Origin of the sequence: Streptomyces sp. NPDC059957 (assembly GCF_042730015.1) — a bacterium.
GTDB lineage: Bacteria > Actinomycetota > Actinomycetes > Streptomycetales > Streptomycetaceae > Streptomyces.
On sequence record NZ_JBHWMB010000028.1, the window covers coordinates 1 to 55177 of the forward strand.

General features: G+C 70.6%; 54 protein-coding genes and 1 pseudogene (1 of these 55 cut by a window edge). 22 read left to right on the top strand and 33 right to left on the bottom strand.

Annotation, left to right across the window (positions count from 1 at the left end):
• The 4 genes from ACFWBW_RS19900 to ACFWBW_RS19915 all read right to left on the bottom strand — a co-directional run.
• Nucleotides 1–1465 (bottom strand): O-antigen ligase family protein (locus ACFWBW_RS19900; protein ID WP_385374193.1); only part of this gene is annotated, 1465 nt, incomplete at its 3' end.
• 3 nt (nt 1466–1468) lie between these two features.
• Entirely contained in the window at nt 1469–3052 is a 1584-nt protein-coding gene (locus tag ACFWBW_RS19905; RefSeq protein ID WP_385374374.1) for an exopolysaccharide biosynthesis polyprenyl glycosylphosphotransferase, read from the bottom strand.
• Between the two features lie 2 nt (nt 3053–3054).
• A complete protein-coding gene (locus ACFWBW_RS19910; protein WP_385374195.1) occupies nt 3055–4173 on the bottom strand; it encodes a glycosyltransferase in 1119 nt (372 codons plus the stop codon).
• A 127-nt stretch (nt 4174–4300) separates the two neighbouring features.
• Nucleotides 4301–5422, bottom strand: coding sequence for a DUF3344 domain-containing protein (locus ACFWBW_RS19915; protein WP_385374197.1), 1122 nt, complete (start codon nt 5420–5422; stop codon nt 4301–4303).
• Between the two features lie 174 nt (nt 5423–5596).
• Here ACFWBW_RS19915 and ACFWBW_RS19920 point away from each other — a divergent pair, with 174 nt between their 5' ends.
• The 5 genes from ACFWBW_RS19920 to ACFWBW_RS19940 all read left to right on the top strand — a co-directional run bounded on the left by ACFWBW_RS19920 (nt 5597) and on the right by ACFWBW_RS19940 (nt 8665).
• Nucleotides 5597–5851, top strand: a complete 255-nt coding sequence (locus ACFWBW_RS19920; RefSeq protein WP_327253214.1) for a chaplin — start codon at nt 5597–5599, stop codon at nt 5849–5851.
• Nucleotides 5852–5968: 117 nt separating this feature from the next.
• Entirely contained in the window at nt 5969–6379 is a 411-nt protein-coding gene (locus ACFWBW_RS19925) for a rodlin (RefSeq protein WP_385374199.1), read from the top strand.
• 241 nt (nt 6380–6620) lie between these two features.
• Nucleotides 6621–6854: a chaplin gene (locus ACFWBW_RS19930; RefSeq protein WP_385374200.1), complete on the top strand. Its 234-nt coding sequence runs from the start codon at nt 6621–6623 to the stop codon at nt 6852–6854.
• Nucleotides 6855–6975: 121 nt separating this feature from the next.
• The gene (locus tag ACFWBW_RS19935) at nt 6976–8142 is read left to right on the top strand and encodes a chaplin (protein ID WP_385374202.1); all 1167 of its coding nucleotides are present in this window, start codon (nt 6976–6978) and stop codon (nt 8140–8142) included.
• A gap of 175 nt (nt 8143–8317) precedes the next feature.
• The gene (locus tag ACFWBW_RS19940; protein WP_385374203.1) at nt 8318–8665 is read left to right on the top strand and encodes a hypothetical protein; all 348 of its coding nucleotides are present in this window, start codon (nt 8318–8320) and stop codon (nt 8663–8665) included.
• A gap of 85 nt (nt 8666–8750) precedes the next feature.
• Here the strand turns inward: ACFWBW_RS19940 and ACFWBW_RS19945 are convergent, their stop codons facing one another.
• Complete coding sequence (locus tag ACFWBW_RS19945; RefSeq protein ID WP_385374205.1) at nt 8751–8990, bottom strand: chaplin; 240 nt, start codon at nt 8988–8990, stop codon at nt 8751–8753.
• Between the two features lie 156 nt (nt 8991–9146).
• The gene (locus tag ACFWBW_RS19950; protein ID WP_385374207.1) at nt 9147–9737 is read right to left on the bottom strand and encodes a hypothetical protein; all 591 of its coding nucleotides are present in this window, start codon (nt 9735–9737) and stop codon (nt 9147–9149) included.
• 280 nt (nt 9738–10017) lie between these two features.
• Between ACFWBW_RS19950 and ACFWBW_RS19955 the strand changes: the two genes are divergently transcribed.
• The gene (locus ACFWBW_RS19955; protein WP_385374209.1) at nt 10018–10428 is read left to right on the top strand and encodes a rodlin; all 411 of its coding nucleotides are present in this window, start codon (nt 10018–10020) and stop codon (nt 10426–10428) included.
• Nucleotides 10429–10571: 143 nt separating this feature from the next.
• Here ACFWBW_RS19955 and ACFWBW_RS19960 read toward each other — a convergent pair whose 3' ends face one another.
• Complete coding sequence (locus tag ACFWBW_RS19960; protein ID WP_385374211.1) at nt 10572–11213, bottom strand: vitamin K epoxide reductase family protein; 642 nt, start codon at nt 11211–11213, stop codon at nt 10572–10574.
• Nucleotides 11214–11405: 192 nt separating this feature from the next.
• Between ACFWBW_RS19960 and ACFWBW_RS19965 the strand changes: the two genes are divergently transcribed.
• Nucleotides 11406–12176: a DUF6227 family protein gene (locus ACFWBW_RS19965; protein WP_385374212.1), complete on the top strand. Its 771-nt coding sequence runs from the start codon at nt 11406–11408 to the stop codon at nt 12174–12176.
• Between the two features lie 552 nt (nt 12177–12728).
• Here the strand turns inward: ACFWBW_RS19965 and ACFWBW_RS19970 are convergent.
• The 4 genes from ACFWBW_RS19970 to ACFWBW_RS19985 all read right to left on the bottom strand — a co-directional run bounded on the left by ACFWBW_RS19970 (nt 12729) and on the right by ACFWBW_RS19985 (nt 16649).
• A complete protein-coding gene (locus ACFWBW_RS19970) occupies nt 12729–13040 on the bottom strand; it encodes a peptidase inhibitor family I36 protein (protein WP_385374214.1) in 312 nt (103 codons plus the stop codon).
• Between the two features lie 147 nt (nt 13041–13187).
• Entirely contained in the window at nt 13188–14156 is a 969-nt protein-coding gene (gene pfkB, locus ACFWBW_RS19975) for a 1-phosphofructokinase (RefSeq protein ID WP_385374216.1), read from the bottom strand.
• Nucleotides 14153–14914, bottom strand: a complete 762-nt coding sequence (locus ACFWBW_RS19980; protein ID WP_385374218.1) for a DeoR/GlpR family DNA-binding transcription regulator — start codon at nt 14912–14914, stop codon at nt 14153–14155. The genes pfkB and ACFWBW_RS19980 overlap by 4 nt, the downstream gene beginning before the upstream one ends.
• Before the next feature lie 139 nt (nt 14915–15053).
• Nucleotides 15054–16649, bottom strand: a complete 1596-nt coding sequence (locus ACFWBW_RS19985) for an MFS transporter (protein WP_385374219.1) — start codon at nt 16647–16649, stop codon at nt 15054–15056.
• A gap of 63 nt (nt 16650–16712) precedes the next feature.
• Here ACFWBW_RS19985 and ACFWBW_RS19990 point away from each other — a divergent pair, with 63 nt between their 5' ends.
• On the top strand, nt 16713–17687 hold the full coding sequence (locus tag ACFWBW_RS19990; RefSeq protein ID WP_385374221.1) for a helix-turn-helix transcriptional regulator: 975 nt from the start codon (nt 16713–16715) through the stop codon (nt 17685–17687).
• A gap of 276 nt (nt 17688–17963) precedes the next feature.
• On the opposite strand, the gene ACFWBW_RS19995 is transcribed toward ACFWBW_RS19990, so the two are convergent.
• Nucleotides 17964–18941, bottom strand: a complete 978-nt coding sequence (locus tag ACFWBW_RS19995) for an RNA polymerase sigma factor RpoD/SigA (protein WP_385374223.1) — start codon at nt 18939–18941, stop codon at nt 17964–17966.
• 526 nt (nt 18942–19467) lie between these two features.
• Between ACFWBW_RS19995 and ACFWBW_RS20000 the strand changes: the two genes are divergently transcribed.
• Nucleotides 19468–20115 carry a Uma2 family endonuclease gene (locus tag ACFWBW_RS20000; RefSeq protein ID WP_385374225.1) on the top strand — a complete coding sequence of 216 codons (648 nt, stop codon included), beginning with the start codon at nt 19468–19470 and terminating at the stop codon, nt 20113–20115.
• On the opposite strand, the gene ACFWBW_RS20005 is transcribed toward ACFWBW_RS20000, so the two are convergent.
• From ACFWBW_RS20005 to ACFWBW_RS20020, 4 genes are all read right to left on the bottom strand, one after another.
• On the bottom strand, nt 20087–20470 hold the full coding sequence (locus ACFWBW_RS20005) for a hypothetical protein (protein WP_385374227.1): 384 nt from the start codon (nt 20468–20470) through the stop codon (nt 20087–20089). The two genes, ACFWBW_RS20000 and ACFWBW_RS20005, sit on opposite strands and share 29 nt — an antisense overlap.
• Nucleotides 20463–21257, bottom strand: a complete 795-nt coding sequence (locus ACFWBW_RS20010) for a dioxygenase (protein ID WP_385374229.1) — start codon at nt 21255–21257, stop codon at nt 20463–20465. Before ACFWBW_RS20010 ends, ACFWBW_RS20005 begins: the two co-directional genes overlap by 8 nt.
• A gap of 135 nt (nt 21258–21392) precedes the next feature.
• Complete coding sequence (locus tag ACFWBW_RS20015) at nt 21393–22928, bottom strand: MFS transporter (protein ID WP_385374231.1); 1536 nt, start codon at nt 22926–22928, stop codon at nt 21393–21395.
• 85 nt (nt 22929–23013) lie between these two features.
• Nucleotides 23014–23712 (bottom strand): TetR/AcrR family transcriptional regulator, encoded by a 699-nt coding sequence (locus tag ACFWBW_RS20020; protein ID WP_385374376.1) that lies wholly within the window; start codon nt 23710–23712, stop codon nt 23014–23016.
• Nucleotides 23713–24144: 432 nt separating this feature from the next.
• Between ACFWBW_RS20020 and ACFWBW_RS20025 the strand changes: the two genes are divergently transcribed.
• From ACFWBW_RS20025 to ACFWBW_RS20035, 3 genes are all read left to right on the top strand, one after another.
• Nucleotides 24145–25425: a M6 family metalloprotease domain-containing protein gene (locus tag ACFWBW_RS20025; RefSeq protein ID WP_385374233.1), complete on the top strand. Its 1281-nt coding sequence runs from the start codon at nt 24145–24147 to the stop codon at nt 25423–25425.
• A 212-nt stretch (nt 25426–25637) separates the two neighbouring features.
• Nucleotides 25638–26522, top strand: coding sequence for a zinc-binding dehydrogenase (locus ACFWBW_RS20030; RefSeq protein ID WP_385374234.1), 885 nt, complete (start codon nt 25638–25640; stop codon nt 26520–26522).
• 89 nt (nt 26523–26611) lie between these two features.
• On the top strand, nt 26612–27091 hold the full coding sequence (locus ACFWBW_RS20035; RefSeq protein ID WP_385374236.1) for a RidA family protein: 480 nt from the start codon (nt 26612–26614) through the stop codon (nt 27089–27091).
• 15 nt (nt 27092–27106) lie between these two features.
• On the opposite strand, the gene ACFWBW_RS20040 is transcribed toward ACFWBW_RS20035, so the two are convergent.
• Nucleotides 27107–27364 (bottom strand): WhiB family transcriptional regulator, encoded by a 258-nt coding sequence (locus ACFWBW_RS20040; RefSeq protein ID WP_385374238.1) that lies wholly within the window; start codon nt 27362–27364, stop codon nt 27107–27109.
• A 266-nt stretch (nt 27365–27630) separates the two neighbouring features.
• On the opposite strand from ACFWBW_RS20040, the gene ACFWBW_RS20045 reads away from it, so the two are divergent.
• Both ACFWBW_RS20045 and ACFWBW_RS20050 read left to right on the top strand, forming a co-directional pair.
• Nucleotides 27631–29361, top strand: coding sequence for a PucR family transcriptional regulator (locus ACFWBW_RS20045; RefSeq protein ID WP_385374240.1), 1731 nt, complete (start codon nt 27631–27633; stop codon nt 29359–29361).
• 124 nt (nt 29362–29485) lie between these two features.
• The gene (locus ACFWBW_RS20050) at nt 29486–30214 is read left to right on the top strand and encodes a tyrosine-protein phosphatase (RefSeq protein WP_385374242.1); all 729 of its coding nucleotides are present in this window, start codon (nt 29486–29488) and stop codon (nt 30212–30214) included.
• 35 nt (nt 30215–30249) lie between these two features.
• On the opposite strand, the gene ACFWBW_RS20055 is transcribed toward ACFWBW_RS20050, so the two are convergent.
• The 4 genes from ACFWBW_RS20055 to ACFWBW_RS20070 all read right to left on the bottom strand — a co-directional run bounded on the left by ACFWBW_RS20055 (nt 30250) and on the right by ACFWBW_RS20070 (nt 35059).
• Nucleotides 30250–31536: an ABC transporter permease gene (locus ACFWBW_RS20055; RefSeq protein WP_385374244.1), complete on the bottom strand. Its 1287-nt coding sequence runs from the start codon at nt 31534–31536 to the stop codon at nt 30250–30252.
• On the bottom strand, nt 31533–32237 hold the full coding sequence (locus ACFWBW_RS20060; RefSeq protein ID WP_385374378.1) for an ABC transporter ATP-binding protein: 705 nt from the start codon (nt 32235–32237) through the stop codon (nt 31533–31535). The genes ACFWBW_RS20055 and ACFWBW_RS20060 overlap by 4 nt, the downstream gene beginning before the upstream one ends.
• A 200-nt stretch (nt 32238–32437) precedes the next feature.
• A complete protein-coding gene (locus tag ACFWBW_RS20065) occupies nt 32438–34099 on the bottom strand; it encodes a peptidoglycan-binding protein (RefSeq protein ID WP_385374246.1) in 1662 nt (553 codons plus the stop codon).
• A gap of 540 nt (nt 34100–34639) precedes the next feature.
• Nucleotides 34640–35059 carry an arsenate reductase ArsC gene (locus tag ACFWBW_RS20070; protein ID WP_385374248.1) on the bottom strand — a complete coding sequence of 140 codons (420 nt, stop codon included), beginning with the start codon at nt 35057–35059 and terminating at the stop codon, nt 34640–34642.
• A gap of 107 nt (nt 35060–35166) precedes the next feature.
• On the opposite strand from ACFWBW_RS20070, the gene ACFWBW_RS20075 reads away from it, so the two are divergent.
• Together ACFWBW_RS20075 and ACFWBW_RS20080 are read left to right on the top strand one after the other, a co-directional pair.
• Nucleotides 35167–35481, top strand: a complete 315-nt coding sequence (locus ACFWBW_RS20075; protein ID WP_385374250.1) for an ArsR/SmtB family transcription factor — start codon at nt 35167–35169, stop codon at nt 35479–35481.
• 41 nt (nt 35482–35522) lie between these two features.
• Nucleotides 35523–36332 carry an aquaporin gene (locus ACFWBW_RS20080; protein ID WP_385374252.1) on the top strand — a complete coding sequence of 270 codons (810 nt, stop codon included), beginning with the start codon at nt 35523–35525 and terminating at the stop codon, nt 36330–36332.
• A 165-nt stretch (nt 36333–36497) separates the two neighbouring features.
• On the opposite strand, the gene ACFWBW_RS20085 is transcribed toward ACFWBW_RS20080, so the two are convergent.
• Nucleotides 36498–36986: a GNAT family N-acetyltransferase gene (locus tag ACFWBW_RS20085; RefSeq protein ID WP_385374254.1), complete on the bottom strand. Its 489-nt coding sequence runs from the start codon at nt 36984–36986 to the stop codon at nt 36498–36500.
• Between the two features lie 2 nt (nt 36987–36988).
• Nucleotides 36989–37354 carry an ArsR/SmtB family transcription factor gene (locus ACFWBW_RS20090; protein ID WP_385374256.1) on the bottom strand — a complete coding sequence of 122 codons (366 nt, stop codon included), beginning with the start codon at nt 37352–37354 and terminating at the stop codon, nt 36989–36991.
• A 183-nt stretch (nt 37355–37537) separates the two neighbouring features.
• Here ACFWBW_RS20090 and ACFWBW_RS20095 point away from each other — a divergent pair, with 183 nt between their 5' ends.
• Nucleotides 37538–38893, top strand: coding sequence for an NAD(P)-binding domain-containing protein (locus tag ACFWBW_RS20095; RefSeq protein ID WP_385374258.1), 1356 nt, complete (start codon nt 37538–37540; stop codon nt 38891–38893).
• Nucleotides 38894–40227: 1334 nt separating this feature from the next.
• Complete coding sequence (locus ACFWBW_RS20100; RefSeq protein ID WP_385374260.1) at nt 40228–41583, top strand: hypothetical protein; 1356 nt, start codon at nt 40228–40230, stop codon at nt 41581–41583.
• On the opposite strand, the gene ACFWBW_RS20105 is transcribed toward ACFWBW_RS20100, so the two are convergent.
• The 7 genes and pseudogenes from ACFWBW_RS20105 to ACFWBW_RS20135 all read right to left on the bottom strand — a co-directional run bounded on the left by ACFWBW_RS20105 (nt 41580) and on the right by ACFWBW_RS20135 (nt 48746).
• Complete coding sequence (locus ACFWBW_RS20105) at nt 41580–42149, bottom strand: hypothetical protein (protein ID WP_385374262.1); 570 nt, start codon at nt 42147–42149, stop codon at nt 41580–41582. The genes ACFWBW_RS20100 and ACFWBW_RS20105 overlap by 4 nt on opposite strands.
• 154 nt (nt 42150–42303) lie before the next feature.
• A complete protein-coding gene (locus ACFWBW_RS20110; RefSeq protein WP_385374264.1) occupies nt 42304–44604 on the bottom strand; it encodes a hypothetical protein in 2301 nt (766 codons plus the stop codon).
• 54 nt (nt 44605–44658) lie between these two features.
• Complete coding sequence (locus tag ACFWBW_RS20115) at nt 44659–45204, bottom strand: hypothetical protein (protein ID WP_385374266.1); 546 nt, start codon at nt 45202–45204, stop codon at nt 44659–44661.
• Between the two features lie 536 nt (nt 45205–45740).
• The gene (locus ACFWBW_RS20120; RefSeq protein WP_385374268.1) at nt 45741–46295 is read right to left on the bottom strand and encodes an HAD domain-containing protein; all 555 of its coding nucleotides are present in this window, start codon (nt 46293–46295) and stop codon (nt 45741–45743) included.
• A gap of 14 nt (nt 46296–46309) precedes the next feature.
• A pseudogene (locus tag ACFWBW_RS20125) lies at nt 46310–47001 on the bottom strand (class I SAM-dependent methyltransferase).
• Nucleotides 47002–47913, bottom strand: a complete 912-nt coding sequence (locus tag ACFWBW_RS20130; RefSeq protein ID WP_385374270.1) for an aminoglycoside phosphotransferase family protein — start codon at nt 47911–47913, stop codon at nt 47002–47004. It abuts the pseudogene before it with no gap.
• A gap of 83 nt (nt 47914–47996) precedes the next feature.
• Entirely contained in the window at nt 47997–48746 is a 750-nt protein-coding gene (locus ACFWBW_RS20135) for a hypothetical protein (RefSeq protein ID WP_385374272.1), read from the bottom strand.
• 195 nt (nt 48747–48941) lie between these two features.
• On the opposite strand from ACFWBW_RS20135, the gene ACFWBW_RS20140 reads away from it, so the two are divergent.
• The 3 genes from ACFWBW_RS20140 to ACFWBW_RS20150 all read left to right on the top strand — a co-directional run bounded on the left by ACFWBW_RS20140 (nt 48942) and on the right by ACFWBW_RS20150 (nt 52194).
• Complete coding sequence (locus ACFWBW_RS20140) at nt 48942–50297, top strand: tetratricopeptide repeat protein (protein WP_385374274.1); 1356 nt, start codon at nt 48942–48944, stop codon at nt 50295–50297.
• A 1-nt stretch (nt 50298) separates the two neighbouring features.
• A complete protein-coding gene (locus ACFWBW_RS20145; RefSeq protein WP_385374276.1) occupies nt 50299–50832 on the top strand; it encodes an NUDIX domain-containing protein in 534 nt (177 codons plus the stop codon).
• A 123-nt stretch (nt 50833–50955) separates the two neighbouring features.
• Nucleotides 50956–52194, top strand: coding sequence for a hypothetical protein (locus ACFWBW_RS20150; RefSeq protein ID WP_385374278.1), 1239 nt, complete (start codon nt 50956–50958; stop codon nt 52192–52194).
• 1 nt (nt 52195) lies between these two features.
• On the opposite strand, the gene ACFWBW_RS20155 is transcribed toward ACFWBW_RS20150, so the two are convergent.
• Both ACFWBW_RS20155 and ACFWBW_RS20160 read right to left on the bottom strand, forming a co-directional pair.
• Nucleotides 52196–53449, bottom strand: coding sequence for a pyridoxal phosphate-dependent aminotransferase (locus ACFWBW_RS20155; RefSeq protein ID WP_385374280.1), 1254 nt, complete (start codon nt 53447–53449; stop codon nt 52196–52198).
• Nucleotides 53450–53490: 41 nt separating this feature from the next.
• The gene (locus ACFWBW_RS20160) at nt 53491–53664 is read right to left on the bottom strand and encodes a hypothetical protein (RefSeq protein ID WP_385374282.1); all 174 of its coding nucleotides are present in this window, start codon (nt 53662–53664) and stop codon (nt 53491–53493) included.
• A gap of 189 nt (nt 53665–53853) precedes the next feature.
• On the opposite strand from ACFWBW_RS20160, the gene ACFWBW_RS20165 reads away from it, so the two are divergent.
• Nucleotides 53854–54180: an ArsR/SmtB family transcription factor gene (locus ACFWBW_RS20165; protein ID WP_385374284.1), complete on the top strand. Its 327-nt coding sequence runs from the start codon at nt 53854–53856 to the stop codon at nt 54178–54180.
• 114 nt (nt 54181–54294) lie between these two features.
• On the opposite strand, the gene ACFWBW_RS20170 is transcribed toward ACFWBW_RS20165, so the two are convergent.
• Nucleotides 54295–55177 carry the 3' portion of a permease gene (locus ACFWBW_RS20170; RefSeq protein WP_385374286.1) on the bottom strand. The gene runs 182 nt beyond the window's last position, so only the last 883 of its 1065 coding nucleotides appear in the window; the start codon falls outside the window, past its right edge; the stop codon is at nt 54295–54297.

A 55177-nucleotide genomic window follows, 5' to 3' on the forward strand; every position in this document is an offset into this window, starting at 1 on the left:
CGGCCGCACCCTCAGGGACCGCGGCCCGGGCGAACGCATCCGGCCCGTGGCCGGGGGCGGCCGCGGCGGCCCGCCTCCGGCCGCGGGCACGGACAGGGCCACGGCCGCGGACCCGACCGCCGGAGCCGGGCTCACCCGGCGCGCCCCCGGAGGGAAGCGCCCACCAGGCCGCGAGGCCGATGATCACTCCGGTCAGGACGGTCGACGGGCCCCCGATGTCCGCGTAGAGGAAGTCGGTGAGCTGCCACACGAGCAGGCCGATCGCGACCAGTCCGCAGTCCCGCACCGAGGAGGCGCCCGACAGGCACCGCCGCAGGCCCGCCACCAGCAGGGCCAGCCAGCCGCCCGCCAGGGCGATGAGCCCGACGAGCCCCTGCTCGCTCAGCACCAGCAGGTACATGTTGTGCGGGGACAGGAGCGGCTGGCGGATGTAGCCCTGGCCCGCGCCCGCGGTGTCGCTGCCGGAGGACAACGCCAGCCCGGAGTGCGAGTCCCGGTTGGCCGGGAAGCCCTTGAGCCCCACGCCCACCGCCGGCCGCTCGCGCCACATCGATCCGGCCGCGGCCCACATCGTGTAGCGGTCGGTCACCGACTGGTCGGGGGCGTCGGAGACCTGCGTGATCGAGGTCAGCCGTTCCGCGACCATCGCGGAGCCGACGCCGAAGCCGCCCACGAGCACCACCCCGGCGGCGGCCAGCGCGAGGAGCACCTTCAGGGCCCGCCGGATCCCGGCCAGGGCCATCACCAGCCCGGCCGCGGCGAAGGTCGCGATCCAGGCGCCCCGGCTGAAGGACAGCACCAGCGGGAGCACCAGGACCAGCGCCGCCGCTCCCGAGGCCCGCCGGACCCGCGCCGGCAGCCCCGGCGCGAGCGCGCCGGCCGTCGCGACGACCAGGCCGTAGGCCACGACCGTGGCCATGCCCATGACGTCCCCGGGTCCGAAGGTGCCCACGGCGCGGATGTCCTCGCCCTGGTACGAGGCCCCGGTGTGGGTGGCGAACTGCACCACGCCCACCGCTCCCTGGACCAGCGCCAGCACCACGAAGCACCCCGCGGCCAGCCGGAACTCCGAGGCGCTGCGCACCAGCAGCACGATCGCCGCCGGGACCAGCACGAACACCTGGAGGTAGCGCACGAACCCGGGCAGGGCCGCGTACGGATCCCCCGCGGTCACCGTCGCGACGGCGAGCCCCACGGCCGGCAGGCCGAGGACGAACACCCCCAGCGGGCTCAGCGGCCGGACCCGGCCCCGCAGGGCCTGGATCCCGCAGACGAACACGAGCAGCAGCGAGGCGGCGTCGGCCGGACCGACCTTCCCCGAGGCGGTGGCGTCACCCGCCGGCACGGGGACCAGCAGGGCCAGTACGGTCGCGGCGAGCGGCAGCAGCGGCCAGTGCCGGCGCAGCAGATCGGCGGGGTCCGGGCAGGACCACGACGTCGGTGACGTCGGTGCGGCAAGGATCATGCTTTAGCTGCCCCCCAGCCGGAAGCGGAAGAAGGAGGCCGCGGTGCGGGCCAGGATCCACAGGTCCTGCCACAGCGACCAGGTGTCGATGTAGTGGTTGTCGAAGCGCGCCCGGTCCTCGATGGAGGTGTCCCCGCGCAGCCCGTTGATCTGGGCGAGGCCGGTGATGCCGACCGGCATCCGGTGCCGGGCCTCGTACCCGGGGTGCACGCTGCTGAACTTGGCCACGAAGAAGGGCCGTTCGGGGCGCGGGCCGACCAGGCTCATGTCACCCCGGACCACGTTCCACAGCTGCGGCAGCTCGTCCAGCGAGGACTTGCGCAGGAAGGAGCCGATCGGGCTCATCCGGCAGTCGCCGGCCACCGTCCAGCGGGTGGCGGACTCGTGCGCGTCGGCGCGCAGGGTGCGGAACTTCAGCAGGGTGAAGGGGCGTCCGTACAGGCCGACCCGCTCCTGCCGGAAGATCACCCCGGGTCCGTCGGAGACCCGTACGGCGAGCGCGCAGGCTCCCATCACGGGTGCGGCGGCGAGCAGCGCGATCGCGGCGAGCGAGGAGTCGATGACCCGCTTCGCGTACCGCTCGACCGGCCGGGCCGGACGCGGCAACAGCGGCTGGACGGCGTAGCCCCAGAGCTGGTCGGCGGGCTGCGCGACGCGCATCCCGGTGACCTTGGCGGTGCCCGCCGGGTCGGCGAGCCAGAGCCGGCAGCCGTGGTCGTGGAAGAGCCGGACCAGGGAGGCGGTGCGTTCGTCGGCCTCGGGCGGGCGGGTGAAGACGGCGTGACGGACGGAGTTCTGGATGACGGCCCGCCGGATGTCCTCGTGGGTGGCCAGTACGGGAACTCCCGCGGCCCCCTCCCCGTCGGGCCCGGTGTCCGCGAGCCCCACGGGGCGCAGCCCGTACTCGGGGCGCCCGTGCAGGGCGGCGGCGACCGCGCTCGCCCCGGCGCCGGGCCCGACGACCAGGGCGGAGGCGGGGCGGCGGGCGCGGGTGCGGCGGCGGAGCTGGTTGACGGCTCCGCGCCCCGCGCACGCCAGTACGACCTGGACGCAGACGGCGCCGAGCAGCACGCTCCAGCCCAGGGCTTCGCCCGGGGCGGCGGCGGCCAGCACGGCGGCGGCCGCGCACCACAGCGCGGCGGCCCGCCCGGCGAGCGCGGGCAGTTCGAGGAGGGCGGAGGGGGCGAGCCGCGGCCGGTACAGCCCGGCCTGCGCGTGCAGTGCCACCAGGGCCAGGGCGAGGGGAGCGGCCGCCCCGAGGGGCAGCTGCGCCCCGGGCAGCCCCGCCACCGTCGCCGCCACCGCGAACGCGTCGGCGGCCAGCAGCGGGGCGATCCCGTCCCGGCGGCGCACCCGCCCCGGCCGTACGGCGGCCCGGGCGCGGTCGGCCTTGGGTCCGCGCGGGGGGTGGATGGCGGTCACGGACCGGCGGACGGCGGTGATGCCGGCGCCGGCGGCGGTACTGGTGGCCGTACTGCTCGCGCCGGCCGTGCCGGCGGCGCTCACGGTCGTACCGGCGATGCCGTTGCTGCCGCCGCCCGGCCCTGTACCGCCCGGCCCGGTGTGCCGGGCGGGTGCGCTGTCCATCGTCATCGGCTGATGCGCTCCTGGTTCAAGGGCCGGGGCCTGCCCAGCAGTTCGTGATACAGACCGGTGACCGCGTCCGTGGTGCGCCGCACGTCGAATTCCATCCGCGCGTGCCGCTCCGCCTGCTCCCCGAGTGCGGCGAGCAGCCGCGGCTCGGCGAGCAGCCCGCCCAGGGCCTTGGCCAGCGCCGTCGGGTCCTCCGGTTCCACCAGGCACAGCCGTCCCTGGCCGGGCGGGAGGCTCTCCCTGGCACCGCTGACGTCGGAGACCAGAACCGGGCGGCCACAGGCCATGGCTTCGAGCGGGGCGAGCGCCATGCCTTCCCACCGCGACGGCAGTACAACGAGATCGGCGGCCCGAAGCCACGGCCGGATGTCGAAGGCGGCCCCCGCGAAGTGGACCGAGGGCGGGGCCCCGCGGCGCAGCCGTTCCATGTCGGGGCCGTCCCCGACGAGCACGAGACGGGCTCCGGGAACGGCTCCGAGCAGCTCCGGCCAGGCGCGCAGCAGGACGTCCTGCCCCTTCTGCTGGCAGAGCCGGCCGACGCAGACGGCGAGCGGCCCGTCCCCCTGGAAGGCGGCGGGCAGCGGGAGTTCGGCGCGGGCCCGGGCCTTGTCCTGGCCGGGGTCCGGGCCGCCGGGGCGGAAGTGGCGGAGGTCGACGCCGTTGCGGATCACCGACCAGCTGGCGGCGATCCCCTCGGACTCGCCGGTGCGGCGTTCGGCCTCGCTGACGCAGAGCACCCGGTCGGCCCAACGGGCCCCGAAGCGCTCCCAGCGCAGCGCGAGCGCGGCGGTGGCCCCGCCCACGGCGTCGAAGGACCAGGCGTGCGGCTGGAAGACGGTCGGGACGGCCCCGCGTACGGCGAGCCGCCCGGCGAGTCCGGCCTTGGCGCTGTGGGCGTGCAGGATGTCGGGCCGGACCCGGCCGATCAGGCCGCGCGCGCCGAGGACTTCGGCGGCGAGGCCCGGTCCGGGAGCCCGCCCGGCGCGCCAGGTGAGCACCTCGGCCCCGGCCTCGCGGGCCGCGTCCGCGAGCTGTCCGCCGCGCGGGCAGCCGACGTAGGTCCGCAGGCCGGCCGCGGACTGGGCGCGTACGAGGTCGACGACGACGCGGGCCACACCGCCCTCGACCGGCTGGACGAGGTGGAGGACGACCGGGGGCCGTGAAGGCGAGGGAGAGGGAGCTGGGGAGGGTGAGGGTGAGGGTGAGGAAGGCTGTTTCGGCACGTGGAGTGGTCTCCTGCGTTCAGCGGCGCGCGTCTGTCTGAACGAAGAGCACACCGAGGAAATGACCCTGGTTTTCGCCTGTGAACCCGAAGGTCAGGCTGCGGGCGCCACCGGACAGGGCGGGGCTCAGATCGAACACGTCCGCGTCATATCCGAGGTTATTCATATGTTCGGGCTGTCGCACGAACGAGCGATCTCCGAATTCCGTGATCGTGGAATTCATAACATCATTAAAAGGATTTTCTCCGTCACTGAGGCTGACCCGGCGCCCGCTGTCGGCGGTCACCGTGAGTGAATCCCCGAGCGTCCCGCGGTCGCCGTCGTACGCGACCACCCCGGCCCGCCCCTGCGCCCCGGGCGCCGCGTCCAGACCGGTGAGCTCCACCGTCTCGCCCGCCGCCTCGCCGGCCCCCGCGGCCAGCCCTTCGAAGCCGTCCCAGATCGAGACCCTGCGCACCGGCTCCTGCGGGTGCTCGTAGGCCACCACCAGCGTCCAGCCGCCCCAGGCACCCATGTCCGAGTGCCCCATGGCGATGTTCAGCTGGGCCACCGTCCACATCCCGGCGCCGCCCTTGCGGACCAGCGGGGTCACGTCGGCGGAGGCCTGGTAGGCATCGCCGGCCGCGTCGCTGCGGTGCCCGATCGCCGTGTCGGCCAGCACTTCCTTGTACGCGCCGCCCGGCTCGGCGACGAGCACCCGGCCGTTGTCCTCGGGCGGCTTCTGCTCGCCGACCCGCAGGTTCCCGCCCCAGTACAGCCGGGCGTACGAGACCTTCGCGCCGGCCGGGACCTTGAGCTCGGCCCGGGTGGAGTTGTAGGTGTCCGGGTCCTTGTCGACCTCGTCGTAGAACATCTCGTAGTCGCCGTTGGTCCCGGCCGCACCCTTGTTGACCGCGGCGCACGGCTCGGCCTGCTCGGACTCCACCCTGCGGCAGCCGATGGACGAGTTCGAGGCCCGGACCAGGCCGCCGTGCTGCACGGCCTGGTAACGCTGGGTGAACGGCACCCGGGGTGCCTCCTTGACCAGCGGATTCCGCGCGCCCGGCGGCGCGGCGGCGGCACTCGCGGCGGGGACGTTCACCGAAAGCGTGAGGCAGGACAGCAGACCGAGCGTGCCGAGGATTCTGCGGGAGGAACCCATGACCCTGTCTCCATTTTCGATCAAGGGGACAAAACAGGAGTGAACTTTGTCAGAAGTCAGGAGGGAAATCACGCCGGACTCGCTCATACGGCCTTTTGGGCGATAACACGCACCCTGGAGACGGGCGGGTCGTTATGGCTTGCACCATTGTTCGAACCGAAAGGAAAAGCCGAGATGAAGAAGAGGCTGGTGCGCGGCACCACCCTGGCGGTCGCGAGCACCGCGCTGCTGATGGGCGGCGCGGGCCTCGCCTCCGCGCACGGCGGCGACGGCGCGACGGCGAACGGCTTCACCGGCGAGTCCCCCGGTGTCCTGAGCGGCAACCTGCTCCAGGTCCCGGTCCACGTCCCGGTGAACGTCTGCGGCAACACGGTGAACGTGATCGCCCTGCTGAACCCCTCGTTCGGCAACACCTGCGTCAACGCCTGACGTCAACCGTGCCGCCCGAAACTTCGGCATCCGAGTGAAGACACGCAACCCAAACCGCGGTTGCGCCGTTGATCCGAGTGCTTGAGTACCGGGCAATCCTGCAAAAAAGGGACCATCATGATCAAGAAGTTTGCGGCCGGCGCAGCGGTTGCCGCCTCGTTCGTCGGTCTGGGTGCCGCCATGGCCCCGCAGGCCATGGCCATCGGCAACGACCACGGCATCAACACCGTGAACGGCAACGGGGCCTCGCAGATCTACGGCAACCAGGCCACCTACGGCAACATGAGCCCGCAGATGGCGCTGATCCAGGGCTCGTTCAACAAGCCCTGCATCGCCCTGCCCGCCAAGGCCAACGTCCAGTCCGTGCTGGCTCTGGTCAACGTCGGCGTCCAGGACATCCCCGTCCTGTCCAGCCCGCAGAACCAGCAGTGCACCGAGAACTCCACGCAGGCCAAGGGCGACGAGGCTCTCTCGCACATCCTCAGCAACATCCCGATCCTGTCCGGCAACGCCTCCCAGGGCAGCTGACAGCGCCGCGCCGGCTGACTCAGCACCGCGCCAGTGGGGCCGTCGCACCTTCGGGTCGCGGCGGCCCCGCCGCATGTCGGGAACCGAATAGGGACCGGTGAGAATCCGGCCACAATTCAGGACGCACGAGCATCTGAGTGAATTGGCCGGAGCCGCGCAAAAATCCCCGGTTTCTTTTCCCTGACCCACTCGTTGTTATTTCTGCAGCGGATAGACCTCTGCGGGAAGGAAACGAAAACAAATGACGTACAAGAAGGCAGTGGTGCTGGCCGCCGGCATTCTCATGGCCGCCGGTGCCGCCTCCCCCGCCATGGCCGACGCGGCGGCGGACGGCAAGGCCGTCGGTTCCCCGGGCGTCCTCTCCGGCAACGTGCTCCAGGTCCCGGTCCACGTCCCGGTCAACGTCTGCGGCAACACCGTCAACGTGATCGCGCTGCTGAACCCCGCGTTCGGCAACACCTGCGTCAACGCCTGACGAAGCGCCTGTGCCCGCAAGGGCAGACCTCCTCGGGGTGGCCTCGGAGTGCACGGCGGTGCACTCCGAGGCCACCTTCGATTCAGCACCGGCCGCAGGGCCGGTAGACAGGGAAGGACCCATGCGACAGGTACTGAGCCGACAGGTACTGGGCAAGGGGGTGCTCACCGCGGCCGCCGCGTCGAGTCTGCTGTCGATCGCGACCGGTGCGGCCTACGCGCAACCCGGGGCGATGGCCGAGGCCTCCCATTCACCGGGCGTGCTGGCCGGCAACAGCGTCTCGGTACCGATCACCTTCTCGCCGAACGTGTGCGGCAACACCGTGGACGCCGGGGCGGGCCTCAACCCCGCCATGGGCAACAACTGCGCCACCACGACCGGCTCCGACGCCGGGCACGACTACGAGCGCTACCTCAGCCCGCAGCAGGCCGAACAGGTCCGCCGCTACGTCGACCAGCGCGACCAGCGCGACCAGCACGAGGAGCGCGAGGAGCAGGGCGGCTACGGAGAGCGCGGACCCGAGCAGCAGGGCGGCCACGAGGAGCACGGCTCCGGGCAGCAGGGCGGCTACGGAGACTCCGGTGAGTCCGGTGAGTCCGGCGAGGAGGAGTGCGACGACCACCCCGCCCCGGAGCGCCCCGAGCCGCGGCCGCAGCACGAGCCGGCGCCGCACGCCGAGCAGCCCCCGGCCCCGGCCCCGCAGCACGCGCCGCCGGCGCCTCCCGCACCGCAGCCGCTGCCCGCGCCCGAGGCGGAGCACCCGGCGCCCGCGCCCGTGCCTGCGCCCGTGGAGCAGGCACCCGCGCCCCAGCCGGAGCCCGTACCGGAGCCGGTCGAGGAGGCCCCGCAGCCGCTTCCGGCGCCGGCCCCCGCGCCCGCGCCCGTAGTGGAGGAGGCTCCGCACACGCTCCCCGCTCCGGCGCCCGCGCCCGCTCCTGCTCCCGAAGAGCAGGCTCCCGCGCCGATGCCCCCGCACGGCAGCCAGGTCGTGGAGCACCCGGCGCCCGTAGTGCCCCCGGCCGACCAGCCGCCGGCGGCCCCCGCCGGTGACCTGCCCGTCGGGCTCCCCCCGGCACCGCTGCCCGCACCGGCACCGGCACCGGCGCCGGCCCCGGTTCCCGCGCCCGCACCGGCCCCCGCACCCGAGGCCGTTCCCGTCGCGGCGGCCCCCGCGCGTCAGGAGCTGGCGGCGACCGGCGCCGGAGCGCCCGCCGGCGCCGCGGCCCTGGCCTCGGCCCTCATCCTGGGCGGCGCCATTCTGTACCGCAGGTCCCGTAACGCCGCCTGACGCAATACCGGTAATCAGAAGAAATATCGGCCGGAGAGTCCCTTGTCGGATTCTCCGGCCGTTGCCGTGTTCGGTTCCGCGTTTCCGTGGCGCCGGGGAATCGTTAACCACGTCGAAAGTGGCGCGACGGTCCCCACCGGTCGCCACCGGTCACCCATGGAAAAGGATTTTGATAATGAAGCTCTCGAAGGTCGCCGCAGTCGTCGTCGGCTCCGTCGCCGCCCTCGGCGCCGCCTCTCCCGCCTTCGCCGCCACCGAGGCGCCGGCCGTCCCCATGAGCCTGACGAGCGGGCTGACGGCGGTCACCGACTCGGTGAACCCCGTATCTGCGGCGCTGCCGCAGACCGTGGGCAACGGACTGGCCGAGCAGGGCGAGAGCGTCGAGAAGGTCGTGACCACCGTCCAGAAGGTCAACCAGGTCAAGAACGACGCTCCGGCCGAGGTGATGAACCTCGCCAACGGGGCCACCCAGGCCTCTCCGCTGCTCGGCGGAGTGAAGCTCAACGGCGGCTCCAAGCACTGACGGTCCGGCCCGTTCTCCTGCCGACACGACTGTGGGCGCCACCGGCGAGGCCGGGGGCGCCCACAGTCATGTGATGCGTCGAACGTCAGTCGTTGACGCAGACGTTGCCGAACGCCGGGTTCAGCGCGCCGATCACGTTCACGGAGTTGCCGCAGACGTTGACCGGGATGTGGACCGGGACCTGCGCCAGGTTGCCCGAGAGGACACCGGGGGAACCCACGGCCGCACCCTCGGCCTTGGAGTCGGCCATTGCGGAGCCGGCGGCACCGGCCGCAGCGAGACCAGCGGTGGCCAGGACCAGGGCGGCCTTCTTGGCAGTGTTCATGGGAAGTGCACCTTCTCTTCGATGTTCTGCCCCGATTCCGAGGCTCACATCGAGCGAAACGGTCCACCTTCCCAGACGACACGGTTCCGCACGCGATCAGACCTGTTCAGCCCAATAGTCGTAACCGCGTGCGGATCCGTGTACGGATCCCGGTGCCTACGGAAGGAACTCCGCGAACGACGGGACCTTCGGGACGAGGCCCGTCGGCGTCCCGGGTACCGCCGGCGCGGCCGGCACCGAAACCGCGGGCGGGGCCGCGGGTTCGGAGACCGGGAGCGCCGGTACCTCGGGGATCGGGACGTCGGGAATCGGGACGTCGGGGATCGGGACGTCGGGAATCGGGACGTCGGGGATCTCCGGAACCGCCGGGACGGCCGGAACCGCCGGGAGCGCCGGGAGCGCCGGGAGCGCCGGGAGCTGCAGGTCCGGGAGCCCGGGGATGGCGGGGAGCTGCGGCAGGGACGGGAGCGCGGGCAGTTTGATCTCGGGGATCGTGATCCCCGGGAGCAGGGTGCCCAGGCTCTTGGTCAGGTCCTCCAGGATCTTGGAGACCGCGGCGAGGGCGTCTTCGACGGGACCCGCCGCCGCCACCCTCTCGTTGATCTCCTCCTGGGCCGCCGCCACACGGTTCGCGGCGGATCCGGCACCTTCCGCGGCGCCCGCGGGAGCTGCCGCGCCGGTGAGTATGACGACCGCCAGGGCCGACGGGACGAGGACGCGGATGCGGGAGGCCTTGGTGCGGTGCATGGGTGTTCCTTCTGGTGGTCGATCAGAAGCGGACCCGAGCGATCCGCCTCCTTACCCACCGTGCGAACAGGTTCTACGGAGCGCAACACGAGCGCGGGGGCCCATACCTCGCTGCGGGGTGCGTACGGGCTTCGCGCACGCGTCCGGGGGCGGCTCACCCCGCCCGGGGGAAACCTGCCCGCAGACAGGCCGTTTGAGTGAAGCAGCGGAACCAACCCTCCGCGAAGGCAGTTGATCAGGGCGCTCCACTAGCGGGCACTCGTGCGACAAAAGGATCAAAATGTTCAAGAAGATCATGACTGCTGCTGCGGTCACCGCCGCCGCCGTCGGCGCGGGCGCTGCTGCTGCCGCCCCCGCCATGGCGATCGGCAACGACAACGGGATCAACACCGTCAACGGGAACGGTGCCGTGCAGGCGTACGGCAACCAGAAGACCCACGGTGACATGAGCCCGCAGCTCGGCGTCGTCCAGGGCACCCTGAACAAGCCCTGCATCGGTCTGCCGGCCAAGGTCAACGCCCAGTCCCTGATCGCCGCACTCAACATCGGTGTCCAGGACATCAACGTCCTGTCCAACCCGCAGAACCAGCAGTGCACCGAGAACTCCACCCAGGCCAAGGGTGACGAGCCGCTCTCGCACATCCTCAGCAACATCCCGGTCCTCTCGGGCAACATCTCCCAGGGCAGCTGATCTCCGCTCCCGATCTACGGTCCGGGCCCCCGTGGTCCACATACACGGCGCCCGTGGAGCGATGCGTTCGAAGAACTGGTGTGAAGTGACGAGGGCCCCGGCAGCGTCCAGCTGCCGGGGCCCTCGCATGTCGTCCGGCGCCCTCAGCCGGTCCAGAAGTCCCACCACCGGGTCAGGATCAGCATCCCGATCACGCCGGTGTGCAGGACGGGCGGAACCCAGCCGAATTCGGCGAAGAAGTTCCGTACCGGCGCGGGTGCGGGGAGGATCCCCGTACGGACGGTGTGGGCGGTGACCGCCCAGAACATCAGCAGGGTGGCCAGCCAGGTCAGGCAGCACCACAGGCAGAGCGCGTTGATCTCGTAGAGCGACTGGACCATGAGCCAGGAGCAGAACCCGACGCCGAAGAGCATGCCGGCGTTCAGGCCGAGCCAGAACCAGCCGCGGTGGCGGGCCCCGGCCAGAAGGCCGGCGCCGACGCACACGACCGCCCCGTAGGCGACCAGCCCCAGCATCGGGTTCGGGAAGCCGAAGGCCGCCGCCTGCTCGCTCTTCATCACGCTGCCGCAGGAAACCACCGGATTGAGACTGCACGCGGGCTTGAAGTCCGGGTTCTCCAGCAGCAGGAACTTGTCCAGGGTGATGACCCAGGCGGCCAGCACTCCGGCGGCTCCGGTGAGCAGCAGCAGCCAGGCCAGCGCGCGGGGGGCTGCGATCGGTTCTGCGTCTTTGCGGCTGTGGGGCCGGGCCTGCTGGCGGGGGACGCCCACGGTATTTGTTGCCATACGGTCATGCTCCCGCCCTTGTGCCCGCTATCCGACCCAACCATGCTCATCGACATGGAGGTTGACCTGAAGGGGTGGCTGGAACCCCTGGTGCTTCCCGGACGTTTTACCGAACCCCGGACGTGATGTCAGACCCAGGGGCTACGTTGAGCTTCCGCGAAGTGACAAGCTGCGACGGCCTGGAGACCCACCTTGAGCGATCCACACGAGACAACCGAGGCGCACCTCGATCGACTCCTGGGCCGCGCCCTCAACTCCTTCGACCTGTCCGACGAGTTGATCGAGCGGTTGCGCACGGCACTCGCCCACAGGTCCTCGCTGCACACCACCCGCCGCAGCCCGTCGGCGGGACCGTGGCGGGAGATACACCGGCACGCCTACCTGCTGTCCGACGGCGACTCCGTGGTCCTGTGGGAGCTGGCACACCGTCAGGACGCCGACCTCTCGATACGGTACGAGGTCTTCGCGAGCAAGGCGGAGACCTGTCTCGCGGCGGCCCGGCTCTTCGGCGAGGTCCCCTCGCAGGTGGCGCGGGACCTCGTGGAGGTGACGGTGGAGGAAGAGCCGGACAGCGACATCGCCGTGCTGAGCGCGCTGTTCACCCATCCGACCCCGGCCCAGCGGCACCGCGAGTACGGGGTGGAGGAGTCCGCGGACCACGCCCGCCGGGTGCTGCGCCGCGCGGAGAACCCGGACCGGCCGGGCGAGCCGGTGGCCCTGCTGCTGCGGTCGGCCTACGCGCACCAGATCACGCAGGTGTTCGGCACCCGGCACTGCCTGGCGGACGGGCGGGACGCGGGCTTCAGCCTGTACGAGCACTCCTTCGTCCTGCTGGACGGGAGCGAGTTCAGCCTGTGGGAGGTCGAGCACACGGTGACGCCGGACGGCCGCCACATGTGCGAGGTCTACGAGACCGAAACGGCCGCGCGCGGAGCCATGGAGCTCCGCGCGCGGGTGAGGTGACGGGGACGGTCGACGTGCGTGACAGCGTCAAACTCGCGTCACGGGCGGGTATCCAGCCGATGGAGCAGTGAGCCGTCCGGTCCGTGGTGGTAGCGATCCACCAGGTCCGTTGCGGGGGAGCCGGCGGCTGCGCTGGTCGCGGTGGAACCAACTGCCGGTGTGGGGGCGTCGGACCAGAGAAACAAGCGATCACGCTTGGTTCGCGTTCCACCACTTAGCGCTAACAGCCGCCCTGGCCAAGGCCGGTGGACCGACCATGAATCCGAAAGCCATTCATGCAGGCCGGACACGACAAAGCCCCTGCCGCAGGCTTGCGGCAGGGGCGAAACACAAGGGAGTCATCGCGTGGGGTGGCCCCAGCGCCGGTAGTCGTCACACGTTTCGACCGCCGCCCCGGCGGGACGGTTCGCGATCCGCTCAGCGTCGTCACCGCAGGTCTTCCACGGCTGGAACCAGAACAGGAGTGCGCCGGCCAGAACGGCGGTCCCAACCAACACCCAGGCAACGGTACGACCCGACATGCCAGGCACCTTTCCTCAAAGCCGCGATAAGTTACATGGTCAGCGCGTCAGCGCGGTCGTTCCAGTCCCCGGTGCCCCAGCCCGGGTAGTCCTGCTGCCGCAGGTCACCATAGGCGCAGCCGAGGCAGATGATGATGGTCGGGTCGACCATGTTGTCCCGGTAGTCGATGAGCGTCATGCCACCGATCTGATCGTTGTTCGCCACCGATGTCGTCTGGTCGCGGAACCCGTACTGCCCAAGGGTCTTCGTGCCGTCCAGGTCCCACTGGAGCTTACGCCCGGCGTAGTTCAGGTCCGCGTACACGCACGTGAACCCCCACGCGCAGCCAGGCGACGCAGCCATCACGGAAGCCGACCGGCTCCACCAGAAAGCCGAGTGCCCCGCGGCGTGAGGTCACGGGGCGGGGCACCGGCGTGTTTGGGTGTTGCGGTCAGTTGGGCCGTTCGATGCCCAGGGTTTCTGGAGGCTCCGCCCCCTGGCCCCCGCTCCTCAAACGCCGGAGGGGCCTTCCGGCGAGGGCACTTCGGACAGAGGGAGGTCCAGGGGCAGGTCCTGGGTGACATGGACCGCGTCGGGCCGCAGGGCCGAGGGGGCCGGCATGGCGCTGCCGGGGAGCTGGACCGCGGCGGCGCCGTGGGCCAGGGCGGAGGCCAGGGCCGCGGGCCCCGTACCTCCCGCGATCAGGAAGCCGGCGAGGGAGGCGTCGCCCGCGCCGACGTTGCTGCGGACCGAGGAGACGGCCGCCGTGCCGTAGTAGGTGCCCTCCTCGGAGACCAGGAGCTGGCCGTCCGCGCCGAGGGAGGCCAGGACCGCGCCCGCGCCCAGCGAGCGCAGCTCCTCCGCGGCCTTGAGGACGTCTCCGAGGGTGGCCAGGGGCCGCCCCACCGCCGCCGCGAGCTCCGAGGCGTTCGGCTTGATCACGTCCGGGCGGGCCGGCAGCGCCGCGAGCAGCGCCGGGCCGGAGGTGTCCAGGGCGATGCGGGTGCCCGCGGCGTGGGCCCGGGTCACGATGTCGGCGTACCACTCGGGGGCGAGGCCCTGCGGGAGGCTGCCGCAGCAGGCGATCCAGTCGGCGCCGCCGGAGCAGGTGCGGACCGTTTCCAGGAGGAGCGCCGATTCCGCCGCGGTCAGTGCCGGGCCGGTGGCGTTGATCTTGGTGAGGGTGCCGTCCGGTTCGGCGAGGGAGATGTTGGAGCGGGTCTGGCCGGCGATGGAGACCGCCGTGACGTCCACGCCCTGGGCGCCGAGGAGTTCGGCGATCATCGTGCCCGGCGTGCCGCCGAGAGGCAGGACCGCCGTCGTACGGACGCCCGCGGCGGCCACCGCGCGGGAGACGTTGACGCCCTTGCCGCCGGGGTCGACCCGGTCGGCGGTGGCGCGCAGTACCTCACCGCGGTCCAGCGAGGGGACCTCGTAGGTCCGGTCGAGGGAGGGGTTGGGGGTGACGGTGAGGATCATACGAGCACAACTTCCGTACCGGCGGCCTCGATCGCCGCCTTCTCAGCGGGGTCGAGCCCCGGGTCCGTGATGAGGAGGTCGACGCCGGCGAAGGAGCCGAAGCGGGCGAAGTGTTCCCGGCCCGCCTTCGCGGAGTCGGCGAGGAGGACGACGCGGCGGGCGGCTGCCATCGCGGCCCGTTTGACGGCGGCCTCGGCGAGGTCGGGAGTGGTCAGGCCGCCCTCGGCCGTGAAGCCGTTCGTCGCGAGGAAGAGGACGTCCGCGCGGATCTCGGCGTAGGCGCGCAGGGCCCAGGCGTCGACCGCGGCGCGGGTGCGGTGGCGGACCCGGCCTCCGACGAGGTGGAGGTCGATCCCGGTGTGGTCGGCGAGCCGGGCGGCGACGGGCAACGCGTGGGTGACCACGGTCAGCGCGGTGTCGACGGGGATGGCGGCCGCGAGGCGGGCCACCGTACTGCCCGCGTCGAGGACGATGCTGCCGCCGTCGGGGAGTTCGGCGAGGGCGGCCGCCGCGATGCGGTCCTTCTCGTCGGCCGCGGTGGCCTCGCGCTCGGTGAGGTCCGGTTCGAAGTCGAGGCGGCCGGCCGGTATGGCACCGCCGTGCACCCGGCGGACGAGCCCGGCCCGGTCCAGGGCCTTGAGGTCGCGGCGCACGGTCTCGGCCGTGACCTGGAACTGGTCGGCCAGGGACAGGACGTCGACCCGGCCCGCCTCGCGTGCGAGGCGGAGGATCTCCTGCTGGCGCTCCGGTGCGTACATGTGGTTTCAGATCCGTTCGATGCCCGACTCTGTGGGTTCTTTGGACAGTACGCCCGTTGGCGTCTGAAAACAAAACAAACGGGCACGCCCGCCAACAGAAGCGGACATGCCCGTGAGGAGGGGGTGCGGAGGGTGCGGACTAGCCCGCGTGCTCCGCGCCGCCCTCGCGCTCGGCGATGGGGATGGCCTTGCGCGGCAGCATGAACATCACGGAGAAGATCAAGACCATGACGGCCACGACCCACCACATGGCGTTGTGGAACGCGTCGACGTACGGCGGCCCGAAGACCCGGTCGTCCTCGATGAAGCCGAAGTAGACGACGGAGGTCAGGCCGAGGCCCAGCGCGTTGCCCATCTGGCCGGTGGTGTTGATCAGCCCGGACGCCGAGCCGGCGTGCTCGCGCGGCACCTCGGAGAGCACGGTGTCGGTCAGCGGCGCGACGATCAGGCCCATGCCGATGCCCATGACGATCAGCGGGGCGGCCATCTGCCAGGAGGTGATGGTCATGCCGTAGCGGTCCGACTCCCAGATGTAGAGGAGTACGCCCGCGGCCATGGTCAGCGCGCCGGCCTGGAGCACCTTGCGGCCGAAGCGCGGTACGAGCTTCTGTACGGACACGCCCGCGGCGGCCGAGACGGCGATCGAGAACGGGATGCCCGTGGAGCCGGCCTTCAGGGCGCCCCAGCCGAGGCCCATCTGCATGTAGAGCGTCCACACGAGGAAGAAGATGCCGGTCGCGAGGCCGAAGGTCAGCTGGACGGCGATGCCGCCCGCGAAGCTCTTGACCTTGAAGAGGGAGAGCTCGACGAGCGGGGATCCGTCCTTGCGGATCTTGTACTTCTCGTAGGCGATGAAGGCGCCGAAGACCAGCGGCGAGGCGATCATGCAGACGAAGCCCCACAGGGGCCAGTCGTTCTCGCGGCCGTGGGTGAGCGGGAAGATCAGCATGACCAGGGCGAGGGTCGCGAGCACGACGCCCACCAGGTCCAGGCGCAGCGCCTTGGGGGCCTTGGACTCGGAGATGAACTTGCGGCCCAGGATCACGCCCGCGATGCCGACGGGCAGGTTGATCAGGAAGATCGGGCGCCATTCGAGACCGGCGATGTTCCACTCGGTGAGCAGTGCACCGAGCATCGGGCCCGAGACGGCGCCGAGGCCGATGATCGCGCCGAAGAGACCGAAGACCTTGCCGCGCTCGTGCGGCGGGAAGGTGACGTGGATGATCGCGAGCACCTGCGGGACCATCATGGCCGCCATGGCGCCCTGGAGGATGCGGGCGGCGACGAGCACGTCGGGGTTGGGGGCGAGGCCACAGAGCAGCGAGGCCGCGGTGAACCCGGATATGCCGATCAGGAAGAGGCGCTTGCGGCCGTAGATGTCACCGAGACGGCCGCCGGTGATCAGGCCGGCGGCGAAGGCGAGGGCGTAGCCGGCGGTGATCCACTGGATGGCGCTGGTGGAGGCGCCGAGGTCCTCGCGCATCCGGGGTATCGCGATGTTGACGATCGTGACGTCGACCAGGTCCATGAAGGCGGCGGTCATCACGATGGCGAGGGCGATCCAGCGGCGGCGGTCGGCCGGGGCCGCGGGCTCGCCGGTCGCGGCGGGCCCGCCGGATGCGTCGGCGTCGCCGGTCTTGCTGATCGAAGTGGTCTCTGCGGGAAGGTCGTTCCGCTCTTCTTGTACGGGCCCGTTCTTTCCTTCGGGCGATGACTGGGTCGTCTCGGTGCTCATGAGGAGAAACCTAGACGGCATATAGGTCAGTTGGTGTCCTATTTGGCTGGCAACCTTTGGGCCATGACCGATACCCCGGCCCGCCTCCTCTCCCTGCTCTCCCTGCTCCAGACCCCGCGCGAGTGGCCCGGGAGCGAGCTGGCCGAGCGGCTGCGGGTGAGCGCCCGTACGATCCGGCGCGACATCGACCGGCTGCGGGAGCTGGGGTATCCGGTGGAGGCCACGCTGGGCGCGGAGGGCGGCTACCGGCTGGTGGCGGGCGCCGCGATGCCGCCGCTCGTCCTGGACGACGAGGAGGCCGTCGCGATCGCGGTGGGGCTGCGGGCGGGGGCCGGGCACGCGATCGAGGGCGTGGAGGAGGCCTCCGTACGCGCCCTCGCGAAGCTGGAACAGGTACTGCCGGGGAGGCTGCGGCACCGGGTGGGCGCGCTGCAGTCGGCGACGGTCGCGGTGACGCGGGGCGACGGGGCGAGCGTGGATCCGCGGACGCTGACGGCGATCGCCTCGGCGGTGGCGGGGCCGGAGCGGCTGCGGTTCGCGTACCGGGCGCGGGACGGGGTGGCCTCGCGGCGGCTGGTGGAGCCGTACCGGCTGGTCAGCACCGGAAGCCGGTGGTACCTCGTGGCCTACGACATGGAGCGCGCTGACTGGAGGACCTTCAGGGTGGACCGGATGAGCGAGCCGTGCGCGACGGGGGCGCGGTTCGCTCCGCGGGAGCTGCCGATGGATGCGGAGGAGTTCGTGCGGCGGGGGCTGCGGGGCGGGGAGTCCGCGTCGTCCACGTACCGGGTCGACGTCACCTTCGCGGTGGCCGCGGGGTTGCCCGAGTGGGTGCGGGAGCATGTGGTTCCCGGGGCCGGGGGTGAGGTCGGGGGCGGCGCCGGGGTGCGGGTGCGGTTCGAGTCGGCGGACTCGCCGGAGTGGCTGGTGGCGCGGATGGCGCTGGCCGGGGTGCCGTTCACCGTGCACGGGCCGGAGGTTCTGGTGGAGGCCGCGCGGGCGCTGGGGGCGCGGCTGGCGGAGGCGGCGGGGGCGTAGCCCCTGGCGGGCAGCCCTGCGGGGGCCGCCCCCTACCCGCCCTTCCACCGTTCCCCGGGCTCTGCCCGGACCCGGTCCTCAAGCGCCGGACGGGCTGGAAGAGGGGTACCGGGCTGCGCCCGGACCCCCTGGGGCTCCGCCCCAGACCCCGCTCCTCAAACGCCGGACGGCTGAAAGATCGAACCCCGGCGGGGCTGGACGGGCAAAGGGGAGCCCCCGGCGCCTGGGGGGGATAGGCGCCGGGGGCTCGTATGGGGGGCTTCGTCTGGGGGCCGGTCAGGCCACCGCGTCGAAGCCGGTGTCGCGGGCCATCTTCTTCAGTTCGAGCAGCGCGTGCTTCTCGATCTGACGGATCCGCTCGCGGGTCAGGCCGTGCTGCTTGCCCACTTCGGTCAGCGTACGCTCTCGACCGTCCTCAATGCCGTAACGCATCTTGATGATCGACGCGGTTCGCTGGTCCAGCTTGCCCAGCAGGTCCTCCAGCTCCTCGCTGCGCAGCAGGGAGAGGACGGACTGCTCGGGGGAAATCGCCGAGGTGTCTTCCAGCAGGTCGCCGAACTGCGTGTCGCCGTCCTCGTCCACGCCCATGTTCAGGCTGACCGGGTCGCGCGCCCAGTCCAGGACGTCGCCGACGCGCTTCTCCGTCGTGTCCAGCTCGGCGGCGATCTCCGCGTGCTCCGGATCCCGGCCGTTCTCGCGGTTGAACTCGCGCTGGACCCGGCGGATCCGGCCGAGCTCCTCGACCAGGTGGACGGGCAGGCGGATGGTGCGGGACTGGTCGGCGATGGAGCGGGTGATCGCCTGGCGGATCCACCACGTGGCGTACGTGGAGAACTTGAAGCCCTTGGCGTAGTCGAACTTCTCCACCGCGCGGACCAGGCCGGCGTTGCCCTCCTGGATGAGGTCGAGGAGCGGCAGCCCGCTGCGCGGGTAGCGACGGGCCACGGCGACGACCAGGCGGAGGTTGGACCGGATGAAGACTTCCTTGGCGCGCTCACCTTCGGCGGCCAGGAATTCGAGCTCCTCCCGGGAGGGCTTCTTGCCCTTGCGCTCTATCGCGCCGTCGAGGATCTGCTGGGCGTACACGCCCGCCTCGATGATCTGCGAGAGCTCCACTTCCTTGGCCGCGTCGAGCAGCGGGGTACGCGCGATCTCGTCCAGGTACATGCCGACCAGGTCGCGGTCTGCGATCTCCCCGCTCACAGCGCGAGCGCTGCTCGCGGATTGACGACGGGCGACGGCGCGGGTTGCCATGCGTGCTCCCTTGCGATGAGTTCGGTCGCTGTGGTGCGGTGGTTCGGCTGCGCTGGTTCGGCTGCCCGGACACTCTCCCGAGTGCCCGCTTCCGAAGGAAACAACGACTGGAATCGGGACAGAATTCCCACGTTGCTCCCTGTTTTTCGAGATCTTGCAGTATCCTGCCCCGCCGCCCCCTGGTACGGGAGGATCGGCGGCGCCACCGGAGCTCGAAGAGGCGCAGGTCAGGGCGGGGGTGCCGGCCCGTTTCGGATGCCCGGCGGGCCCGTGCGGTCAGCGCCCGGTGAGACCACCGTCACACTTGACACGGGCGTTTTCGCCCCTGGAACAGCGCCGTCCCAGGCTGCACTCCCACCCCAAGAGACGAGCCTCGGCGGCGTCCGGTTGCCTCGACGAACGATGACCTACCCGTCCGAGTGAAGGCACGGCATATTCCTGCGGCATGAGCGGTCGCTCCCCGAGCGTCGGAGAGTCGCTTGTGCCCTCCGGCCGGCGGCGCCCACACTCAGAGGAGGTGCTGCACATGACCGCTCTCGCCCACGAGACGCTGGAGGCCGTAATGCCGAAGGTCGCGACCCCTCCGTCGGACCTTGACGACGTCCTGTGGCAGGCATGGAAAGCCATGGAACTCCCCGAGGGCTACCACGCCGAGATCGTCGAGGGGTTCATCGAGGTGTCACCCACGGGTCGCTACTCGCACGGCCGTACGGTCAATCGCTTGAGGGATCAACTCGTCGTATTCCTCGCCGGCGGCGAGTTCGCCGCTCGCCAGGACATGAACGTCATCCACAAACGCAAGGTGTGGATCCCCGATCTGTTCGTCGCACTGGAGGACACCGAGGAGCACGTCACCGAGGACGGTCTCGGGGTCGACGCCTCCGCAGTAAAGCTGATCGTTGAAGTCGTCTCCCCCGGAAGCGACAACATCACGCGCGACCGGACACGCAAGCGCCGCGACTACGCCCGGGCGGCCGTTCCCGTGTACGTCCTGATCGACGACTTCGACGACGGTGGCACCGTCACCGTGCTTACCTCACCCAACCCCGATAAAGCCGTCTACGAGGACGAGGCGCGGACGGCATACAGGACCCCGGTCGCGATTGCGTCCGGTCCCGCCAAGGGGTTCACCATCGGGCAGGACGTCACCGGTCCGGTCCGGGGTGGCGGGTAGCGACGTGCGGGCAGGCGCGGCAGGCAGGTGGGCCCGACTGGGTCCACCACTTGCAGCGAAGCCGGAGGTGGCACGGCGGGAGCGGGGCCGCGGGGATCGCGGACGCCGTCAGGCGGGTGGCCAGGGTGCAGGTGTCGCCCGCGCGGTTGAGGCAGTGCGGGACGCAGTGGGAGGCCAGGCGCAGCAGGCGGCGCGGTTCCACCCCGTCGGCGAGCTCGGCCAGGGCCTCGGCCGCCGGGCGGGGTGCGGGGAGGTAGGCCGGGGGGCCGTCCAGGCCCGCGCGGACGCCGAGGACCAGCGACTCCGGCGCGTACGCCGAGCCGCTGGGGCACCAGAGCTGCTCGGGGTCAGCCAAATTGCAGGGACCGCTTCGAGAGGCCCATCCAGAAGCCCGAGACGGGGGTGGTGGGGGTGGCGAGGTCGGACTGCGCGGCGCCCAGGGTGACGAAGAGCGGGGCGAAGTGTTCCGTACGGGGGTGGGCCAGGCGGCCTGCCGGGGACTTGGCTTCGAAGTCCAGCAGGGCGTCGATGTCGGAGGCGGCCAGTGCCTCGTGGCCCCAGGCGTCGAATTCGGCGGACCACGACGGGACGCCGGGGCCGGTGTGGCGCAGGGCGGCCAGGTTGTGGGTGAAGAAGCCGCTGCCGACGATGAGGACGCCTTCGTCGCGCAGGGGGGCCAGTTTGCGGCCGATCTCCATCAGGCGGCGCGGATCGAGGGTCGGCATGGATATCTGGAGCACCGGTATGTCGGCCCCGGGGAACATCTCCACCAGCGGGACGTACGCGCCGTGGTCCAGGCCGCGGTCGGGGATGTCCTGGACGGGGGTGCCGGGGGCCTTGAGGAGCTTGCGTACCGCCGCGGCCAGCTCGGGGGCGCCCGGGGCGTCGTAGCGGACCTGGTAGTAGTGCTCGGGGAAGCCCCAGAAGTCGTAGACCAGCGGGACCGGCTCGGTGGCTCCGAGGGCGAGCGGGGCCTCCTCCCAGTGGGCGGAGACCATCAGGATCGCGCGGGGGCGGGGGAGGTCCGCGGACCAGGCGGCCAGTTCGCCGGGCCAGAGCGGGTCGTCCGCGAGGGGCGGGGCTCCGTGGCTCAGGTACAGCGCCGGCATCCGGGTGGGGGTCAGGGCTTCGGGCGTCGGCATCGGGAGCTCCAGGAATCGTCGCGGCGGGGCGCCACGAACAGACTAACCCCGCATCGTTCAAATTTGAACGATGCGGGGTCATCAGTCATTCCCGTACCGGGGAGCGGAAGCCCGACCCCGCTTGCGCAGAGGGGCTCAGTGGGCGATCACCGGGATCTTCATGTCGGCGTCCGAGCCCTCGGCGACCGGGTCGCCCGCACCCGGCTTGCCCGTGGTGATGAGGGTCAGGGCGATGAGCGAGCTGGCGACCAGGATGCCGACCGCCCACCAGATCGCGGAGGAGTAGCCCTCCACCATGGCCTGGGCCTGGATCAGCTTCGCCGCCGGGCCGCCCGCCGCGGCCTCGGCCGCGTGGTCGGTCAGGTACGCGGTCGTCGCGGAGGCGGCGATCGTGTTCAGCAGGGCGGTGCCGATCGCGCCGCCCACCTGCTGCGAGGTGTTGACCATCGCGGAGGCGACACCGGCGTCGGCCGGATTCACCCCGTACGTGGCCAGGGACATGGCGGGCATGAACGCCGTACCCATGCCGAGGCCCAGCAGCAGCTGCGCCGGCAGGATCAGCGCCGGGTAGGAGGAGCCGACCTCGAGCTGCGTCAGCAGCAGCATGCCGCTGGCGGCGACCATGAAGCCGGGGCCCATCAGCAGGCGCGGCGGGACCCGCGTCATGAGGCGGGCGCCGATCTGCGTGGAGCCGGCGATCATGCCCACGATCATCGGGAGGAAGGCGAAGCCGGTCGTGACGGGCGAGAAGCCCTTGACGACCTGCAGGTAGTAGGTGAGGAAGAGGAACAGGCCGAACATCGAGATGACGGCGAGGCCCAGCGAGAGGTAGACGCCGCCGCGGTTGCGCTCCAGCAGGACGCGCAGCGGGAGCAGCGGGTGGGCCGTGCGGGACTCGACGAGGACGAACGCGCCGAGCAGCACCACGGAGGCAATGAACATGCCCACGGTGAGGCCGTCCGACCAGCCGGCCGACTCGGCTCGGGTGAATCCGTAGACGAGGGCGACCAGACCCGTGGTGGACAGCAGGACGCCGGGGACGTCGAGCGGTGCGCGGTTACGGCCGCCGGCCGGCTCGCGGATGATCATCCAGGCGCCGACGGCGGCGATGATCGCGAACGGAATGTTGACGAAGAAGGTCCAGCGCCAGTTCAGGTACTCGGTGAGGACGCCGCCGAGGATCAGGCCCACGGCGCCACCGCCACCGGCGATCGCACCGTAGATGCCGAAGGCCTTGGCGCGCTCCTTGGCGTCGGTGAACATGACGGCCAGCAGCGAGAGCGCGGCCGGCGCGAGCAGTGCGCCGAAGGCTCCCTGGAGGGCGCGGGCGCCCAGCATCATGGCCTCGCCCTGTGCGGCGCCGCCCAGCGCGGAGGCCAGGGCGAAGCCGATGAGGCCGACGATGAAGGCGTTCTTGCGTCCCCACTTGTCGGCGATGCGTCCGCCGAAGAGGAGGAGTCCGCCAAAGGCCAGCGCGTACGCGGTGATGACCCACTGGCGGTTGCCGTCCGAGATGCCGAGGTCGGTCTGGGCGGACGGCAGGGCGATGTTCACGATGGTGGCGTCGAGGACGACCATCAGCTGCGCCAGCGCGATGAAGACCAGGGCCTTCCAGCGACTGGGATCGGCGCCGGCGACGGACAGCGGCGGGTTCGCGGCTGTTTTTGACATGGGGGTACCCACTTCGTGGTGCGAGATGACTGAAAAGGGATAGTTAGGGTGGCTTTACGACGCTAGGGGGCGCGCTCCGGAGGCGTCACATGGTTTTCCGCCTCAGGTCCGCCAGCGTCGTCGCCGAGCCCGGCAGTTCGGACCGGGCCGGGGCCCTCAACCCGTCGAGGAAGAGCTGGAGATGACGGTGGACGAACACGTCCGCGTCGAAGCAGCCGGTGCCCGGGAGCGGACGGCTGAGCTGGGAGAGGGCGATCATCAGGTCGCCGACGCCGATGTCCGCGCGCACGAGCCCGGAGGAGCGGCCGGCGGCCAGCAGGGCCTCGACGGATTCCTCCAAGGCCTCGCGGGAGGAGAGCAGTTCGGGGTGGTCGTGGTCGAAGTCGCTGGAGAGCACCGGGCACAGGGCGCCGATCCGCTCCTCCGCGGCCGCGTGCGTGAAGCGGCACAGGGCGGCGAAGGCGTCCGGCTCCTCGGCGAGGGAGTCGACGGCCAGGCCGGCCACCCGGTCCAGGCCGAAGAGCACGACGTGGTGGATCAGGGCGGGCCGGTCGGGGAAGTGCCGGTAGAGCGTGGCGTTGCCCACGCCGGCCCGGCGGGCGATCTCGTCGAGGGGGGCGGCGGGGCCGAACTCCACGAGCACGTCGCGGGCGGCGGTCAGGATGCGCTCCCGGTTGCGGACGGCGTCGGCTCGCGGACGCGGGACCGCGCCGGTGCCGGTGCCGGTGCCGCCGGTACGGGCCCGCTTGCCCGCCGCCTTGACCTTGCCCGCGGCCGCACGCACGGCCGCGGCCACGCCCGCACCCGCGCACGCCCCCGTTCCCGCGCCCGCCCCCGCGGCACCCGCGGCCGGAGCCGCGAGGTCGAGGTCGGCCTCCGGGCCCGGCACGGGCAGGGCCGCCGGATCGGTGGTGGCGGGGCTCTTCATGAACGACTCCCTGGCGGGGTGAGTGGCGGGGCGGTGCGTACGTCCGGGTGGGCAGCTCGCTCCCGTCGAAACGGGGAGCAGCTCCCCGGTTCGCGGGGACTCTGGTTCAAACGGGGAGAGGGTCCCCGCTTATTTCACTCTTCCGTGTGACCTGGGTCACACCACTCCAGGCCCTTTGATCCCGTTTGGCCTCTCCCGACGCGCGAGCCCGCCCCAGCCGTCGGAGGGTGAGCCCACAGAGCGCAGTCCGGACCCGGCCGGCTGCCGCGGACCCGAAGGCCGATCTCCATGCCGCAGACGCGCCACCGGATACGCAAGCCAAGCCGCACCAGCGTGTACGTAGGCATCACCGCGCTGGCCCTCGGCATCACGGCTACGGCGAGCGCAGGCATATCCAGCCGCAGCCACTCGGCGGCCGGCCCCGTGGGCGCGACCAGCGCCGAGTCGATGCTCGCGCCCTGCCGGATCACCGGCGCGATGGGCGTGCAGATGTCCGAGGGCCTGCCGACCGCGCCGGGGTACTCGCGCTCCACCGGCGAGGTCCGGGCGCTGAACCTGATGATCGACTTCCCCGACGCCAAGGGCGAGGGCACGGCGGCCGACCGGATGGCGGAGTTCTTCCCGCAGACGTCCGACTGGTTCCGCGTCAGCTCCTACGGGCGGCTGACCTACCGGGCCGAGGCGCCGATAAAGAACTGGCTGCGGATGCCGATGCCGTTCGCGGCGTACGGGATCGAGCGGGGTTCCGCGTACGAGCCCGGCTACCGCCAGCTCGTCGAGCACATCATCAAAACCTCCGACGCCGAGGTCGATTTCTCCCGGTACGACCTGATAAACATCCTGGTCACCCCGAACGCCGGCCCCTCCGCCCTCGACACCGTCCTCTCCGTCACCTTCTCCGGCAACGGCGAGGCCCCGATGGCCGACGGCGTCCCGCTCGCCAACACGTCCTTCGTCTACAGCCGCCAGGACGACGGCTCCGGCACCTACCGGGAGACCGGCTACCGGGTGCTCCCCCACGAGAACGGGCACGTCTTCGGCCTGCCCGACCTCTACACCGCCGACGGCGGCGGCACGGTGGGGCACTGGGACATCATGAGCGAGGACTGGGGCGCCAACAACGACCTGCTGGGCTGGCACAAGTGGAAGCTGGGCTGGCTCGACAGCAACCAGATCAGCTGCGCCGGGAAGTCCGGGGTCAGCGACCACGTGCTGAGCCCGCTGGCCGTGGAGGGCGGCACGAAGCTGGCCTTCATCCCCGTCTCGGAGAGCGCCGGGTACGCGCTGGAGGTGCGCACCCGCGCCGGGAACGACGAGGCCGTCTGCAAACCCGGAGTGCTCATCTACAAGGTGGACTCCGAGGTGGACACCGGCCGCGGGCCCGTCACCGTCTCCGACAGCTCCTCCGCGAGCGGCGGCTGCACCCGGCGGTCCAACGTGCACGCGGAGCTCTCGGACGCGCCGTTCCGGCCGGGCGAGACCTTCACCGACGAGAAGTCGGGCATCAGCGTCTCGGTCGTGGGCGAGCTGCGCAACGGCAGCTACCAGGTCCGGGTCACCCGGCCTTGAGCGGTGTGCTCCGCGGGTGAGGCGGGACGAGCAGCGGCTCCAAATGCTGACGCTCGGCCCGCCGACAAGCGACCTACGGCCCCCCGCCGTGTCGTATCCGTACCCGCATGGTTGGGAACTAGGCCGTCTCTTTCGGATCTTGCCGGGCCCGCGCCGCCCGGCAAGATCCGAAAGAGACGACCTAGCCGTGCATCGCCGAGTTAAGGAAACCCGTGAAGGCCTTCGCGCTGCCCCGTACCGGCGAGCCGCCCGCCGTGCTGGAACGGCCCGTCCCCCACCCCCGGGCGGGCGAGGTCCTCGTACGCACCACGGCCGCGCTCATCTGCGCCTGGGACGGGCACACCGCCGCCGGGGCGCCCACCGGGCTCGGCCACGAGGCCGTCGGCGTCGTCGAGACCGTCGGCCCCGGGGTCTGCCCCTCCTACGTCGGCCGGCGCGTCGGCGTCGAGGGCCACGGACGGCTCGCCGAGTTCTTCCGCGCCCCGGCGGCCGGAGCCGGGCTGGTCCCGCTCCCCGACACCATCTCCGACCACCAGGCCCTCTACGCGGCGGGCGCGCTCCCCACCGGCTTCGCCGCCGCCGAGGAGTCCGGGCCGCCCCCGGGCGGCAGCGTCGTCGTCTTCGGCCAGGGCGCGGTCGGGCTCAGCGCGACCATCGCGGCCGGCCGGCTGCGCGGAGCACGCGTCATCGCGGTCGAGCCGGAGATGAAGCGCCAGCGCCTCGCCCTGCGGTTCGGGGCCGACGTGGTGATCGACCCGGCCTACGAGGACACCACCGAGCGGATCCTGGAGCTGACCGGCGGCGCCGGCGCCGACCGCGCGATCATGGCGACGGCCGCGCCCGCCGCCGCGCGGGCCGCCCGCGGGGGGCTGTCCGGGAGCGGGAAGATCACGTACGCCCGCTGCCGGCCGCCGCAGAGCAGCGGGGCGCGGCTCGCGCGGGCGCTGCACCTGATCGGGGACGGGCTGGTGGACCCGACGGTGATCACCACGCACGAGTTCCCGTTCCACCGGGTCGGGGAGGCCTTCGGGCGGCTCGCCGCCAAGGAGCCGGGGATGATCAAGCCGGTGATCATCTTCCCTCGGTCCGACAGCTAGAGCCGGAGCTGGAGCGGCAGAAACAGAGCCGGCGACAGAGACAGCGCCAGAGACAGAGACTGCGGTAGCGACCACGAGGAGATCCGCCCATGACCAGCACCCCCGAAGAGCGCCTCGCCGCCGCCGGTCTGAAGCTGCCGCCGACGCCCTCGCCGGTCGCCGTCTACGTGCCCGCCGTGCAGAGCGGGCACTACGTGTACACCTCCGGCCAGCTCCCGATGGTCGACGGCGCCCTCCCCCTCACCGGGAAGGTCGGCGCCGAGGTCACCCCGGAGCAGGCCAAGGAGCTGGCGCAGCAGTGCGCGCTCAACGCGCTGGCCGCCATCACCTCCGTCGCCGGGGACCTCTCCGCCGTGAAGCGCGTGGTCAAGGTGGTCGGCTTCGTGGCCAGCGACCCGCACTTCACGGGACAGCCCGGCGTGCTCAACGGGGCGAGCGAGCTGCTGGGCACCGCCTTCGGCGACGCGGGCATCCACGCCCGCAGCGCGGTCGGCGTCAGCGTGCTCCCGCTGGACTCCCCCGTCGAGGTGGAGATCCTCGTCGAACTGCACGCTCCGATGGGCCTCTAGGGCGCCGGCCCCCCGTCAGGGGCGGCCGTACCGCCTGCGGGCGCGGCGCTCGTGTCCGGTGAGCCCGCCCCAGATCCCGGAGTTCTCGCCGATCTCCTGGGCGTACTCCAGACAGGCACTGCGGACCGGGCAGGAGAAGCAGATCCGCTTGGCCCGGGCGGCGGAGCCCGAGGCCTCGGAGTAGAAGAGTTCGGCGCACTCCTCGTCGGAGGTGCACCTCGCCTCCTTCCACCAGTCGTCGTCCGGGGCGGGCCGCGGAAGCGCGATCCCCATGGCCGGCACTCTCCTTCACATCGCTGTCTCCTTCCAGGCTGGCAGCGGCGGACGGCATGGATGAGAGCCGTTGGGCACCAGCTGGCAGTGCCGATCGGCCGTAGTGCGGTCCCCGGCCGGGGTGCCGGCAGTCACCGATCCCATGAACCGGAGTCCTCGGGCTCACCCCGATTTCCGTGGAATTACCCCAACGTAAAGGCCTGACCTGCGATTCAGCGGGGAGACGCCGGAAACGTGAACGGGTCGGCGCATGGCAGGCTGGGGCCATGAGGCTGCGTGATCTGCTGTCGTCCGAAGAGGCCCAGGCGCCTGCGGACCCGTGTCTGCTGCGCCTGTTGCGCCTGCCCGGCGGCGAGCGGGACCTGGACCGGCCCGTACTGGGCACGGTGACCATCGACCTGCCCGACCCGGGGCGCTTCGTGTCCCCCGGAGACCTGGTGCTGTCCGGTCTGGCCTGGCACCAGCGGCACCGGCAGGACGCGGGGGACGACCCGTCCGACGCGTTCGTCCGCGTCCTCGTGGAGGCGGGCGCCGTGGCGCTGGGCGCGGGCGAGGCGCGGTTCGGCCACGTCCCCGACGATCTCGTGGAGGCCTGCGCCCGGTACGGGCTGCCGCTGCTCGCGGTGGGCGTGGAGGTGCCGTTCACCTCGGTCACCGAGTACGTGGCGCGCGGCCGGACCGAGGAGCGGATCGGCGGCCTCGCCGCGCTCGTGGACCGGCACCGGCGCTTCAGCACCGACCGACAGGCCGGGGCCGGGGCCGACGCCCTCCTCGAACTGCTGCTGGCCGAGCTGGACATGCGCGCGCACATCCTCTCCCCCACCGGCCGGCAGATCGCGGGCGCGCGGCCGCCGCTGCCGGAGAAGACCGCCTCGGCGCTGGCCGGGCGGTTCCTCGCCGCCGAACGGGCGGGCGACCGGGCACCGCACCACACGGTCGCGCGCGGGACGGCCTTCTCCCTGTTCCCGGTGCGATCGGGCGCCGGGGAAGGGGAGTCCGCTCCCCGTGCGGCGCTGACCGACTGGCTGATCGCCGTCGAGGCCGACAGCTCCGACTGGAACGACGAACGCGTCGACCTGCTGGACCGGCTCGCGCGGCTGGTCGCGGTGGAGCGCGGCGGCCGCGAAACCGACCGCACGATGCGGCGGCGGGCCGCCGAACGGCTGCTGGCGCTGGTCGGCTCGGCCGCCGCCGGGGAGGGCGGGCAGGCGCTGTTCGAGGAAGAGGAGTCGGCGGCCCGGCTCACGGCGGGGGCCGCGGGGGCCTCCGGCGCCGGCGGCCCCGTGGGCCCGGAAGGCCGGCTGCGCTGGCAGGCCGTGTCGGCCCGGCTGGACCCGAAGGGGGTGCACGGGTTTCCCGTAGCGGCGTCCGTGCGCGACCTGTTGGAGGAGGTCCTGCTGCACCCGCGCTGCCTGGGGCCGGACGCGGGAACGCGGATGGCCGTCACGGCGGCCGGCGACGGGGCCGAGGCCGTCGCCTTCGTACTCGTCGGGGCGGGCGCGCTGCTGACCCCCGACGCGGTCGTACGGGTCGCCGGTGGCTCGCTGCCGCGCGGGCTGCGGGCCGGGGAGCGGCTGGCCTTCGGCGTCAGCGACCCGGTGGGCGGGGCCGCGGAGTTGCGGCACGCGCTCGCGCAGGCCCGTAACGCCCGGCAGGTCGCCGCCCCTTCGGAAGCGGTCGCCGCCTGCGGACCGGACGATCTCGCCGCGCACGTCATGTCGCTGCTGCCGCTGATCCCGGCCGACGTCCGGCGGGAGTTCAGCCCCCGGCTGCTGGCCCCGCTGACCGACTACGACCGGCGCTACCGCTCCGACCTGGTGCCCACCCTGCGGTCCTTCCTGGAACACGACGGCTCCTGGGCGCGCTGCGGAGAGGCACTGCACCTGCACGTGAACTCGCTGCGCTACCGGATCAGCCGCATCGAGGCGCTGACCGGGCGCAACCTGAGCCGGCTGGAGGACAAGATGGACTTCGCGGCGGCCCTGCGGATGGGTTGAGGCCGCGGGAGCTGGAGCGAGAGCCGGAGCCGGAGCCGGAGTTCACCCTGGTCGCGGAAGCCCTGCCTGTGGCAGCCTCTCGTCACGCAGGAAGATCACCGGCACGGTATCCAGGGGGATCCGCATGACCCGCCACATCGAGTTCGAGCGATTGCACAACTTCCGTGATCTGGGCGGCTATCGCGCCGAGGACGGCTCCACCGTCGTGTGGGGCGCCCTCTACCGGGCGGACTCGCTCGGCAAGCTCGCGGGCGCCGACTGGGAGCGGTTCCTCGAGCTCGACGTGCGGACGGTCATCGACCTGCGCTACCCCTGGGAGATCGAGGCGAAGGGCCGGATACCGGAGCCCGAGCGGTTCACGTACGCCAACCACAGCATCGAGCACCGGCCGTACGACCAGGCCGAGATCGACCCGGACACCGACCCGTGGCGGTTCCTCGCGGACCGGTTCGCCGAGGTCGCCGAGGACGGGGTGGCGGAGATCCGCGGCGCGATCGAGCTGCTCGCCGAGGGGCCGGGCCCGGCGGTCTTCCACTGCACCTCCGGCAAGGACCGCACCGGCCTGATCGCCGCGCTCGTCCTGACCCTCCTCGGCGTGGACGAGGAGCAGATCCTCGCGGACTTCGCCCTCACCGAGCTGGCGACCGGCCGCCTGACGGCCGACTGGCACGCCACCCACCCGGGCCGCACGATGCGCTGGCCCTCGTACGGCCGTGCGCCCGCCGAGGTCCTGCGCCTGACCCTGGCCGATCTCGCCACCCGCTACGGCTCGGTCCACGCCTACCTCTCGGACGAGATCGGCATCACCCCGGCCACGACGGAGCGGCTGCGGGAGCGGTTCCTCACCCGGTGAGCCCGGACGGCGCGGGCGTCCTCGGCGGCGGCGCCTTAGCGCCGGAGGGCTTCTGCCGGTTGGATGCGGGCCGCGCGCCAGGCGGGGTAGAGGCCGGCGAGGACTCCGGTGAGGAGGCCTAGGAGGGGTGCGGCGGCGACGGTGGCGGGGTGGATGACCGGGGTCCAGTCGCGGAGGACGGCGATGCTGAGGACGGTGAGGGTGCCCAGGGAGGTGCCGACGAGTCCGCCGAGGGCTCCCAAGGCCCCCGATTCGGCGAGGAATTGGGTGGTGATGTGGCGGCCCCTGGCGCCGAGTGCGCGGCGCAGGCCGATTTCGCCGGTGCGTTCCAGGACGGCGACCAGGGTGGTGTTGGCGATGCCGACGGCGCCGATGATCAGGCAGATCCCGGCCAGGATCAGGAAGAGCTCCTGAAGGTCGGAGGTGACCCCGCTGCGCAGGGTGCGGGGGTCCGGTGGCGGTACGGCCTTCAGGTACTCGGGGTGGTCGGGGCGAAGTGCGGTGGGGGCGAGGTGGGCGACTTGCCGGGCGGCGCCGATGTCGGTGGCGATCAGCATGGTGGTGCCGTCGCTTTCGGGCGGGCCCCAGATGTCCTCGGCGGTGGTGCGGGGAACGGTGACCGAGAAGAGGAGGTCCGGCTTGCGTTCCACGTCCTCGATGATTCCGATCACGGCGAAGGGCTCGTCGCCGATGAAGACGGCGGGGCGGGTGTCGAGGGTGGTGATGCCCAGGCGTGCGGCGACAGAGGAGCCGAGGACGGCGACGCGTTGCTTCGTACCGGAGTGGTAGTCGTCGTAGAGGCGGCCCTGGGCCACCGTGGGGACGGCGGCCTGCAGGGCGCCGGGTGACGCGGCGACCACCTCGGCGCTGTCGCCCCCGCTCGTGGTGCCGCCGACCGGCGCGGAGCGGACACTGCCGGCCGTGGCGTCCAGACGGACCGTGTAGAAGACGCCGGCGTGCTGGACCCCGCCCAGGCGCTCGACGCGGAGGTCGGCGTCCGCGGGGAATCCCGGTCCGGCGAAGGGGTTCTTGTTCCGGGCGATGTCTTCGACGGTTACTTCGGTGGCGGTGAGGAGGTTGAAGCGGGCGTCGATCTGGGAGGAGGTGGTGGCGGTGAGGCCGAGGACCGCGACGAAGGTGCCGACTCCAAGGACGGTTCCGAGTGCGGTCAGTGCCGAGCGGGCCGGGCGTTGCAGGATCCCGGCGAAGGCCTCGGAGACGTTGTCGCGGGCGGCGAAGCGGGAGGGCTCGATACGGACGGCGGCCCGGGATGGACGTTGCCGCGTGAGCCGCGCGAGTCGGCGGAGTGGGGGCAGGTTCATGCGGGGGCCTGTTCGCGCAGGATGCCGTCGCGGATGGTGACGGTGCGGCCGCCGTGTGCGGCGACTTCCTGGTCGTGGGTGATGACCAGGACGGTCATTGCGTCGGCGTGGAGTTCGTCGAGGAGGGCCAGGACGGTGTCGGCGTTGGCGGAGTCGAGGTTTCCGGTGGGTTCGTCGCACAGCAGCAGCGATGGGCGGGCGACCAGGGCGCGGGCGATGGCGACGCGTTGGCGTTCGCCGCCGGAGAGCCGGGAGGGCAGGGCGTCGAGGCGGTGGGCGAGCCCGACGCGGGTGAGGGCTTCGCGGGCGCGGGCGGGGCGTTCTTTGCGGGGGATGCCGTTGTAGAGCATGGCGAGGGCGACGTTTTCCAGGGCCGAGCGGTGGGGCAGGAGGTGGAAGGACTGGAAGACGAATCCGATGCGGCGCCCGCGCAGCGCGGTCCTGTCCTTGTCGCCGAGGGCTCCGGTGTCGATGCCGTCGATGAGGTAGTGGCCGGTGGTGGGTGCGTCGAGCAGGCCGGCGATGTTGAGGAACGTCGACTTGCCGGAGCCCGAAGGGCCCACGACCGTGACGAACTCGCCTCGCTGGATGGTGAGATCACACGGCTTCAACGCGGCCACCGGCGGCGGGCCCGGGTAGGTGAGACCCACCTGCCGGAACTCGATCACGGGCGGTACGGCCTCCGGCAGAGGCACGTGCACGGGCGTGACCTCGGCCTTGGCCTTGGCCTTGGCCTTGGCCTTGGCCGCCGGCAGGAGCTCGGCCTTGGCCACCGGCAGGAGCTCAGCCTTGACCACGGGCACAGGCGCGGCCTCGACCACGGCCTCCACCTCTCCCTCCGCCTCCGCCTCCGCCTCCGCCTCGCTGACGCTCTCAGGCGCGGTCCCGTCGGTGGTCCCGGTCATGAACCGCCGCCGCTCTTGCCGCTGTTGGCCTTGGGGCCGGTCTGCTTGTTCGCGACGCCCGGGTTGACTCCGATGACGACCGAGTCGCCGTCCGCGAGGGCGCCGCCCGCGGTGGGCCGGATCTCCACGTAGCCGTCGCCGGTCGTGCCGGGCCGGACCTCGACCCGGCGCTGGGCTCCCGTGCCGTCCACGACGGTGACACTGGTGCGGCCGTCGGTCCCGGCGGAGACAGCGGTCACCGGGACGACCAGCGCGTTCCCGTCGGTCGCCGCGGCCTCCACGGTCAGCCGTACGTCCTGACCCGCGAGTTTGGAGTCCAGCGCGGCGAGGGGGCGTACGAGCATCTCGTACCCGCTCGGACCGCCGGGAGCGGGAGCCTGCTGGCCCTGCCCGTCTCCCTGGCCGCCGTTCGGTGCGGCGGGTGGTGCCGACTGGGTGTCCGCGACCGACAGCACCTCGGCGGCCACCGTGACCCCGCTGACCTCGGAGAGGATCTCGACCTTCTGCCCGGCCCGGACCAGGCCCTTCTGATGCTCGGCAAGTTGACCGCGTACGACGAGCGCGCCCGCGGACAGGGTCATCGCGGCACCGCTGACCGGGGAGCCCGGGCGGACGCTGACCGTGTCCGCACGGGCCGGGAAGGACTCCAGGAAGACGACCTCACCGGCCGGAACCATCGGGCCCGCCGCCGCCCGGGCCTCGGCGAGACGCTCACGGGCCTTGGCCAGGTCCTCCTGAGCGCGTGCCACGGCACGGGCAGCCTCCTGACCGGCCCCCTTGCCACCAGCGGAGCCCGTGGCGCCAGCGGTGCCGGAGGTCCCTGCGGTCCCAGCCGTCCCTGCGGTCCCAGCCGCCCCTGAAGTTCCCGAAGTCCCCTTGCCGCCGGCGGTGCTCGTACCGCCGTCCGTCGTATCGGTGTCACCCGTACGGGACTTGGCAGCCGCCTTGGCGTCTTCCAGGGACCGTTCGGCCGAAGTGACCGCGTCCTCGGCGGACTTCACGGCCTCGCCGCGGTCGGCCACCGCGGGCAGCGGGTCGTAGCCGATGGACTTGTAGAAGGAGGCCAGCGCCGCCTTCGTCCCCGCGCCGAAGGTGCCCGCCTTGTCGGAGCCCCTGCCGTAACCCAGCCCGGCGAGGGCCTTCTGGAGCTGCTTCACATCGTCACCGGTGGCACCCGGCTTCAGGTCCCGGTACACCGGCAGCGCGCCGGGCAACGCGAAGACCGGGCGCCCGGACACCTCCAGGAACACCTTGCCCGCCGGCACCGGATCGCCCGGACGAACGGCCACCTTGGTGACCACGGCAGGGCCGGAACCCTCCCCGCCCGCCACCGTCGGGGTGACCTGAACCGCCTGGGCGGAGGTGACCGTCCCGCGCACGATCACGGTGTCACGCAACACCCGCTTCTCCACCCGCGCGACGAGCACGTCCATCGGCGGCGGACCCGCCTCGGCAGCCGCCTGCGCCGGCGACTTGATCACCAGCGAAGCGGCGACACCTGCCGCGGAAAGCAGTACGGCCCCCACCGCCACGGCCGCCACCCACTTGCGACGCCGGGACAGACCGGCGGAGGGCTCAGCGCTTCCGGACTCCCGGGCGGGCTCTACGAGCCCTGCACGTTCGGCGGCCGGTTCGAGGGCCCGTATGTCGCCCTTCATTCGGCGTTCGGCCCGCCGGCCGACGGCGCGGAGACGTCAGTGCACTTCTGCATCGAGAGGAAAAAGCCGGCCGGCTCCGGATCGACCGCTCCCGCGCCCTGCCTGGATTGCGCGACAGAACCGGAAAGCGAAGAGGGATTTGCATCCGAGCGGCCGGAAAGCGGAAAGGCAGCCGCCCCCCGCGGTGGGGCGACTACGGATGAACCCCGTCGAAACGGCACAGCAGACCTCCTGGGACATCTTGCGATCACGGCCACCATAAACCGAGAACAGATCAACCAACCTGCGCTCAGGGACAGTTGCGATGGCCATGGCGCGTGATTGACTCCAAGATGTCGGGCTTTGCCCACAGCGGCAGAACCCCACCCATCCGAGAACCGCAATTGCCCAATCAAAAGGACGGCCTCGAAGCTCCGCAATAGACTTGTCGGCCACAAATGACCGCCGGGGCAGCGCGGGACAGGCCGGGGCGGGGCAGGGCGGGGCGGGCCGGGACAGGGCGGGACGGGGCGGGACGGGGCGGGGCGACTATCGGCCGGGTCAGGCCCGCTTCTCGGCGTCGATCTCGGCGATCAGGCCCTCGATGAGGCCCTTGATCTCGTCGCGGATGGGGCGGACGGCCTCGACGCCCTGGCCGGCCGGGTCTTCGAGCTGCCAGTCGAGGTAGGTCTTGCCGGGGAAGTACGGGCAGGCGTCGCCGCAGCCCATGGTGATGATGTAGTCCGAAGCCTGGGCGGCCTCGGGGGTCAGCACCTTCGGCTTCTGGTCGGAGATGTCGATGCCCAGCTCGGCCATGGCGGCGACGGCCGAGGGGTTGATCCGCTCGCCGGGTACGGAGCCTGCGGAGCGGACCTCGACGCGGTCACCCGCGAGGTGGCGCAGGAACCCGGCCGCCATCTGCGAGCGGCCCGCGTTGTGGATGCAGACGAACAGCACGGACGCGAGCGGGGCGGAGGACATCGGTTCTTCCTTCGTCGGCAGGGTCTACCGGGCCGTCCATCGCGCCCGGGCGGCAATGACTCAGCCCGGACTGGTATCAGCCCAAGCTGATGTGACAGTATCAGCACATGATGACGTCAGTCGACACTGAACTGATCCGAGTCCTGGCCGACCCCCTCAGGCTTCAGATCGTGACCCTGCTCTCCCGCGAGACGCTGTGCACCACGCACCTCGTGGAGGAGACCGGCGCCAAGCAGACCAACCTCTCCAACCACCTGAAGGTGCTCAGGGAGGCCGGGGTCGTGGACACCGAACCGTGCGGCCGCTTCGTCTACTACAGACTCCGCCCGGAAGTCATCGAGGCCATCGCCGGTCAGTTCACCGACCTCGCGCAGGCCGCACGTGCCACCTCCGAAGCGAACATCAAGCGGTCCTGCCCGTAGCCCGCTTGGTTTCCCCCTCACCTGCCCGAGGAGAACCCGCCTTGACCGCCACCGAGCCCGTCGGCCCCGTACCCGCAGCGGCATCCGCGATACCCGCCGACGCGCCGCCCCAGCCCGTACCCGGCGCGACCCCGCCCGCCGCTCCGCTGGTGGCCCGGGCCGCCGCCGAACTCGTCGGGACGGCCGCGCTGGTCGCGGTCGTCGTCGGGTCCGGCATCCAGGCGACGAAGCTCACCCAGGACGTGGCCCTGCAGCTGCTGGCCAACTCCACCGCCACCGTCTTCGGCCTCGGCGTCCTCATCACCCTCCTCGGCCCGGTCTCCGGCGCCCACTTCAACCCGGCGGTCAGCCTCGCCGAGTGGTGGACCGGCCGGCGTAGCGGCATGGGCGTCACCGCCCGCGAGCTGGCCGTCTACGTGCCCGCCCAGATCGCCGGCGCCATCGCGGGCGCGGTCCTCGCCGACGCGATGTTCGGCGAGCCGCTGGTGAAGTGGTCCACCCACGACCGCTCCGCCGGGAACCTCCTCCTCGGCGAACTCGTCGCCACCGCCGGGCTGATCCTGCTGATCTTCGGCCTGGCGCGGACGGACCGGCTGCGCTTCGCGCCCGTCGCCGTGGCCTCGTACATCGGCGCCGCGTACTGGTTCACCTCCTCCACCTCCTTCGCCAACCCCGCCGTCACCATCGGCCGCGCCTTCACCGACACCTTCGCGGGCATCGCCCCCGCCTCCGTACCGGCGTTCGTGGGCGTACAGCTCGTGGGTGCGGTCGTGGGTGCGGTCGTGGGCCTGGCCCTGGTCGCGGTCATCTTCATGCGCGGCAGGACGGACGACGGGTCACCCTCCGCCTGACGCAGCACGCGGGCGCGGTCGCGGACTCGGTCGCGGTCGCGGACGCGGACGCGGTGGTGGTCGGCGGCGGTCAGTCCGGGCTCTCCGCCGGCTACCCCTGCCGGTGGGCGGGCATGAGGTCGGTCTTGGGGCTGCACGGGGGGCCGGGCGGTCGGCCCGAAGCCTTCAGTCGATCCGCGGGCTGCGGCGCTCCAGCATGACGACGTCGCGCCACACGCCGTGGTGGCGGCCGATGCGCTGGCGGGTGCCGATGACGCGGAAGCCGGCCCGCTGGTGCAGGGCCAGGCTCGCGGTGTTCTCGGGGAAGATCCCGCACTGGATCGTCCAGATACCCGCCGCCTCGGTCGAGGCGATCAGCGCGTCCAGCAGGGCGCGGGCCACACCGCGGCCCCGGGCGCCGGGGTGGACGTAGACGGAGTGCTCGACCACGCCCGCGTAGGCGCACCGGTCGGAGACCTTGGAGGTGGCCAGCCAGCCGAGCAGTTTCCCGTCCGCGTCGACTGCCGCGAAGCGGTGTTCGGGCAGCTTCCCCGCGTCGAAGGCCTCCCAGGTGGGGGCCTCGGTCTCGAAGGTGGCATTGCCCTCGTCGATCCCGGCTCGGTAGATCGCCAGAACCTCGTCCGCGTACGCCCCGGTCAGGGGCTCGATGCGCATGCTCACACCCCACCGGCCCGGGTCAGCAGGGCGCCCATGGCGGCGAGGACGGCGGGCTCCACCCGGTAGTAGACCCAGGTACCGCGCCGCTCGGAGGAGAGCAGACCGGCGTCCTTCAACTTCTTCAGGTGGTGCGAGACCGTCGGCTGCGAAACGCCCACATCGGAGATGTCGCACACGCAGGCCTCCCCGCCCTCGTGCGAGGCGACGGCCGAGAACAGCCGCAGGCGCACGGGATCGCCCAGCGCCTTGAACATCACCGCGGTCCGCTCGGCCTCCTCGGCCGTCAGCGGGCGCTCCGTCAGCGGCGGGCAGCAGGGCGCGGCGGCGTCCGGTTCCAGCAGGGGCAAGACCTTCGAAGGGGGCATGTCTGCATCATCCCCAGAAAATAGATGGATGTCTATGTTGACGGACGTCGATATGGGGTGTCAGTCTTGGGGCGTCAGGACATCGACAAACGTCAAAGCAGCGGCGTCGCAGTCGGACGACGTACTTGAACGACGCAGTCGGACGCAGTCGGAAGTAGCCGGAAGTAGTCAGGGGAGCCCGCCATGAACGCATCCACCGAAGCCCTGCCCGTCGTCGTGATCGGAGCCGGTCCGATCGGCCTCGCGGCCGCGGCGCGGCTCGTCGAGCGGGACATCGAGCCCCTCGTGCTGGAGGCGGGCCCCGCCGCGGGGTCCGCGGTCCGTCAGTGGGCCCACGTACGCCTCTTCTCCACCTGGGCCGAGGTCGTCGACCCGGCCGCGGAGAAGCTCCTCGCCCCGACCGGCTGGGTCGAGCCCGACCCCGCCGGCTACCCCTCCGGCGGCGACTGGGCCGAGCTCTACCTCCAGCCCCTGGCCGACGCCCTCGGCGACCGCGTCCGCTACGGAGCGACCGTCACCGGGGTCTCCCGTACCGGCCGGGACCGGATCGTCGACGCGGACCGCGAGGCCCAGCCCTTCGTCATCCACTACACCGCGGCCGACGGCACCGAGGCCCGCGTCTTCGCCCGCGCCGTCATCGACGCCTCCGGCACCTGGTCCACCCCCGGCCCGGCCGGCGGCAGCGGCCTGCCCGCCCTCGGCGAGAAGAGCGCGGCCGACCGCATCACGTACCGCGTCCCGGACCTCAAGGACCCCGCCGTCCGCGCCCGCCACGCCGGCAGGCGCACCGCCGTCATCGGCTCCGGAGCCTCCGCCTTCACCGCGCTCGCCCACCTCGCCGACCTCGCGAAGGAGGAGCCCGGCACCCATGCCGCCTGGATCCTGCGCCGCGGCATCTCCGGCTCCACCTTCGGCGGCGGCACGGCCGACCAGCTGCCCGCCCGCGGCGCCCTCGGCCTCGCCGCCAAGTCCGCAGTCGACGACGGCCACGCCGACGCGGTCACCGGCTTCCGCACCGAAGCCGTCGAACGCGACTCCGACGGCCGCCTCATCCTCGTCGGCGAGGACGGCCGCCGCCTGGACCCGGTCGACGAGGTCATCGTCCTGACCGGCCTCCGCCCCGACCTCACGTTCCTCGACGAGCTGCGCCTCGGCCTCGACGAACGCCTCCAGGCCCCCACCGCGCTCGCCCCGCTGATCGACCCCAACCAGCACTCCTGCGGCACCGTCTACCCGCACGGCGCGAGCGAGCTCTCCCACCCGGAGAAGGACCTCTACCTCGCCGGCATGAAGTCCTACGGCCGCGCCCCGACCTTCCTCGCCATGACCGGCTACGAACAGGTCCGCTCCATCGCCGCCGCCCTCGCAGGCGACCAAGACGCCGCAGCACGCGTCGAACTCACCCTCCCCGAAACCGGAGTCTGCGGCGGAGCGGGCCTCTTCGACCAGCCCCAGGCGACCGAGGAGACCAGCGGAGGCTGCTGCGGAGCCCCGGCCACCCTCACCATCGGCGCCCCCACCTCCTCCGGCGGCTGCTGACCCAGGTGACCGACACCAAGCCGACGTGGCCGCGACCGGGACGGGGGTCCGGCCGCGGCCCCGCGGCGCCCTCCCGGCCCTCCGCGCCACTCAGATCACGAGCCGGGGCATCGTCTCCTACGCCTTCGCCTTCCCCGTCTACTTGGGCAACTCGTCCAACCTTGAACGGATTGGGGACTGCCTTCCGTGGCGGACCGTCAGATGACGTCGGCGGGCATGACGTGCCGGGCAGGGTGCGTCGAGGTGATCAGCCGCCGGCGCGAGCAGTTCCGGGGCGGCGGACAGGTACCCGTAGGTGCGCTCAGGGACGGGCCAGGCAGATCTACCCTCGCGGCAGCATGTTCTGCACGTCGGCGCGGTGCGGTACCGGCCCAGGAGCGTGGCGACGTACGGAACGAACGCCGCCCTGCTGAACCACATCGGGTTCGCCTGGCTCGGCAACTCCGCCACTCGAGCCATGAACCCCATCGCCCCCGCGGCCTGGCGCCCCCGCCCCCGACCTCCACCGTCTGGGAACGCGTGGAGCCCCTCCATCTCGGATGCGGATCAAGCACCACCCGCTACACTGACCGCGGCGACCCGGCCTCACAGCCAGGTCTCCGCAGCCTGCCGGTAAGCTCGTCTGGATCATCGTGTCCACCTGGACCGACTTTCAGACACGGTTTCCGGCAGATCCCCGCCTTCGTGGGGCTTGCAGGAAACTCTAAAAGCCCAGGTCAGGGCCTCCCCGCGGAAGCTGCCTAAAACGCTCCGCTCGCCTTCTCGGAACGCATTGCGCATCGTCGCAGCTCAGAGGCATGTTGGTGGATCCCTCGGACTCCCTTGATTTCGGCCGCTGAATGGCGGGCTGCCTCGGCTTTCGTATCCGTTCTCCAGAGCAACGCCGCTGCCGACGCGCAGGCCCGTCTCCCGGACTCTGCGCTGTGGCGCTCTGATCCCGAGGGGTCAGGATTGAAGGCCCCAAAACGCCTCCACTGGTTCTGGAAACGCGGACGACTGAGCAGACCAGCCGGCTGGTGGCCATCGCGCGCAGCAGAGAAGCGATACCCGTCCGAAGGTCGCGGCCGATCCACCCTTCAGCAGCCCACCCCCTGCCCTGAGGGAGTGTGCTGCCTGCCGACTACACCGAAGAGTGGCTGCTGCGACGACCCCCTTAAGACGTTGGCCCACTCAATGCCGAGGTCACGGCCGAAGCCCAGCGTCTGGCACGTGCTCGGCCTGGCCACAACCGAGGTTCGTAGCGATCGAGCCCTGAACAAGCGGTCGTCAACAAAGGCAGGGCAGGACAGTTCTTTCACGTCCGGGACCGGCTACATGAATGGGAGAATCGTTCCATGCCGGATCTCTCGCCTTCAAACGACTCGGACGCCAGGACTTTCCCTCTCGACACCAGCGTCATCCCGCTCGGTGAGCGCGCCCTGCGGGGCGTTCTTAACCACGTGGTCGCTGTCGGCGACGAGGCCGAGGCGACCTACCTCGAGGTGAAGAGCCCTCTCGACATGAACAGCAAGGCGACCGCGGCCAAGATCGCAAAGTTTCTCCTGGGCGCAGCGAACCGGCGTCCGGGCGAGGCGGCCCGACACTTTCACGGCTACGCGGTCCTGGTCATCGGCGCACAGAAGAACGGCGCTCCCGGCGTACCGCGCGGAACCGAGGCCCACGAGCTCGAGGACAGGCTCCGCCCCTACCTCGGACCCCAGTTCCCGGCCTTCGAGTTCGGCCGCATCGGCGTCGACTCCGACCGCGAGGTCCTGTTCGTCATCGCCCAGCCGCCGGAGGATGGCCAGACGATCTTCCCGTGTCACAAGAGCTATCAGGGTGAGGACCGCCGCGACAACCTCGAGGACGGCGCGATCTACGTGCGAGGCATCAGTAACACCCGGCCCGCACGCTCCGGAGAGGTCCTCACCCTCGTCGAGCGCGCCCGCCGGGGCGGGAAGCCACCGATTGACCTCGAGGTACAACTGCTCGGCCCGATCTGCAGGGTCGACCGCGTGGACGAGATCCTCGAGAATCTTCGCCGCTACGAAGAAGAGAAGTTCACTAAGCAGCCGACACCGGCTGAAGTCACCGTCGCCTCGATACCGTTCAGATTGACGCCCAACTTCTTCCGCAGCCCGGAACTGTCGACGGAGGACCGGGAGCAGGCGCTCGCCGCATGGCAGAGCAAGAAGGTCGAACACATCGCTGAGGCTCGGGAGCACTTCCTAGGCGTCGGGTTGCCGGGTGCTGGCGTACAGGTGGTCAGCCGCCATCGTTTCGTGGCCAAGCCGCAGCTGATCCTGACGTTCCATAACTGCGAGGTGCTGGACTATCTCGACCCGGACGACGCCGACTTCGAGAAGACCGTCGAACCAGTGCTGCGGCCGCACGATCCGTTCTCGCCAAGCCTCGACTACTCGACTATCCGAGCCCTCCCACGGGACTATCCCGTGACCTGGAGCACCCACGGCGAGGACGCTGAAGTTGTGCTCGCTCCGGAGTCGTTCCGCCCGAACGTACCCTGGACCAGCGACCAAGACGACTACGTGATCATCTCGCAAGATCCCCAGGCCAGCTCGGTGGAGGTCTCGTGGAAACTTACCGAGGACGGCAACGACGCGGTGACTAGTGGTGAGCTCCGGGTACCCACCGATCCCCTCATCGACGCGGCCGACCTGTTCGAGTCGGTCTTCCTCAGCGCGGACTAGGTGTGTTGTTCGATACCGGGCGAGGGGAGACCATGGATCTCTCGCAACCGCTGAGCTGCAGCCTCACCCTCGAATTCTGTTAACGCAGTACATAGACGTCCAATGACGAATTGCTTGGCATCGGGCTTCAGCTTCCCGTACCACTCCTCGAGCAGATGTGCCGTTTGCACCCACGTAGCACCCGGGGCAAACGAAGCCACTTGCCCAGCAACAATGGGGACGATCTTGATCGTCTCCGCGTTGACCGTCTCCGGTGATTCGAGCAACAGCTGTGCAAGGAGAAGCGTCGGGTCCGTGCGCAGCTGATCACGGTACGCCACCGCCTGGGCCACCCGCAGTTGCTTGATCTCCGAGTCCGTGCGCGCGTGTGCCCGGAGGCGCATCTGGGCGTGGGCGGCATGCAGGTCCTCAGGGCCGACGTGTACGCGCACGGTGGCCCATCGCACCCGCACCCCCTCGTCGGGCAGCACCGCTTCCCTACCGAAGCGCGCGTTCGCGCGATGTTGGAGTTCGGCGTAATCAAGGATGGGGCAGTCAGCCGCCAGCCGTGTGAACTCGCCGATCACATGGCACGATGCAACGGCTCCCGGATTGTGGTGACGGACTCGGCTTCTCTGCCATCGGCCTTCTATGAGGACATCAAAGCGGAATCCGTCATCTGCGCTCGCGACAGTGAAGCTGGCCGAGAACACTCCCCGCTTGGTTGGCCGACCCCAGAATCTAAGCACTCGCCGGTTCTCCCTCCCTTTCCCGGCCCGGCGCACGCGGATCGGCGGCCTCCACGCTTCGTACCAGTGCAGCACGGAACCTACTGCGCCCTTCCCAATCCAGCGCCTCCCCGCGAATCAACCAGTGCTCAGCCAGTCGATAGAGGTTCAGGACGCGTCGGCCCCGCAGATGATCACCGTGGGTCTCGTGAACTGCACGCGCGAACGTGGCCGCAATCCGATCTGCTGCGTCGTCTCCCGTTGCCGCAGCGGCGTCCAACCACACGGCACAAGCTCGCCGGCCAAGCGCAGTGGGCTCCTCCGCCTCCAGAGCGGTTCGCCAGCCACGGATCACCCAGTCTGGAACAACCCCTCCCTCCGGGGTGCTCAGCAGAGCTGGTTGACCAGAATCGTCATGTTGCAGTGCCAGATTCATGAAAGCGCTCGCAGCAGAGCGCTGCAGGCCGTGGTGATCACTGGCGAACCAGGAATCGAGGGTCTTACGCACTTGGGGACGCAGCTCGTCCTCCTCCCAGAGCGCGTTGAGGGCCGTCCCGACGGCCTCCGCAACGCCGTCCTTCTGCGAGACGGCGAGGTCACCCAATCGGCGCAACATCAGCCCGGGGTGAGCAGAAACGAGAGTCTGAAATACACGGGCAAGTGTCCGCAGGAGATGAGCACTGCTCTCCTCGCTCGAGGCCCACCTGGTAGTTGCGTTCCGGGTGAGCTGGCCAACCTCTGGGTCGAGAATGGCAGCGACCAAGAGATCGTGTGCGTGCCCAACGAGGCCGCCGTCCTGCGACCAGTCTTCAGCCACTCCGTACAGCAACTTCGTCTGCCTGGATGCCTGGGCGTGGCGGAGAGCCCACGGGACCATACGCTGTGCGAGACGCGCCTGCTGGTCCGGCTGGAGGCCCAAGCACAGTTTGGCCGTCCACTTCGTGAACGGCCCGATAAGTTCTGGTCGGTCCCGCCAGAAGTAGCGGACCACAGCCTCGGCGAAGCCAGGCCCAGGGAACCGCAGATTGCCGTCAGGCAGAGGTATCGCATCGATCTGGCGCGCCAGCTGAATCAGACCGGGTCCCTGTTGCCCTGTCAGCCGAGGCCCCTCGTTCCTCTCACCAAGGGCATGCCCCAGGGAGGTGATCCTGTCGTGGACGTTCTCGATGGGTGCGCCGTCGTAGACCGAAGCCAGCAGCAAGTAGTTGCGGTCATAGCTGGTTCGGCCGGGCTCGGAGTGCCATTTCCACAGGACATCCATCCAGCCGGCGACTGCGTTTGCGACAGCCTGCACGACCTTGTCGAACCCGTCAGAGCCTCGTTCAGTGCTGCGCCCTGTGGCGGACCTGTACTGGGACTCGGCGCGTACCAAGGTCTGGGCCCATTCCTTCACCTGACCAGGGCGCAACTGGGGTAAGTCCTTGCAGAGACGATGGTCTTCAGCCCAAGACGGCGGGTCGACGATCCCTGCCGTCTCCAGGTACTTCGAGAAGAGCTCGATCGCATCTGGCGCCGCGGGAATCTTTGCGAGGCCGCCGGCACCGTTCCCGATCCGAGCCCATAGCTCTGCGCCCACCAGAACGATCAGGTAGGAGTCGTCATCACGTAAGTCGTCGGCTTGCTGTAGTTCCAGGCCAAAGTCGCAGCTGGCAGGGACACTTTCCTCAGTCTCACGCAGGTCCAGGATCCACCCGGTGCGCTTGTTTCCTCTGAGACCCTCCATGCTGAAGCTGTCCCCGACTTCTCGACGGACCCGCCGCAGAGTCAGGGGCTCACCTTGAACGTTGGTCAGCAGCTGCAGTGCCGAAGTCCAGCGGCCACTGCCAAGGTGGTCCGCGACGAGCACGGCGACACGGTTGTCCTTCAGGACCTGGGCGACCTCCCCCTCATTCCCAATGGGTAGGTAGTCCGCTAGCTCTCGAGCCACCGATTCTGCGCGCAGGGGCGCACCGCTGTGGCGCTGCACTGCTTCGAAGAGCTGACCGATCATGGTGCCGTGATTGGCATCCGAGTGCACGCTGGCGTACGGGCCGCTACGGAGAGCCGCCGCCGCTGGGACCGGATCCGTTTCGACTTCGGCTTGGATCGGTGTTGCGTTGGTAGCTGAGGGCGAGGCCGGAAGTTCCACGATGTCGTCGACTGCGACAGAGATGGGGGTGCTGGATGCCAGCTCCTCCGCCAACCCTGCCGAATCCGAGGGCACAGGGGGGACGGCAGTGTCATCCACAGTGCCACCGTTCAAGCCGGGGCCGAGTGTCTTCCCTCGCCCGTCGGCGCTCGGTTCCTGCACGTACTCAGTAGCGGGCTCAGCCATGCGCGGACTCCTCTTAGCTGGTCGGGAAGGGAAGTCAGAGGCGGGATCGGGCCTTCACACGCGGCCGTCGATGATGGGCGCCTTCATCCCGATGACCTTTCCCCCGGCTTCCACGTTCCTCGCCCTGATAGTGCTCGTCACGGAGCCGCGAATGGCCTCCTCCGCCTCGATACCCGTCACCTCACCGGCCACCGTGTCGTAGTGCTGAGCACTCACGGGGCCAGTCTGCTCACGAGCCTCGCCCGCGAAGGTGAACCGCTGGCCGTAGACGTCTTCTAGGGCCACACGCACCTGCCCAAGGGTCCGCATAAGCACAGCATTCTCGACAGTGAGTTGGGGGGAGTCGCGCTGATACTGGGCCATTCCGAGCGCATAAGCCTCTAGCACCTCAAGCCGAGCCTCAAGCCGCTCCGAGTCAGCTCGAAGCGGCAGCTCCAGCTCGCCCACCAGTTCGGCGGGTACCTCCGGGTCCGCTTCCGCCTCCACCGTTCCGCCAGAGCGGCGACGCGACAGGACCGCGTCCAGCCTCTGCCCGAGGAACGCGAACGCCGCCGGCAGCGCACTGCTTGCGACCATGGAAAAATCCGCACCATCCAGCATGAAGCCCCACCCTCGCAGACCTGAACACATCCGAAACGAGACAAGGAGCTATTCATACCTTCACGGAACGAAGGCGTATGCCGATTCAAACAACCCTGGCTTAAATAGGACCAGAAGTGAACATCTAGCCGACCTTCGAAAAGATACTCGATTACTTTCGAGCGACACCGCCGCGCAACTATTGTGACTCGCGAGGCGGGGGCGCCACCTCAGGGAGCCCGGGCTCTCGAGCTGAATGAGCCCGGTGCCCGTGTGCACGAAAGACCAGCTCATCTGGGCATCTCAGGACCCGCGAAGCCCGCCAGGCCACGTCGAACGTCATGGTCCAGTGCGATTTCTGGATCATGCGTAGCGCTCTCAAACTAATGATCGGAGAGAGGATGAGCCGAGTCGCCGTTAAATTCACGTGCCGAGTGTGCCACCCGAAGCGGAGTTACTCGACCTGAACTTCCAGCCAACATCGCCCGCAACTGAAACCACACAAGTTAACAGGCGGCACAAAAACCGCAGCAGCCACTCGGAGATTGCCCGCACAGTCATTCATCGGACGTGGCGGCATTCTCGAACAATCGCGCTACCAAGTTTTGAACGCATACGAGATCTCTGGCTCGGAGACCGACATAGGGGTCTGGCTGGATCAGCACGGTTGCGCAACCTTGGGCTGTCCGATCTGCGGCCCAGATGTGGTCGAGGGCGGTGAAGTCGTCGTCGACCCAGACGACTGGGGCCGTGCCGAGCCAGGCATCGACGTGGTCGCGTTTCCAGAGGTAGCCGTTGGGGTGGCTGGTGGTGATCTGCGGGCGGGGGAGGTCGAGGTAGGAGAAGTCGGGTAGGTCCAGGAGCGGCCCGATGATCGTGGTGGCGTCCTTGCGCCAGCTCGTGCACCACACCGGGGTGACGAGGCCACTGGTCAGGAGGCTGGTGAGCAGCGGGCCGTGGTTGGGGTTGAGCCAGATGGGGACGGGGTCGTCGAGGTGCCGGCCGGCGGGTACGACGGTGTGGCGGACGTGGGTGGATGGGGTGCTGCCGTCTGCGGCCGGGAAGGGTATGAGGACGCCGTCGATGTCCAGGAGCAGGTAGGGCAGAGCCATTGGTGCCTCCGGGGTCAGCGTTTGCGGGCGGTGATCAGGAGGGTGGTGGGCCACGGGTCGTGGAGCGGGTGGCGGAGGTCCAGCACCGAGGTGATGCGCAGGCCGGTGCTGGTGAGGTGGGTTCCCCAGCGGTGGGTGTCGAACTCCCATCGGGCAAGGGGCAGTCGGGTGCGGTCGGGCATGGTGACGTAGTCCTCGCGTGGACGGTTGTCCGTGGATGGATGTCTTCCCGCCCGTGCGGGTGAGGGACGGAGAAGGCCAGGACACCGCCCGGTGCGAGGCGGCGGGAGATCTCGGGCAGCAGGAGTTCGGGGGCTACGAGGCCGACTGCGCCGAAGACCGAGTAGACGGCGTCGAGGGTCTGGCCGGTGGCCTGCAGGTGGTGCAGCGCGTGGCCCGCGGCGAAGGCGACGCCGTCGATGTGGCCGTAGTGGGAGCGGGCGCGGCGTATCTGGAGGCCGACGAGGTCCACGCCGGTGGCGCGGGCATGGTGGTGTTGGGCGAGGTGGGCAATGTTGTGGCCGGGTCCGCAGCCGAGCTCCAGGATGTGCTTGCGGCGCAGGTCCGGGCCGAGGATCTCGGCGCCGGGGCCCAGGCCCGGGTGGGTGCTCCACTCCATCCGGGCCGGTGCGATGAGGGCGTGCGCCGGGGTGGTGGCGAGGCGCTGGGCCGCATGGGCGTACCAAGGGGAGACCTGGGCGAGCACCTAGACCTCCAGGAGCTGGACCACGTCGTTGAGGTGGCGGCGGACGACGGGGATGTACGCGGGGTCCTTGGCCGGGTCGTTGATCCATCGGATGGCCTGCTCCATGAACCACTCCACGGCCCACATGCGGTGCCAGCCCAGGGCCCATGCCTCGGCGGCCAGGCCGCCCCGGGAGGCGAGGGCGTCTTCGTGGCCGCCTGCGACGACGTACTGCTCCAGGAAGATCCGCAGCCGGACGGGGCTCGATGCTTCGGTGGTGCCGTGATAGGAGGCGAGGTCGATCAGGCCGGGGCCGGTGAAGGCGCGGGCGAAGTCGAGGAGGTGCCAGCCGTTCTCCCCGATGTGGATGCTCGTGGGGTGGAACTCGGAGTGGACCCAGCCGAACGGGTCGAGCGTCGCGCCTTGGGCGCGGGCCTCGGCTGCCGTGGAGATCTTCCCCAGAGCTGTCTCGATGTCGTCGCAGTCCGTCCAGCGGTGGGCCTTCCGCAGCCGCTGGAGGTGATCGAGGGCCTGGCTGGGCAGGGCGGCAAGGCCCGCGCCGTCGAGGAGTGGCAGGCCGCCTGTCGGCCGGGCGGCGTGGAGCATGACGGCGGCGGCCACGCCATCGAGGTCGTCGGCATCCCGCACGGGCGTGCCGAGGTCGTCCATGAGCATTCCGAGCCACTTGTCCCGCATGGCGATGGCGTGGAGGTCGGGGACCGGCAGGCCCCGCTGGCGGGCCACCCGCAGGGCCTGGGCCTCGCGGTCGAAAGGCTCCTTGGCGTACTTGAAGACGGCCGTGGTTCCGTCGGGGAAAGTGACGCGTTCGACGCCGGACATGCCCCAGACGCGGATCTCGGCACGTTCAGGAAGTAGCTTGCCGACGAGGGCGCACAGGTCATCCAGCAGGGCGGCGGTCAGGCTCTGATCCATGGGGTGACTCCAGAGGGCTCGTGGGCTCCGGGGCGGGCGGGCTGCCGCGCTCGCCCCCCCCGGAGCCGTGTACGGGGTTGGGGTTACTCGGCCACGGTCACGCGGTGGGCGTAGACCTGTTCGATCCAGCCCGCCTTGAACACGGCCAAGTCGTCGCGGAAGTTCGCCATCGAGGCACCGTAGGGCGCGACGACCCCTCCGGTTTGGTCCGGGACGGACTGGCAGCCGTGCACGAGGCGGCCGCCGAGGGCGGCGTGGGCCTTGATGGACTCGATGCGGCGGTGCTCGTTGAACCAGCCGCCGTGGTAGACCTCGTCCAGCATTCCGCCCATCTCGTCGTTCAGGTCGAAGACGACGGAGGTGGCGGCGGGGAAGAACCAGCACGGGCCGACGTTGGAGATGTGGCCATCGAGCTCGACCTTGTTGAGCGCCATCAGGGTGGCCGCCTCGCGCAGCATGCGCAGGTGGTCGCCGGTGATCTGCGGCAGGCCGAGGCCGGCCAGGTGCTCCTCGCGGAAGAGGTACGAGTAGACCCCGTACGCCGTCGTCAGCACGCGGGCGGCGTCGGAGGTGGACTCGCCGTGGTTCTTTATGAAGTCGAGTGCGAGCTGCTCGACCGTGCTCTCGGTCGTCTCGTCCACATCGAGGAGCTGGGACTTGACCAGCTCCCAGTCGGCGACGAGCCAGGTGTGGGACTCGAAGCGGAAGAAGTACTCGGCCGGGTCGATGGTGATGCGCCGGCCGTCCACGTGGATGCCGGGCAGTCGGCTCCAGCGCGGGTCGAAGGCGTCGGGCAGCTCGACCGTGATGGTCGCGGTGTCGATGGTGGTCACTGTGTCTCCGTCTCTGATCGTCCGGGGCCGGGGCATAGGAATGCCCGAGCCCGGTAGGGCGTACGGAACTTGGGGGCCGTCCGGCCCGAGAGTGGGGCGGCTGTCGATAAGTGAACCGCCCGCTACGCAGAGTGGGTACGGTGTGGCTGAGGCCAAGCGGTATACGCGGTTTACAGCTCCGGAGCGGAGGAGATCGTGCCAGCGCCGACCAGTGCCAACTCCAGCCTGCGCGACACGATCAACGCCGCCGGATGCACGTACGAGGCACTCGCCAAGGACGTACGCCGCATCGCCGCCGAGAACGGGGAGCTACTCCAGACCAACAAATCCGCCGTCTCCCACTGGGCGAGCGGCACCCGCGTCCCCTCCGGCCAGGCGGGCCAGTACCTTGCCGAAGCCCTCTCACGCAGGCTCGACCGTGTCGTCACCCAGAGGGAGATCGGCTTCCAACAGACCGATACCGAGCCGTCCGGCGATGGGGACCCGGTCACTGCCGTCACGAACCTCGGCCGGGCGGATGTCGAACGCAGCCGCTTCCTCGCCATCGCCGCCTTCACCACGGCCGGCGTCGCCATGCCGCTCCTGCACGACCACGAGGCCACCTCGCGGATGCTCCGCGCCCGCACCCCGGGCTCCCGCGTCGGTGGCGAGGACATCGACGTCGTCCGGCAGATCACGGCGGCCTTCAGCGCCGCCGACGAGCGCCTCGGAGGCGGCCACGGCCTGACCACCGTCACCGCCTACCTCGCCGACACCGCAGCCCCCATGCTGCGGGGCCGCTTTCCCTCCGAAGCGTTACGCCAGGCCGCCTTCGGCGCGGTCGCGGAGCTGGCCTACCTCGCCGGGTGGAAGCATCACGACCTCGGCCACGAGGGCGCCGCCCAACGCTACTACCAGGTCGGCTACCAGCTCGCCTGCGAAGCCGATCCCCACGGCCATGCCGCCTGGATGATGCGCGCCCTCGCCCACCAGTCCCTCAGCCTCAAGCAACCCCACCACTGTGTCGATCTCGTCGAAGGCGCCCTCGCCCGCGGCCTCGGTCACGTGGACGGTCAGACCGAGGCACTCCTCCACATCACCCACGCCCGCGCCTACGCCGCCACCGGCGAGAACCCCTCGGCCGCGCGTGCCCTGCTCGCCGCCGAGGACGCCCTCCTACGCGAGGACAGGCCCCAGCCCAGCTTCTCCCGCGTCAGCGGCCCAGCAGCCGGCACCGTCACCAGCCACACCGCCCGCACCCTGACCGACCTGGCCGACCACATCGGCACGGAACAGCAGCACCGCGACGCCCTCACTCGCTGGGACCCTGATAAGTACAAGCGCGTCCACGCCCTCACCCACGCCGACCTCGGCGACAGCCTCGCCGCCCAGGCTCGCGCAGACGAAGCGGTCGCCGCCTGGACCCAGGCCCTCGTCCTCATGGAGGGCATGACCTCCGACCGCACCCGCAAGGCGATCACCTCGATCCGCTCCACCCTCGCGGTCTACCAACGCCGCCGCGTCCCCGGCGCCGCCGATCTCGCCCGACGTGCCCGTGAGGCCCTGGCCTAACATGCCCAACAATCAGCCCGATGAAGGGAAATGCTCCGTGGCTCAGCAGACCGACGACCGCTCCCCCGCCCTCAAGCCGGCGCTCGACTCGATGACCCTGCTGGTCGCGGCCGTCATCGTCCACGACAAGGCAACCGACCGGGTCGTGCTCCTCCAGCGCAGCGAGAAGGCCAAGTTCGCCCAGGGCATGTGGGACCTGCCCGTCGGGAAGAGCGAGCCCGGCGAACCCATCACCGAGACCGCGGTCCGTGAGCTCTACGAGGAGACGGGCCTCACGGTGAAGCCCGAGTCCCTCAAGGTCGCCCACATCATCCACGGCGCCTGGGGCGTCGAAGCCCCCAACGGGTTCCTCACGGTCGTCTTCGCCGCCCACGAATGGACCGGCGAACCCGAGAACCGGGAACCCCGCAAGCACTCCCAGGTCCGCTGGGTCGACACCGCTTCTCTGCCTGCGGAGTTCGTCCCCACGACCCGCAGCGCCCTGGTCGCCTTCCTCTCGGACGGGGCACAGGTTTCACTCAACGGGTGGCTCTAGATCGAAGACAGGGGCGTCATGACCGATTCACCTTGGGATTCAGCTCTCCCGCCGATCAAGCCCTTCTATCCCTTCAATGACGTCGGCGAGTCGGTCAGTCTTCACCGTGGAGAAGTCGGCGGTGTGCGGGACACCGAAGTGCCTGGGGAGATCAACCTCCGGTGCTCGCCGGGCCTCAGCCTCGACTGGAGCATCACTCCCGAGCCGGACGCGCGTCCCCGCTCCCTGGACACGGCCGTCCTCCGGCTCCAGCGGTCGCATGGGCAGGCCGAGGTGGAAGCCTCGGCCCGGAACTACGATGAGGGGTGGATCAATGGAGCTGCTCTCGGCGACAGCGAAGCGCCCCTTACCCGCATCGTGGCCCACTGGTTCAACCTTCCGCGGTTCAAAGGTCACCAGCACCTGACAGACAGGCTCGACGGCGCTGATCGATTCTGGGCTGCCGGCCGCTGGTCGCACGAGGTCGACGGATGGAAGATCCTTCTGGACGTCCGGCCGGATCACAAAGAGATCTGGGACGAACTACTCAAGACCCGTCTCTACGCGATGACCCACACGATGGAGATCAGCCGCGCTGACGGGCGGCAGTTCACCGCCACCGAGGCGCGCCACGTCCTCGTGGCCCTGCACTTCGGCATGTCCTTCTGCCTGGGCCGGTGGGTCGCCCCGCTCCTTCCGGTTGGTCTTGGGCCCCTCGACGAAGTCGTCTGGGAGGAGTGGGGCGCCCTGCTCTGCGATCCCGCCAAGTCGCTGTCCTCGGGGTGGTGGCAGCCCTGGGATCCCGAGGCGCTGGCCAGGTTCATGGACGGACTCGTCCCCGCACTCTCCGACCCCCACAAAGCCAAACCGTTGCAACTCCAGATCAGCTACGCCATCACCGCGATCCAGGACAAGGGATTTGTGGAGCAGCGGGTGATGATCGGTGCCGCCGGGCTGGAGCACGCCATGTGGCAGAGGCTCGTCCTGACCGGGGTGCTGACCCGCAGGGAGTACAAGAACACCCGAGTGTGGAAGGCGCACACGAAACTGCGCAAAGTCCTTCAGGGGATCAACGTCTCCCTGGACATCGACCGGGCCCAGCTGCCCGCCATAGCCCGCTTCATCGACGACGCTCGACAGCGAAGCGGGGAGCAGCTGGACGGGCCAGAAGCCGTGACAAGGATTCGCAACTCGCTCGTGCACCCTGAGGAAGCTCAGGAGAACATCTACGGGATCCCGGGCCTCGTCACGGAGACATGGCTGCTCACCCGGCACTACTTGTCTCTGCTTGTCCTCGAGTCGCTGGGTTACCGGGGACCTCACCAGAACCTGGCGCGGATTCACGGCTGGGCCGGTGAGACCGAGGAGACGCCCTGGTCCTGAGTCAGATCCGGCCGGAGGCCCGTCCGAGTCCGTCAACGAAGGCGGCGATCCTGGCCAGCGCCTCCTCCAGGCGGTGCGGCGGGACCGTGTACGAGATGCGGGCGTGGTGGGGGGCGGCGAAGTCGGCGCCGGGGACCACTGCGACGTTGGCCTCCGCGAGGAGGAGCTCCGCGAAGTCTGCCGCTGAGGTGATGGTGCGGCCTGCCGAGGTGCGGCCGTAGGCGCCGGAGACGTCGGCGAGGAGGAAGAAGGCGCCGGTGGGGTCTCCGTCGACCCTGATACCGGGGACGTTTGCCAGGGCCTTGATCGTGGTCAGGCGGCGGTCGTCCAGTTCGCTGCGGCGGTATTCCAGCTCGGTGGTGAGGTCTGCCGTCAGGGCGCCGAGTGCTGCCTTCTGGGAGATCGACGACGGGGCGGAAGCTGTGTGGCTTTGGATCGCCGTGATGGCCGCCGCCACGGGGGTGGGGGCCGCGACCCAGCCGATGCGCCAACCCGTCATGGCGAACGTCTTGGAGACGCCGCCGATCGTGAGGGTGCGCTCGGCGGCCTCGGGGCTGAGGGCGGCGACGGAGACGTGTGCGGACTCGCCGAAGACCCAGTGGTCGCAGATCTCGTCGCTGATGATCGCCAGGTCGTGGTCGATCGCTACCTGGACGAGTGCGGCCAGTTCGGTCCTGCCGTAGACGACGCCGGAGGGGTTGGCCGGGTTGTTGAGGAGCAGAACCCTCGTGCGGTCGGTGACCGCCGCGCGGAGTTGGTCGGCGGTCACCTTCAGGCCGGCGTCGGGGGCGGGCTGGACGGGGACGAGGGTGCCTCCGGCCAGGGCGGCCAGGTGCGGGTAGCTGACCCAGTAGGGGGCCGGGATGAGGATCTCGTCGCCCGGTTCGATGAGGGTGGTGAAGGCGTAGTGGAGGGCTTGCTTAGCGCCGGCCGTGATGACCACCTGGCCTGGCTCGTACGTCGTTCCGTGGCGGTTGATGAAGTTGGCTGCCGCTGAGCGAAGTTCGAGGATACCGGCGGCCGGGGTATAGCGGGTGAAGTCGGTGGCGATGGCATCGAGGGCGGCCTGGGCCGCGGGTTCCACGGTCGGGAAGGCTGGCTCGCCGCTCGTGAGGTTGATGACGTCGACCCCCCGGGCGATCAGCGCCTTCGCCTGGGCGTCCAGGGCGGCGGTCGCGGAGGGCGGGACCTGCGTCGCCCGCCGGGCCAGGCGGATGGGGCTGATCGCGTCGGGGGTGGACGTTTCAGTACTCACGGGGTTCCTTGGGGTGGGGTTCGGTGCGGGCGCGTCGGGGGTCAGATGCGTATGCCGTAGGAGGCGACGAGGGAGTCCTGGGCGCGGCGGAACTCGGCCGAGCGGCTTACGGGGTCACTGACTTCGGCGCAGCCGTCGCAGAAGCGGACGGTGGCGACGAAGGCGTCGTTGCGGGCCCGGCGGAACTTGCGGATGGAGCGGCGAATGGACGACATGACATCCTCGATTCATAGATGAGTGTCTATGGATTGAGCATGGCAGGACTCATAGATGTTCGTCAATGCTTTGGGTGTCGCGTCCCGCCTCTCGGGCAGATCTGGACGCGGGAGGCTTCCATCGGCCAGATTGGGCGCATGATCGAGCCTGCACCTGCCGGGATGCCCGCATCCTGCTGCCCCGAGCCCATGACTGCCACCGAAGCCGTGGACCTGGCAGCCGCGTTCAAGGCGCTGGCCGACCCGGTGCGGCTGCGGATCGCCAGCATCGTGGCCTGCTGCCCGGCCGGCGAGGTCTGCATGGGGGAGATCGCCGCGTCGTTCTCCGTCTCGGGGCCGACGGTCAGTCATCACCTGAGGAAGCTGCGGGAGGCGGGCGTGCTGTCCTCCGAGCGGCGGGCGAACGAGGTGTACTACCAGGTGCGTTCCGACCGTCTGGATGCCCTGATAAGCCAGCTCTCCGCAATGAAGCCGATGGTGGGGGCCGAGCGGGACTCCTGTGCTCTCCCCGCCTGACCGGCCGGAGAGCGACCCCCGGACATGGCTGCGGCCCGCCCCGGAGCAGGGGGCGGGCCGTTGCCGTCTGTTGCGTTGGCGCTCAGGCCAGGTAAATCGTGAGGGGCGTGGGGGTCAGAGCCACATCGGGGCGGTGTAGCCGAGGACGACCGCGCCGGTGAAGAGGATGCCGACGACCAGGGCCACCACGCGCCAGCGGGCGATGAGGAGCATGCCGCTGATGGCGCCGACACTGGTGCCCGCGCCGGTCATCAGGAAGGCGATCGCCGGGCCGGGGCCCATGCCGCCCTTCATCAGGGAGGCGATGAGCGGCAGCGAGCCGTCGGAGTTCAGGTAGACCGGGATGCCGATCAGCGCGGCGAGCGGGACGGAGTACCAGTTGCCGCCACCGAGGTACTCGGTCAGGTAGCGAGTGGGGATCGAGTTGATGATCAGGAAGCCGAGCGTCGCGAAGCCCAGGAAGTAGAGCGCGAGGCGCTTGCTGGTGATCTTGAGCTCGTTGCCGAACTCGTCGAGCTTCCAGCGCTTGATCAGGCTGGTCTCGACCGGCGCGGGCGCCGGAGCCGGGGCGATGGGGCGGTTCAGCAGGGCGGTACGGGCCAGGCCGCCGCCACCACCGGAGCCGGCCGGGATGCCCACACCGCCGCCACCGGACACGTCGCCCTCGGCGTCATCGCTGGTGCAGCAACTCTCCTCGGCCTTCCGTTCGGCTTCGGTGGAGGTGAGGCGTGCCTGGCCGTCGAGCCAGCCGGTCTTCTCGATGAGCCAGGTGACCAGACCGGCGAAGAAGCCGAGGACGATGGCCGCAATGAAGAAGGTCAGTGCGAAGTTCGGCCCGAACAGGCCGATGGAGTAGACGAGTTCCTCCGGGCTGGTCAGCGGCGAGGCGACCATGAAGGTGACGACCGGGGCCCACGGAACGCTGGAGGCGAGGGCGCCCAGGACGACCGCGGTGGTGCCGCAGGAGCAGAACGGGGTGAGCGTCGCGAGGACCACG

What these genes read in the sequence shown, in the direction of transcription:
- ACFWBW_RS19905 (WP_385374374.1), bottom strand. Translation starts at nt 3,052, where the DNA reads ATGGACAGCGCACCCGCCCGGCACACCGGGCCGGGCGGTACAGGGCCG.
- ACFWBW_RS19915 (WP_385374197.1), bottom strand. Translation starts at nt 5,422, where the DNA reads ATGGGTTCCTCCCGCAGAATCCTCGGCACGCTCGGTCTGCTGTCCTGC.
- ACFWBW_RS19920 (WP_327253214.1), top strand. Translation starts at nt 5,597, where the DNA reads ATGAAGAAGAGGCTGGTGCGCGGCACCACCCTGGCGGTCGCGAGCACC.
- ACFWBW_RS19925 (WP_385374199.1), top strand. Translation starts at nt 5,969, where the DNA reads ATGATCAAGAAGTTTGCGGCCGGCGCAGCGGTTGCCGCCTCGTTCGTC.
- ACFWBW_RS19930 (WP_385374200.1), top strand. Translation starts at nt 6,621, where the DNA reads ATGACGTACAAGAAGGCAGTGGTGCTGGCCGCCGGCATTCTCATGGCC.
- ACFWBW_RS19935 (WP_385374202.1), top strand. Translation starts at nt 6,976, where the DNA reads ATGCGACAGGTACTGAGCCGACAGGTACTGGGCAAGGGGGTGCTCACC.
- ACFWBW_RS19940 (WP_385374203.1), top strand. Translation starts at nt 8,318, where the DNA reads ATGAAGCTCTCGAAGGTCGCCGCAGTCGTCGTCGGCTCCGTCGCCGCC.
- ACFWBW_RS19945 (WP_385374205.1), bottom strand. Translation starts at nt 8,990, where the DNA reads ATGAACACTGCCAAGAAGGCCGCCCTGGTCCTGGCCACCGCTGGTCTC.
- ACFWBW_RS19950 (WP_385374207.1), bottom strand. Translation starts at nt 9,737, where the DNA reads ATGCACCGCACCAAGGCCTCCCGCATCCGCGTCCTCGTCCCGTCGGCC.
- ACFWBW_RS19955 (WP_385374209.1), top strand. Translation starts at nt 10,018, where the DNA reads ATGTTCAAGAAGATCATGACTGCTGCTGCGGTCACCGCCGCCGCCGTC.
- ACFWBW_RS19960 (WP_385374211.1), bottom strand. Translation starts at nt 11,213, where the DNA reads ATGGCAACAAATACCGTGGGCGTCCCCCGCCAGCAGGCCCGGCCCCAC.
- ACFWBW_RS19970 (WP_385374214.1), bottom strand. Translation starts at nt 13,040, where the DNA reads ATGGCTGCGTCGCCTGGCTGCGCGTGGGGGTTCACGTGCGTGTACGCG.
- pfkB (WP_385374216.1), bottom strand. Translation starts at nt 14,156, where the DNA reads ATGATCCTCACCGTCACCCCCAACCCCTCCCTCGACCGGACCTACGAG.
- ACFWBW_RS19980 (WP_385374218.1), bottom strand. Translation starts at nt 14,914, where the DNA reads ATGTACGCACCGGAGCGCCAGCAGGAGATCCTCCGCCTCGCACGCGAG.
- ACFWBW_RS19985 (WP_385374219.1), bottom strand. Translation starts at nt 16,649, where the DNA reads ATGAGCACCGAGACGACCCAGTCATCGCCCGAAGGAAAGAACGGGCCC.
- ACFWBW_RS19990 (WP_385374221.1), top strand. Translation starts at nt 16,713, where the DNA reads ATGACCGATACCCCGGCCCGCCTCCTCTCCCTGCTCTCCCTGCTCCAG.
- ACFWBW_RS19995 (WP_385374223.1), bottom strand. Translation starts at nt 18,941, where the DNA reads ATGGCAACCCGCGCCGTCGCCCGTCGTCAATCCGCGAGCAGCGCTCGC.
- ACFWBW_RS20000 (WP_385374225.1), top strand. Translation starts at nt 19,468, where the DNA reads ATGACCGCTCTCGCCCACGAGACGCTGGAGGCCGTAATGCCGAAGGTC.
- ACFWBW_RS20010 (WP_385374229.1), bottom strand. Translation starts at nt 21,257, where the DNA reads ATGCCGACGCCCGAAGCCCTGACCCCCACCCGGATGCCGGCGCTGTAC.
- ACFWBW_RS20015 (WP_385374231.1), bottom strand. Translation starts at nt 22,928, where the DNA reads ATGTCAAAAACAGCCGCGAACCCGCCGCTGTCCGTCGCCGGCGCCGAT.
- ACFWBW_RS20025 (WP_385374233.1), top strand. Translation starts at nt 24,145, where the DNA reads ATGCCGCAGACGCGCCACCGGATACGCAAGCCAAGCCGCACCAGCGTG.
- ACFWBW_RS20035 (WP_385374236.1), top strand. Translation starts at nt 26,612, where the DNA reads ATGACCAGCACCCCCGAAGAGCGCCTCGCCGCCGCCGGTCTGAAGCTG.
- ACFWBW_RS20040 (WP_385374238.1), bottom strand. Translation starts at nt 27,364, where the DNA reads ATGGGGATCGCGCTTCCGCGGCCCGCCCCGGACGACGACTGGTGGAAG.
- ACFWBW_RS20045 (WP_385374240.1), top strand. Translation starts at nt 27,631, where the DNA reads ATGAGGCTGCGTGATCTGCTGTCGTCCGAAGAGGCCCAGGCGCCTGCG.
- ACFWBW_RS20050 (WP_385374242.1), top strand. Translation starts at nt 29,486, where the DNA reads ATGACCCGCCACATCGAGTTCGAGCGATTGCACAACTTCCGTGATCTG.
- ACFWBW_RS20055 (WP_385374244.1), bottom strand. Translation starts at nt 31,536, where the DNA reads ATGAACCTGCCCCCACTCCGCCGACTCGCGCGGCTCACGCGGCAACGT.
- ACFWBW_RS20065 (WP_385374246.1), bottom strand. Translation starts at nt 34,099, where the DNA reads ATGAAGGGCGACATACGGGCCCTCGAACCGGCCGCCGAACGTGCAGGG.
- ACFWBW_RS20070 (WP_385374248.1), bottom strand. Translation starts at nt 35,059, where the DNA reads ATGTCCTCCGCCCCGCTCGCGTCCGTGCTGTTCGTCTGCATCCACAAC.
- ACFWBW_RS20075 (WP_385374250.1), top strand. Translation starts at nt 35,167, where the DNA reads ATGATGACGTCAGTCGACACTGAACTGATCCGAGTCCTGGCCGACCCC.
- ACFWBW_RS20085 (WP_385374254.1), bottom strand. Translation starts at nt 36,986, where the DNA reads ATGCGCATCGAGCCCCTGACCGGGGCGTACGCGGACGAGGTTCTGGCG.
- ACFWBW_RS20090 (WP_385374256.1), bottom strand. Translation starts at nt 37,354, where the DNA reads ATGCCCCCTTCGAAGGTCTTGCCCCTGCTGGAACCGGACGCCGCCGCG.
- ACFWBW_RS20095 (WP_385374258.1), top strand. Translation starts at nt 37,538, where the DNA reads ATGAACGCATCCACCGAAGCCCTGCCCGTCGTCGTGATCGGAGCCGGT.
- ACFWBW_RS20100 (WP_385374260.1), top strand. Translation starts at nt 40,228, where the DNA reads ATGCCGGATCTCTCGCCTTCAAACGACTCGGACGCCAGGACTTTCCCT.
- ACFWBW_RS20110 (WP_385374264.1), bottom strand. Translation starts at nt 44,604, where the DNA reads ATGGCTGAGCCCGCTACTGAGTACGTGCAGGAACCGAGCGCCGACGGG.
- ACFWBW_RS20115 (WP_385374266.1), bottom strand. Translation starts at nt 45,204, where the DNA reads ATGCTGGATGGTGCGGATTTTTCCATGGTCGCAAGCAGTGCGCTGCCG.
- ACFWBW_RS20120 (WP_385374268.1), bottom strand. Translation starts at nt 46,295, where the DNA reads ATGGCTCTGCCCTACCTGCTCCTGGACATCGACGGCGTCCTCATACCC.
- ACFWBW_RS20130 (WP_385374270.1), bottom strand. Translation starts at nt 47,913, where the DNA reads ATGGATCAGAGCCTGACCGCCGCCCTGCTGGATGACCTGTGCGCCCTC.
- ACFWBW_RS20145 (WP_385374276.1), top strand. Translation starts at nt 50,299, where the DNA reads ATGCCCAACAATCAGCCCGATGAAGGGAAATGCTCCGTGGCTCAGCAG.
- ACFWBW_RS20160 (WP_385374282.1), bottom strand. Translation starts at nt 53,664, where the DNA reads ATGTCGTCCATTCGCCGCTCCATCCGCAAGTTCCGCCGGGCCCGCAAC.
- ACFWBW_RS20165 (WP_385374284.1), top strand. Translation starts at nt 53,854, where the DNA reads ATGACTGCCACCGAAGCCGTGGACCTGGCAGCCGCGTTCAAGGCGCTG.